This is a genomic window from Mesorhizobium sp. M2A.F.Ca.ET.046.03.2.1 (assembly GCF_003952425.1).
Lineage (GTDB): Bacteria > Pseudomonadota > Alphaproteobacteria > Rhizobiales > Rhizobiaceae > Mesorhizobium.
The window spans coordinates 4446706-4503298 of sequence record NZ_CP034449.1 but is presented as its reverse complement, the minus strand read 5'-3'; the positions used below and the strand labels follow the sequence as shown (position 1 = coordinate 4503298).

The window sequence follows — 56593 nt, the reverse complement described above, 5'->3', positions numbered from 1 at the left end:
TTTCGACGGCATTGTCGCCGCCGCACGCGACATCGTCGAAGGCAAGATCAGGGGCCGCGTCGTCGTCGACATGTAGCCGGAGGTCGCGGTTCCGCCTGCGCCCGCAGCGCGGCCGGAATCCGCCCGATCGCTAAAATTCGAACGATCCGCCCCAATCTTCCATAATTTCTGTCTGGCATGGTTCCGCGCATGGTCGCGGACTCCCACATCAGGCAGGACAGCAAAGCCGCGGGCGCTGACAGGCCCGACGCGCCGAAGCGGCAGGTGCTCGTCGCGCCGCCGCTGGCTCCCGACTTGCCTGCCGCCAGCCACGAAGGCCTGCCTTTCCTGACGATCGTCGGCATCGTCGTCCTGGCCGGGCTGGCGCATCTCACCGGGGCGCCGATCATCGTCACCATCGGGCTCGCCGCCGTGGCCTTCGCCGGCCTTGCCATGCATCTGCGCAACCGCCGCGACGAGCGGCGCACCGCGGCGCTTCTCGACGAGACCGCCGCCCGCAGCCGCGCCGAGATCGAGACCCTCGCCGATCGCATGTGTGAGATGCAGGAGAGCGAGGAGCGCTTCCGCGGCCTGATCGACGCGCTCGGCGACCTCGTCGTCCATCGCGATCGCGACGGCCATATCGTCTATGCCAACAGCGTCTTTGCCTCGCTTGTCGAGGTCGACCCTCGCAATCTCGCCGGCAAGACCCTGTCGGAGCTTGGCATCGACGTCGGCATCGTTCCCGACGCCGCCTTCTCCGACCATGAATGCCTGAGCTCCACCGATGTCGCGATCCGCACGCCGAATGGCCCGCGCTGGTTCTCCTGGATCGAATTGTCGGTGCGCGACAAGGATACCGGCGCCGTCTCGCATCGGGCGATCGCGCGCGACATCACCGCCCGCAAGCGCGCCGAATCCTCACTGATCACCGCGCGCGAGCGGGCCGAATATGCGAGCCAGGCCAAGTCGCGCTTCCTCGCCACTGTCAGCCACGAGATCCGCACGCCGATGAACGGCATCATGGGCATGGCGAAGCTGCTTGCCGACACCGATCTGTCGCCGGAACAGCGGACCTATGTCGGCGCTGTTTCGACCTCTGCCAGCGCGCTGCTCGCGCTTATCGAGGACCTGCTCGACTATTCCAAGATCGAGGCCGGCCGCTTCGAGCCCGAGCCGCAGCCGACTTCGCTGCGCGAAATCGCCGACAACATCATCGAACTTCTGGCCGCGAAGGCCTTCGCCAAGAATATCGGTCTCGGCTGCCATGTCGAACCCGACGTGCCGCAGATGATCACCGCCGACCCCGGCCGCCTGCGCCAGGTGCTGCTCAACCTCATCGGCAACGCGGTGAAGTTCACCGACACGGGCGGCGTGCTGCTCACTGTGGCGCGCGCCCGCACCGAAACCAGCGACTGCATCTGCTTCACCGTCGCCGACACCGGCCCCGGACTGCGTGAAGAGGACATGGAGCGCATCTTCGAGGAGTTCGAGCAATCCGACGGCACCTCGACCAGGGTGCATGGCGGCGCCGGCCTTGGCCTTGCCATCTCGAAGCGGCTGGTGACGGCGATGGGCGGCACGATTTCCGTTTCGAGCCGGCTCGGCGAAGGCTCGGAATTTATCCTCGAGATCCCGGCGGTTGCCGCGACCGAGCCGCCGCCGCACCGCAACAACATCCTCGCCGACCGGCGGGCGGTAATCGTTTCGAAGAACGCCATCGAGGCCGATGCCATCGCCCGCGCCATCAGGGCCTATGGCGGCATCGTCGAGGTTGCGGCGACGCCAGGCCAGGCCGCTCCATTCGCTGCCGGCTGCAACGTGCTGCTGGTCGACGCCGCGCTCGAAAACAGTGACGGCAGGTTGCTCAAGCGGTTGCGCGACTCAGGCTTCGCCGATTGTGAAGCCATCACCCTGATCGCGCCGACGGACCGGGGCATGCTCGGCGAATTCCGCGCCAGCGGCTACGCCACCTTTCTCGCGAGACCCGTGCGCGGCGAGACCCTTTTGCGGGTGCTGTTGACCAGCCATGGCTCCGCGCTCACCCAGCCGCGGCCGGAGCCGCGCGGCGCCGCCTCGGTGCGCAAGCGCGACCAGGGCCTGTCGGTGCTGATCGCCGAGGACAATGACATCAACGCCATGCTCGCCCGCGCCACGCTGCTCAAGGCAGGGCATCGCGTCAAGGTTGTCGGCAACGGCAAGGCCGCGGTCGATGCCGTTACCGACGCCGGCCTCAAGTTCCGCTTCGATGTGGTGCTGATGGACCTGCATATGCCTGTCATGGATGGCCTGGATGCGATCGCCGCCATCCGCCGCCATGAAGAGTCCCTGGCCATGCCGCCGATCCCGATCATGGTGCTTTCGGCCGACAGCCAGGAAAAGACCCGGCATGCCGTGCTCGCCCATGGCGCCAGCGGCTTCGTGACCAAGCCGCTCGACCCGGACGCGCTCGTCCAGGCGGTTGAGGGCCAGGTCGCCGCCTGACGAAATTTTGAGCCCTTGAAAGCCATGAATTGCCTGGCTTTCGCGACCGTAAGATAGCCGGTTGAGGGTATTGTCCAGCCGACAAAGTATTGCCCGCCACGCCGTATCACGGTACTGTCACAATCCTGTTGCACCTACACCGTATCCCCGTGCCAAGAGGGATGGCTCGAAGGAGAATCACTCGTGCATACAGTCATGCCTGAATGTGACACTCGGCCGAATGCCGGCGGCGCCCTGCTCGCTGCCCGTACCGCCGACGCCGTCGCAAGCGGCGCTCCGCTGGGCCGGATCGGCAACCTCGAGGTGCGGCTCGCCCGCAACGAGGCTGAGATCGCCGCCGCCCAGGAAGTCCGCTATCGGGTATTTTATGACGAGCTTGGCGCGAGGAAGGACCTGTTCCAGGCGCAGGACCGGCGCGATGCCGACCGTTTCGACCCGCTCTGCGATCACCTTCTCGTGTTGGACACGTCCCTTCCCGGCCCCGAGCACCGCCGCATCGTCGGCACCTATCGCCTGCTGCGGCAGGAGATCGCCGCGACCGCCGGCGGCTTCTATTCCGAGGGCGAGTTCGAGCTCACCAAGCTGATCGCGCGCCACCCCGGCCAGCGCTTCCTCGAGCTCGGCCGCTCCTGCGTTCTGCCCGAATACCGTTCCAAGCGCACCATCGAGGCGCTGTGGCAGGGCATCTGGGCCTATATCAACCATTACGGCATCGGCGTGATGACCGGCTGCGCCTCTTTCCACGGCATCGTGCCGGCGGCGCATGCCGAGGCGCTGACCTATCTTGCCCATCATTGCCGCACCAACTCCGCCTGGGATGTCCGCGCGGTACCGGGGCGCTACTGCTCGATGGACCTGATGCCGATCGAGGCGGTGAACACCAAGGCGGCGATCGCCGCCATGCCGCCGCTGGTCAAGGGTTACCTGCGCGTCGGTGCCCGCATAGGCGACGGTTGCGTCATCGACCACGAATTCTCGACCGTCGACGTCTTCGTCGTCATGCCGGTCAAGGAGATCGGCGCCCGCTATGTCAACTATTATGGCGGCGAAGGGCAGCGCTTCGCGGCATAGCGAATAGCGAATAGCGAATAGCGAATAGCGAATAGAACGCCATCTCGGGTAATCTCTACTCGCTACTCCCTATTCGCTACTCGCTCACGGAATGTCTTCCGGCCTTCGCCCCGGCCGACTCCGATAGGCCGCAAACGACCAGCCGAATTTAAGCGCCCCGCCGCGCACGACGAACGCGCCCGCGAAGCCGAGCAGGCTGGACGCCAGCGTCGGCAGGCCGGCAAGATCGCCAAGGGTGAAGATGGCGGCGCCCGCCAGGGCGGCCGTGACATAGATTTCGGGCCTGAGCAGCACCGAAGGCTCGCCGGCAAGCAGGTCGCGCAAGATGCCGCCGGAGGTCGCCGTCAGCACGCCCGTGATGACGGACACGACAGGCGAACCGGTGATGGCCAGCCCCTTTGCCGCGCCCATCACCGAGAACGCGGCAAGGCCGACGGCATCGAGCCAGAGCAGCAGCTTGTAGCGGGATTCGAAGCGGTGGGCGCTGAAGAAGACCAGCACCGCGACGACCGCGCAGATCAGCACATAGCCGCTGTTGGCGACCCAGAATACGGGCAGGTTGAGGATGACGTCGCGTAGCGTCCCGCCGCCGATGCCGGTGATGCTGGCCAGGAACAGGAAGCCGATAATATCAAGCTGCTTGCGCGATGCGGCAAGCGCGCCCGTCGCCGCGAAGACGGCGACGCCGGCATAGTCGAGCAAGGCGATGGGGTTCAAGGACATAGGGGAGTAGGGCAGTAAGGGAGTAGGGCAATAGGGAAAGTTGAATAGCATAGAACCGCGTCAAAGTACGGTTCCGCTTCCCCTACTCCCTTAGTGCCCTACTCCCTTACTCCCCTATTCACGCATCCTTCTCGGCCTGCTCGTTCACCGGGCCGGGCTCGACCTTCGCCTCGGCGGTTGCCTTCGGGCCACCCTTGGCAACACCGACCATCGCCGGCCGCAACACGCGCTCGCCGATCGAATAGCCGGGCTGCACCACCTGCACGACGGTGCCGGCCGGGACCTCCGGATTGGGCACTTCGAACATCGCTTGGTGGAAGTTCGGATCGAACTTCTCGCCTTCGGGCGCGAGTTTCTTCACGCCGTGGCGCTCCAGCGCCGAAAGCATGGCGCGTTCGGTGAGGTCGACACCCTCGATAAGCGCCTTGAAGCCGGCATCGCCGGAAGCCTTGGCCTCGGCCGGAATGGCATCGAGCGCGCGGCGCAGATTGTCCGATACAGACAGCATGTCGCGCGCGAAATTGGCCACCGCGTAAGTGCGCGCGTCATGCACGTCGCGCGCGGTGCGCCGCCGCAAATTCTCCATTTCGGCCGCGACGCGCAACGCGCGGTCCTTCAGTTCCTCGTTTTCCTTCAGCAGCCGCACGAGCGCTTCATAGTCGCCGTCGACGCCACCTTCCGCGCGCTCGCCGGAAGCCTGGGTGGCTTCCATATCTTCGGGCGTGCGTTCGTCTTTTGCCTGGTCGCTCATCGCCGTTTCCCGTCATTCGGATTGGTCTGGATTTGCGCCCGATATCGAGGTTTGGAGGCCAAAAATCAAGGGGTAAGCGCTCGCCGCCGATGCCGAACCATCGTTCCAAATTAATTCAAATTTTACCGTATCACGCGGCTTTGCTTGCCCTCGAATGCCGTTGCGGGAACCATAAACGGGCTGGAGGAGTTTCGAAGCCGACACAGGATTTTGGGACGATGAACGGCAACAACGGCAACCGGCGCGCCGAATTGGCCAACGATATCAGGCGGCAGGCAGGCAGCGAAGCGACAAAGCGCTTTTTGCGCACCTTGCCGGCATTTCGCCTGGAAAAAGAGGTGCCCCGGCGGCTGAGCGACCTGCTTGACCGCCTGGACGCTGCGGATGCCAGGAAAGCCGGCGGCGAGCGGCGTCGATAGCCGCGCGCCGCGGTTCGAGCAATTCCAGGAAAAGTGCGTAGCGGTTTTCCGTCCGGAATTGCGCAAAGGACAAGTTCAGGCCGCCTTTCGGTCATCGCGCATCAGCGCTTCGCCGTGGCGGATCTCGGTGCCGAGCACCTTCAGGCATTCCCGCATGAAAGCGGCAAGGCCCGGCCAGCCTTTCGCCGACACCAGATTGCCGTCGACATGCGCGCCGGTCGGGGCGACGTCGACATAGATACCGCCGGCAAGCGTCACTTCCGGCTCGCAATACTGCAGCGCCGCCACTTTCTTGCCGCGCACCACGCCGTCGACCGCGATCAGGATCTGCACGCCGTGGCAAATGGTGAAGATCGGCTTGCCGGTCTCGTGGAAATGCCTGACCAGCGCCTGCACGCGCTTGTCGATGCGGATATATTCCGGTCCGCGCCCGCCCGCGGCGTAAACCGCGTCATAGTCGGCCGGATTCACCTCGGCGAAGGTCTTGTTGAGGATGTAATCGTGGCCGAGCTTTTCGGTATAGGTCTGGTGGCCTTCGAAGTCGTGCAACGAGGTCTTGAGCACGTCGCCCGCCTTCTTGTCCGGGCACACGACATGGACGGTGTGCCCCACCGCGTGCATGGCCTGTTCAAAGACGAAAATCTCGTATTCCTCGCTGAACTCGCCAACGAGCATCAATATCTTCTTGCCGGCCATGCCGTTCCTCCCTTAGCTGGCTACTTATTTCGGGGTGCAAAATAGTAAACCCATCCTAAGGTGAGGACGGCAAAAGGGGAAGCGCAAATCGTCAATTTGGTCTGACCAGATGGACTCGATCCTATCGGCGGGCAGGCAAAGACGATGTCCTAGCGACAGAACCGAAAATGGCTGGTCCGACCAAGGCCGACGATCAGACCGCGGCCCGGATCATATCCGCGGCCTTCTCGGCAATCATGATCGTCGGCGCATTGGTGTTGCCGCCGATCAGGGTCGGCATCACCGAGGCATCGACGACGCGCAACCCTTCCAGCCCGCGCACCTTGAGCTGCGCGTCGACCACGGCCATGTCGTCGACGCCCATCTTGCAGGTGCCGGCCGGGTGGTAGATCGTGTCGGCGCGCGCCGTGATATGCGCCATCAGCTCGGCATCGCTCGAAGCGCCGGCGGTGTAGATTTCCCTGGCGCGATATTTGGCCAGCGCCGGCGCCTCCAATATGGCGCGCATCTTCCGCACGCCTTTGAGCAGAAGGTCGGCGTCGCGCTCGTCCTCGAGGAAACGCGGATCGATGCGCGGCGGCGCCAGCGGATCGGCGCTGTTCAAACCCACCTCGCCGCGCGAATAGGGCCGCAGCACGCAGACATGGCAGGAAAACCCGTAGCCCATATGCAGCTTGCGGCCATGGTCGTCGACGATGGCGATGCAGAAATGCAATTGCAGGTCGGGCCGCTCGATCGCCGGGTCGGATTTCAGGAAAGCGCCGCCTTCGGCATAGGGCGTGGCGATCATGCCGGTTCCGTCCTTGCGCCAGCGCAGCATGTGCCGGATCAGGCCGGGCATGCCGCTGAGGCCGATGCCCATCAAATCCGTCTGTCTGGACTTCCAGGCGAGGATGAAATCGAGATGGTCCTGCAGGTTCTTGCCGACGCCCGGCAATTCGTGGACAAGCGGGATGCCGTGCGCCGCGAGTTCCACCGCCGGTCCGATGCCGGAGAGCAGGAGCAGCTGTGGCGATCCGAACGCCCCGCCGCACAGGATGACTTCGCGCCTGGCTTCCGCCACGGCCTCGCTCTTGCCGATGCGATAGCGCACGCCAGTGGCGCGCCTGCCGTTGAGCACGACCCCCGTCGCATGCGCGCCGGTGACCACGGTGAGGTTCGGCCGGTTCATCGCCGGATGCAGATAGGCGGCGGCCGCCGAGCAGCGCTCGCCATTGCGGCGCTCGCCCCAGAACTGCGTCACCTGGTAGAGGCCGGCCCCTTCCTGCTCCGGCCCGTTGAAATCGTCGTTCAGCCTGATCTGGTTTTCGCCGCAGGCCTCGACGAAGGCCCTGGAGATCGCGCGCGGCTCCTGCTGCTCGCAGACCCTGAGCGGCCCGTCGCCGCCATGCAGCGCGTCAGCCCCGCGCTGGTTGCCTTCGGCGCGCCGGAAATAGGGCAGCACCTCGTCCCACGACCAGCCGTCGCAGCCGAGCTCGGCCCATTCGTCATAGTCGCGGCGATTGCCCCGCGTGTAGAGCATGGCGTTGATGGCGCTCGATCCACCCAAGCCCTTCCCGCGCGGCTGATAGCCCCTGCGGCCGTTGAGACCTTCCTGCGGTACTGTCTGGAAGCCCCAATTGTTGATCTTCGGCCGTCCAGGCAGCAGCGCGATGATGCCGGCCGGCGCGCGGATCAAGAGATCCTTGCCCGCGCCTCCCGCCTCGAGCAGGCAGACCGTCTTCGATGGGTCCTCGGAAAGTCTCGCGGCAAGCGTCGAGCCGGCGGAGCCGCCGCCGGCAATCACATAGTCGTAGCGCATGGTTCCCTCCCGGCGGATCTTTCCGTCCGTTGTCTGGAGAGAATGCCTGCTTGCGCTGCTTGTAAAGATGCCGCTGCGTCAGCCAGAGCATGATCCCGAACCGAGGGTTCGGAAAAGATCATGCTCCGACAAAGGACTGGATCAGGATGACGGTCAACCAGACGTCATTCTGATCCAGCGCGCTTGCGCCGCCAGGAATATTTCGGACCCTTGGGCTCAGGCTCCACGGCCGGCTGATAATAGACCGGCAGCCCGCCGGTCCGCCCTTCCTCCAGCCGCTTCAACAGCACCGGGTTGGAAACCTCGAACTCGTCGAAGCCGAGCCGCAGCATATGCGGCAGCTGGTCGACCAGCACCTGGCCGGTGGCGCGCACCGTGCCCTTGAAATGATGCCGGGCGCGCAGCAACTCGCCCTTGGAAAACGAGCGGCCGTCATTGAAGGCCGGGAAGGCGAGCGCGACCAGCGACAGCTGGTCAAGCAGGCCGGTTATCTTGTCGAGCTCGTCGCCGGGCTGCAGCAGCACGCCGAGACGCTCCTTGGCTGACTTGCGGACCTCTTCATCCAGCCCGAGAAAAGCCTGCAGCGGCAGGATGAAACGGCCATTGCCGGCAAGCGCCTCGGCGCTTTCGGCGTGCGTCCACTCGTCCTCGCGAAAGCCGTCCGGGGTCCAGAGGCGGGTCCCCGCTGAAGTCGATCCAGTCATCAAAAATCCTAAAGTCCTAACGATTGCAAGGATATGCCGAGATTCAGGTCAGGCCGAGCCGAAAATGGTGGCTTCCGAGAACCGGAGCAGGAGCGTACTTGAAGTACGTGAGCACCGGAAGCGCAGGAAGTCGCCATTTGCAGGCCGGCCTCACCTGAATATCGCGTGTCCTAAAGAGAGGCGTCGGTCAGCGACTTCTCCAGTCCGGAGAGGTGGATACCGCACTCGGTCTTGGCGTGCCCGGCCCAGCGGCCGCTGCGCGCGTCCTCGCCGGGCTGCACCGGCTGCGTGCACGGGAAGCAGCCGATCGAGAGATAACCATAGGCGACCAGCGGATTTTCGCGCAACGCATGCGCGCGCATATAGTCGGCCTGATCCGACGTCGTCCAATGCGCCAGCGGGTTGATGCGGATGCGCGAGCCGACCGCCTCGAAGACGGGCAGCGCCGCGCGCGTCGAAGCCTGGAAGCGCTTGCGCCCGGTGAACCACGCGCGGAACGGCTCGACGCCGCGCGCCAGCGGCTCCACCTTGCGGACATTGCAGCAGGCGTCCGTGTCGGTCTCGTTGAGCTGGCCGGTCGGGTCGACGCGTTCGAGCGCCGCCTCGTCCGGCTTGATCACCCGGACATCCGTCAGGCCGAAATCGGCGACCAGCGCGTCGCGATAGCCGAGCGTCTCCTCGAAATGCTTGCCGGTGTCGAGGAAGATCACCGGCAGCGTGCGGTCGATCTCCGAGATCATGTGCAGCAGCACCGCCGAATCCGCGCCGAAGGACGAGACCGCCGCGACCTCGCCGCGGAAGGATTCGCGCGCCGCGCGCTCGATGATCTCGATCGGCTTCAGATGGCCGAGCAGCGCGTCGAGCCCCGCCGCTTCGGCGGCGATGCCGGCCTCGACGTCGACAATACGGTCAAGCGGCCTTGGTTTCGCCAGCATAGAGCGCCTCCTTGAATGGCGCGGGACCGACTCGGCGGTAGGCGTCGATAAAACGTTCGTCGGGACTGAGCCGAAGGCCGAGATAAGTGTCGACGATCTGCTCGATGGCATCGGTGATCTCTTCCGATGAGAAGCCGCGGCCGATGATCTCGCCCACGGAGGTGTTCTCGTCGGCCGAGCCGCCGAGCGTCACCTGGTAGAGCTCGGAGCCCTTCTTCTCGACGCCGAGGATGCCGATATGGCCGACATGGTGGTGGCCGCAGGCATTGATGCAGCCGGAGATCTTCAGCTTCAACTCGCCGATCTCGCGCTGCCGCTCCAGCGAGGCGAAGCGCTGCGAGATTTCCTGCGCGATCGGGATCGAGCGCGCCGTGGCCAGCGCGCAATAATCGAGGCCGGGGCAGGAGATGATGTCGCTGATCAGGTTGGAATTGGCCGTCGCGAGACCGATCTCCACCAGCGCGTCATAGACCGCCTTCAGGTCGGCGCGCGCCACATGCGGCAGGATGAGGTTCTGTTCGTGGCTGACCCGCAATTCGTCGAAGGCGTATTTCTCGGCGATGTCGGCCACCGCTTCCATCTGGCTGTCGCTGGCGTCGCCGGGCACCTCGCCGATGCCCTTGAGCGAGATCGTGACCGCCGCATAGTCGGGATGGCGATGCGTCACGACATTCTGGTCGAGCCATTCCGAAAAGCTCTTGGAATCGAGCCGCGCCTGCTTCACCACATCGTCGCCCTCAGGCCGGGCGGTCAGCGCCGGCGCCGCGAAATAGGCGTTGATGGCCTGAATGTCCGCCTCCGGCAACTTCAGCTCGGCGTCCTTCAGCTCCTGCCATTCGGCTTCGATCTGGCGGGTGATCTCCTCCACGCCGGTCTCGTGCACCAGGATCTTGATGCGCGCCTTGTACTTGTTGTCGCGGCGGCCGTAGAGATTGTAAACGCGCAGGATCGCCGTGCAGTAGGACAGAAGATCAGCTTCCGGCAGGAAATCGCGGATCTTCTTGGCCACCATCGGCGTGCGGCCCTGGCCGCCGCCGACATAGACCGCGAAGCCCAGCTCGCCGGCCGCGTTCTTCTTCAGATGCAGGCCGATGTCATGGGTCTGGATGGCGGCGCGATCGCGCTCGGCGCCCGTCACCGCGATCTTGAATTTTCTGGGCAGAAACGAAAATTCCGGATGCACCGACGACCATTGGCGCAGGATTTCCGCATAGGGGCGCGGATCGGCCACCTCGTCGGCGGCGGCGCCCGCGAAATGATCGGCGGTGACGTTGCGGATGCAGTTGCCGCTGGTCTGGATCGCATGCATCTCGACGCTGGCGAGATCAGCCAGGATCGCCGGAATGTCCGACAGCGCCGGCCAGTTGAACTGGATGTTCTGGCGCGTGGTGAAGTGACCGTAGCCCTTGTCGTATTTGCGCGCGATATGGCCGAGCATGCGCAACTGCCTGCTGTTCAGCGTGCCATAGGGCACGGCGATGCGCAGCATATAGGCGTGCAGCTGCAGATAGACGCCGTTCATCAGCCTGAGCGGCCGGAACTGGTCCTCGGTGATCTCGCCGGCAAGCCGGCGCTGCACCTGGTCGCTGAACTCGGCGACGCGGGCGTGAACAAAATCCTGGTCGAACTCGTCGTAACGGTACATGCTTCGTCTTTCCGGGCGCGTCCGCCCGCTGCTTTTCTAAAATTCTACGCCCCGATGGCTTCCGGGGCGGCCTGCTTGCCGAGATCGGTGCGGATGGTCGGCCCGGCGGCGCGGATCTTTTCGCGCAGCCGCACCGGCTCGGCCAAACCGTCGACCACATCGACGTCGATCAGATTGACGTCGACAACCTCATTGTTGGCGTAGGCAGAGGCGCCGATCGCTTCCAGCCGATCCTCCGCCGCCTTGTCATGTGCGATATCCGCATGACCGACCGTCTCCGCCCAGCCGCCATCGGCGTACCAGACGGCGATGCCGTCGGAGAGCCTGTTCGCGGTCAGAACCTTCATGGCTGAACTCCTTCGGCGACGGCTGAAGCCGCGCCCTCATGCTTATGTGCCGCGAGCGGCTCGGATCGTTCGAAATTGGCGCCAGCGACCGCATCGCCGATGATCGTCATGACCGGACCGGTGAGGTCGGCGCGCTCTTCCAGCGACGGCAGGTCGGCCAGCGTGCCATGGAAACGGCGCCGGCTGCCGAGACTGGCATTCTCGACGACGGCGACAGCCGTGTCCGGCGACAGCCCCGCCTCGATCAGCCGTCCAGCGACTTCGGCCGCGACCGAGCGACCCATATAGACGGCGACGGTCGCGCCCGAGATGGCGAGCTTGGCCCAATCGGGCAGCGAGTTGCCCTTGAGGTCGTGTCCGGTGGTGAACACCATCGAGGACGAGACACCGCGCAACGTCAGCGGCAACTCGAAATCGGCAGCGGCGGCGAAGGCGGCGGTGACGCCCGGAACCACCTCATAGGCGATGCCGGCCTCGCGCAGCGCCGCCATCTCCTCGCCGGCCCGGCCGAACACCAGCGGATCGCCTGACTTCAGCCGCACCACGCGCTTGCCGGCTTGGCCGAGTTCGATCAGCAGCGCGTTGATTTCTTCCTGGCTTTTGGAATGGCAGCCCTTGCGCTTGCCGACCGGTAGGCGCTCCGCATCGCGGCGGCCCATGGCGACGATCGCCTCCGGCACCAGCGCATCATAGACGATGGCATCGGCTTCCATCAGCAGGCGGTGCGCGCGCAGCGTCAACAGGTCCTCCGCGCCCGGACCGGCGCCGACCAGCGCGATATGGCCCCCGGCCGGCGCATCCACGCTCAGGAGTTCGAGCGCCGCGCCATGCGCCTGGGCGTGGTCACCGGCTTCGATGGCCTTGGCCGGCGCGCCAGCGAAGAAATCGCTCCAGAAGCGGCGGCGGCGGTTGCCCTTCGGCAGTTTCTCCGCGGCGGCGCGGAACGACGCGGCAAGCGCCGCCAGCCGGCCGAGCGAAGGCGGCAGCATGCGGTCGATGCGGACACGCAGCATCTGCGCCAGAACCGGTCCGGCGCCCTCGGTGCCGATGGCAATCGCAACCGGCGCGCGGTTGACCAGCGCCGGGGTGAAGAAATCGCACACGTCCGGCTGGTCTACCGCATTGACCGGAATGCCCAACCGGCGCGCGTCCTCGGCGACGCGGCGGTCGAGCGCCTTGTCGCCACTGGCTGCGAACACCAGGGCGACATCCTGGAGATGCGCGGCCTCATAGGCGGCACCGATGTGAACGGCACCGGACGCGGCGACGAAGGCGAGCAGGTCGGGATCGGCGTCGTCGGCAATGATGCGCAGCGCCGCGCTCGACTGGGCGAGCAGCCGGGCCTTGGCAAGCGCCTCTTCGCGATTGCCGACGATGGCCACGGCTTCGCCGTCGATCCGCATGAAGACCGGGAAGGCATTGAGCTTGGCGTTGGCTGGCGACATGGCGACGAGCAATAGTGAAACAGTTTGGCAGTTTTACGCGGACTGGCCAAAAACCAGAAGGCAATCACTCGCGCGTCGCCGAACGGCAGGCAATCGCTTTTTCGCAGCCGCGAAGAGCAAGAGAAAAAAATTCTACTTTGAGAATGAGAGAGCCGGAACGGCGTGAGAAACCACGCTGATCTTTCGTGACTTTTACCATCGGCCCGGGAAAGCGGCAAAACAGTTTTTTCTAAATTCTACTAACTTAGTAGATTAAGCCGACCTTGCCGGTCGGCGCGCAACCTCGCCTGGTAGGAGCAGTTGAGAGTGCCACCGACACGTCGGAACAATCCTGCTCCGCGGCTCGTTTGGCTAGGCATCCATTCTGTCGATCCTGGGCTCGACCGGTCGGCACCCCGCAAGCAAAGGAGGAACACCATGAACATCAAGCTGAAGCACGGATTGTGGGTCGTCGTGGCCGATGGCGAAAAGGCACTCTTCCTGCGCAACCAGGGCGACAACAAGTTCCCGAACCTGGAGGTGGTGCACGAGATGGAGCAGGAGAACCCCGCGACGCGCGAGCAAGGCACGGACAAACCCGGCCGCCAGAGCAACGAAGGCCCCCGCAGCGCCGTCGAGGAGACCGATTGGCACCGTCTCGGCAAGGAACGTTTCGCTGTCGAGATCGCCGACCGGCTCTACAAGCTCGCGCATCGCGGCGCATTCGACGCGGTCGTGCTGATCGCACCGCCGCAGGTGCTTGGCGAGATGCGCCAGAAACTGCACAAAGAGGTGAGCGAGAAGGTGCAGGCCGAAATTCCCAAGACGCTCACCAACCACACGATTCCCGATATCGAGACCCTCTTGCAAGCGGCATAAGCGGCCGAGGCAAAGCAGCTTCGGGACCAAATGCGTTCCGCGACCGTCTCTTTGTCGGCGCGTCGCCGATTTCCCGGTTTGCACCCTGTTTCTAGGTCGATTTCTGCGCGGCGGCGGTTGCATGATCGCCGCTCCGTCCACCATATTGCCGAAGGCGACGGCCTCGGCGGGCGCCCATCCGAATCGTGAATTTTCGAAAGGCGCGCAAAAAGACAATGCCGCATGACACGCCCCTTATCGCCACCATCGTCGCCGGTCTGGGGCTGGCATTCGTCTTCGGGGCTTTAGCCAACCGTTTCCGCATCCCGCCGCTTGTCGGTTACCTCGTCGCCGGCGTCCTGGTCGGGCCGAACACGCCGGGCTTCGTCGCCGACGCCAGCCTTGCCAACGAGCTCGCTGAAATCGGCGTCATCCTTTTGATGTTCGGCGTCGGCCTGCATTTTTCGCTGAAGGACCTTCTGTCCGTCCGCGCCATCGCCGTGCCGGGCGCCATCGTGCAGATCGGCTTCGCCACCCTGCTTGGCGTCGGGCTTGCCTGGTTGCTCGGCTGGCCGCTGGGCGCCGGCCTGGTCTTCGGACTGGCGCTTTCGGTCGCCTCGACTGTGGTGCTCTTGCGCGCCTTGCAGGAACGGCGATTGATCGGGACCGAACGCGGCCGCATCGCGGTCGGCTGGCTGATCGTCGAGGATCTCGCCATGGTGCTGGCGCTGGTGCTGTTGCCCGCGCTCGCCGGCGTGCTCGGCGGCCGGGCGCAGGTCGATGATCATACGAGCCTGCTCTCGCTGCCCGCCAGCTACGGCATATGGGGCGTTGTCGGCATCACCCTCGCCAAGGTCGCCGCCTTCGTCGTCGTCATGCTGGTGGTCGGGCGCCGGGTCATTCCCTGGATCCTGCATTATGTCGCCCACACTGGCTCGCGCGAATTGTTTCGGCTTTCGGTGCTGGCTATCGCGCTCGGCGTCGCCTTCGGCGCGGCGAAGCTGTTCGGCGTCTCGCTGGCGCTCGGCGCTTTCTTCGCCGGCATGATCATGAGCGAGTCCGAGCTCAGTCATCGCGCGGCGGAAGAATCGTTGCCGCTTCGCGACGCCTTCTCGGTGCTGTTCTTCGTCTCGGTCGGCATGCTGTTCGACCCGCTCAGCCTGATCAGCAACGGCCTGCCGATCCTCGCCACCTTGGCCATCATCGTCGTCAGCAAGTCGTTCGCCGCCTTCGTCATCGTCATCGCCTTCCGCTATCCGATCGCCACCGCGCTGATGATTTCGGCGAGCCTTGCCCAGATCGGGGAATTCTCCTTCATCCTTGCCGAGCTTGGCGTCGGCCTAAAATTGCTGCCCGAACAGGGCCGCGACCTGATCCTGGCCGGCGCGATCCTCTCGATCCTGCTCAATCCGCTGATGTTCCTCCTTGTCGATTGGATGAAGCCGTGGCTGGAAAAGCGCGCCGGCAACACGGCACCTGTCGAAGAGCAAAGGCCGATCGGCCCGGCCACCGAGCCCGGCCAGATTGCTTCGGTCCAGGCAACGCTGGGAAAGGAAGACGGCCCGCCGCCCAAGACCGCGCTTGCCGGCCATTCCATCCTGATCGGTTACGGCCGCGTCGGCAGCCTCGTCGGCGTAGCGCTGAAGGAAGCCGCCCTGCCCTTCCTGGTGATCGAGGATGCCGACAAGACGCTGGCCAAGCTGCGTGACGACGGCATCGAGACAGTGGCCGGCAATGCCGCCAATGCGGATGTCTTCGCGGCCGCCAATCCGGAAGGCGCGAAGCGGCTGATCCTCGCCATCCCCAATGCCTTCGAGTCCGGCCAGATCGTGCTTCGAGCCCGCGCCGCCAATCCTGCGATCAATATCATCGCCCGCGCGCACTCCGACGCCGAGGTCGAGCATCTGAAAAGCCTCGGCGCCGACACGGTGATCATGGGCGAGCGCGAGATCGCGCGCGGCATCGTCGAGGTGGTAACCGGCAAAAACACCGGTGCGTCCGGGCCTGCCATGGCGATCAATCCACAGCCCGCTTGATGGGCGTCAAATTGTAAACGCGGAACCGCCATTCTGCGCGATATCGCTGAGATATTTCGCCGGCGGCTTGCCCAGCGCCTTCTTGAACATGGTGATGAAGGCGGTGACGGATTCATAGCCGAGATCGCCCGACACCCGCTGCACGCTGGCGCCGGCGGACAGTTCCCTGAGCGCCACGATCAGGTGCAACTGCTGGCGCCAGCGGCCGAAACTCAGGCCCGTCTCCTTGACGACGAGGCGCGCCAGGCTGCTTTCGCTGAGCGCCACCCGGTTGGCCCATTCCGCCAGCGTGCTGCGATCTGCAGGGTTGTCGGCCAATGCTTCCGCGATCCGGCGCAGCCGCGGCTCGGCCGAGATCGGCAAATGCAATTGCTGCACCGGCATGAGCGGCTCGGCGAGCAGGACCTTTCCCAGGAAGTCGCAGCGCGGGTCGTCCGGCGCGCATTCCGACAGCTCGATGATCGCTTCGCGCAGCAGCGGCGAGATCGAAAGCGTGCAGCACCGATCCGGCAGGTCGGCGGCGCCAGGCTCGATATAGACGAAGAAAATCCGCGCATTCGCCGTCGCGATGTTGCTGTGTTCCATGCGGGTCGGCACCCACACGCCGCAATGCGGCGGCACCATCCAGAGCCCGGTCGGAACCCGACAGGTGACGGCGCCGCCGAGCGCGAAGACGAGCTGCCCCTTGCGATGCCAATGCGCGCGCACCTCGGCCCTGGTCTCGGTGACATCGACGCCAACGGCGATCGCCGGCGCAGCCACGTCGTCGACATCGAAATCTAGCCAGGGCCAGCGGGGTGGCTGTCTCATGATTGAATGTTTTTAGCGATCATTTGGCTGTATCTCTAGATTCTTCAGTCACGAAAGATAGGTTCGCGCCGATATCCTCGCAATCGATCGCGTCTCAGACGCCAATTCAAAGGTGGGCCATGCTCGCTCTCGCCATTTCTTCCGACAGCCCCAGCCGGCTGAACCTCACCGAGGCCGACGAGCCAAACTGCAATGCGAACGAAGCATTGGTCGCAATTCATGCAATATCATTGAATCGTGGCGAGCTGCGCCTGCTCGCCATCCGCCCCGACGGCTGGATCCCCGGCCAGGATATCGTCGGCATCGTGGAACGCGCGTCGGCCGACGGCTCAGGCCCGGCAAGGGGGCACGCGCGTCGCGGCCTTGGTCGACCAGGCCGGCTGGGCCGAACATGTCGCCGTTCCGACCGACCGTCTCGCCGTCATACCCGATGGCGTCAGCTTCGCGTCCGCCGCCACGCTGCCGGTGGCGGGCACGACGGCGCTGAGGACCTTGCGCCATGGTGGCGTTCTCGCCGGCCAGCGGGTGCTGATCACCGGCGCGAGCGGCGCGGTCGGTCGCTTTCAGATCCAGATTGCCCGCGAGCAGGGCGCCTCGGTGACCGCGATCGCCTCGGCCCGGCATCACGATGATCTTCGCGATCTGGGCGCCGGGCAGGTCGTCGAATCGATCGAACTAGCCGAGGGGCCGTCTTCGCTGATCACTGAGTCGGTCGGCGGCAAGAGCCTCGCCGCCGCGATCGAACGTGTGACACCCGGTGGCACCATCGTCATGTTCGGCTCGAGCAGCGGCGAACTCACGCCTGTAGGGTTTCGCCAGTTCGTTCCAGGCCACGAGGGCGCCAAGCTGCAGACCTTCGCCTATTACTCATCCGGCTCAGCCATCGGCGCCGACATCGCCGCCCTGCTCGATCTCGTCGCGGCCGGCAGGCTGAAAACCCGCGTGGCCATGACCGTGCCGTGGACGGACATCGGCCAGGCCCTGGACGCGCTCAGACAGCGCAGCTTCAGCGGCAAGGCCGTCCTCACTGTGGCTTGAAATCAGCCAGGTCAGACGTGCTGGCCGCCATTGATGTGGATTTCCGAGCCGGTCACGTAAGACGACTGGCCGGAGCACAGGAAGTAGATGATGTCGGCCACTTCCGAGGTGCCGCCCAGCCTTCTCAGCGGGATCGTCTCGACTATTCTGTCCGTGCCTGGCGACAGGATCGCCGTGTCGATCTCGCCCGGCGCGATCGCGTTGACGCGGATGCCATGCGGACCGAAATCATGCGCCATCTCGCGCGTCAGCGAGCCGAGCGCCGCCTTCGACGTCGCATAGGCCGTGCCGGCAAAAGGATGCACCCTCGTGCCGGCGATCGAGGTGACGTTGACGATCGAGCCCTTGGCGGCGGCGAGTTCTTTGAAAAGGCCCCTCGCCAGCATGATCGGCGCGAAGAAATTGACCTGGAAGACGTCGCGCCAGACATGCATCGGCGTCTCGATCGAGTTCATCCGGCTGCCGTCCTTCAGCTTCGGCGAGATGCCGGCATTGTTGACCAGCGCGTGCAGCTGTCCGCCATGCGCCTCGAGCCGGTGGCGGATCTCCGACACGGCGATGCCGACATCTTCCTGGTCGGCGAGGTCGACCTTGATGTGATCCTCGGGGCCGGCCGGCCACGGGCAATCCTCGGCGAAGGCCTGGCGCGAGCAGGTGATGACGCGCCAGCCCTCGCGCGAGAAACGCTTCACCGTCGCATGGCCGATGCCACGGCTGGCGCCGGTAAGCACGATGGTTTTTCTGCTGTCGGTTTCGGCCATGAACTTTGTCTCCGGCCGGACATGTAGCCGAAGGCGGCAATCATTGCGAGAGGGCGAGTTGCCGCCGCAGCGATGATCCCGGAATGTGGTTTCCGGTTTTCGGGATCGCGACGGAATAAAAGCTGGAGCCGTTCCGATCTGGCGAACGGGCTTCAACCCCCGCCCAGTATGTCGAGGATCGAGGTCTGCCGCCTTTTCTTCGGACCGCCGACATCGCCAGGCGGCACCGGATGCTTGATCGAGGCGGTCGATCCGCTGTCGCTGGGCATGTCGAAGCCCTCGGCATCGACCGTCTGGGCTGGACGCGGCTGGCGGGCGGGCGCCTGGGCAACGGGCTGCGATGGGGCGGCGGGCTGCGGCGACTGGCCGACGGCCGCGGGCGGCACGGGCGGCTGCGAGGCATCCGCCGACGGGATCTCGTCCGGCACGATCGTATCGGACGGCGTCGACTTCCAGGTGCCGGGCAGCGGCCTGACCGGCACGCCTTCATGCGCGGCCACCATGAATTCGTGCCAGGCCTGCGCCGGGAGCGCGCCGCCGGTGACCTTCTTCATCGGGCTGCCGTCGTCATTGCCGAACCACACGCCGGTGGTGAGATTGGCGGTGTAGCCGACGAACCAGGCGTCCCGCGAATTCTGGCTGGTGCCGGTCTTGCCGGCCGAAGGCCAGTTGAACGCCGCCTTCTTGGCGGTGCCGACCTCGACGGTACCGGTCATCATCGAGTTCATCATGCCCACGATATCGGCCTTGATGACGCGCGGCGCGCTGCCGGTGCTGCCCTCGTAGAGCACCTTGCCGTTTGCTGTCGTGATGCGCTGGATGAAGTGGATGTCCGGCTTGTAGCCGCCATTGGCGAAAGGCACATAGGCCGAGGTCAGTTCAAGCGGCGTCACTTCCGAAGTGCCCAGCGCGATCGAGGTGTTGGCCTGCAGGTCGGACTGGATGCCCATGCGATGCGCGGCCTCGACCACGGCGTCGGGGCCGACCTCCATGGTGAGCTGGGCCGCCACCGAGTTGAGTGACTTGGCGAGCGCCGTCGCCAGCGTGACCTTGCCGTAATATTTGCCGCCGTAATTGTCGGGCGTCCATTTGCCTATCTTGATCGGCGCATCGTTGCGGATGCTGTCCGGCGTGCGGCCGGCCTCCAGCGCCGCCATATAGACGAAGGGCTTGAAGGCGGAGCCGGGCTGCCGGCGCGCTTCCGAGGCGCGGTCGAACTGGCTGGTCGAATAATCATAGCCGCCGACCATGGCGCGCACCGCGCCGGAATCGTCGATCGACACCAGCGCCCCTTGGGTGACGTTGAGCTTCTTGCCGCTCTCGTCGATCAGCCGGCGGATCGACTGTTCGGCAAGCTTCTGCAGGTTGAGGTCGACCGTGGTGTCGATGACGATGTCGCCGCGCACGTCGCCGATCAGGTCGGGAAGCTCGTCCATCACCGTGTCGGCGACATAGTTCTCCGAGCCGGTCCAATAGGACGGCGCGCGCGTCGCCGGCGCGCTCAGCGCCGTCTTGTATTCCTTGTCGCTGATCTTGCCTGTCTGGCGCATGGCCGCGAGCACGAGTTGCGCCCGCTCCTCGGCCGCCTTCGGGTCGCGCGCCGGCGAAAGCTTCGACGGCGCCTTGAGCAGGCCTGCCAGCAGGGCTGCCTCCGAAAGCGACACGTCGCGCGCGCTCTTGCCGAAATAGCGCCGCGAGGCCGCCTCGACGCCATAGGCGCCCGAGCCGAAATAGACCCGGTTGAGGTACATTTCGAGGATCTGGTCTTTCGTGTGCTTGTGCTCGAGCCAGAGCGCCAGCAGCACTTCCTGGACCTTGCGCTCCAGCGTGCGGTCCGGCGTCAGGAACAGGTTCTTGGCCAGCTGCTGCGTCAGCGTCGAGCCGCCCTGCGAGAAATGCCCGCCGATGAGGTTGGTGACCATGGCGCGCGACAGGCCGATCGGGTCGATGCCGAAATGCGAATAGAAGCGCCGGTCCTCGATGGCGACGACGGCTTCGGGGATATAGGGCGACATTTCGTGCAGCCCGACGGCCTCGCCGCCCGACGCGCCGCGATTGGCGATCAGCGCGCCATCGACCGAGACGATCTTGATGTTCGGCGCGCGGTCAGGGACCGACCACGTCGTCGCCGCCGGCATCTTGGCGCCATAATAGACGACGACGCCGGCCGCCGCGATGCCGCCCCAGATGCACAGCACAAAGCACCAGTAGACCAGCCGAGTGGCGATGCCGAGCAATCCGCGTCGGTTGCGATCGCGGCCGCGGCCGCGTGATTTCGCCTTGGCGGACCTGCCCTTGGCAGCGGATTTGCGGGTGCGCGGCACGACGCGATCCTCCTCGCTCACCGAAAAGCCCTCGGAGGATTTCGCGCGCGGCGATCCCTCGAAGCTCGGTTCGATGCGACTGTCTCTGCGGTTCGCCATGCGCTCTAGCTGTTTGTCCCCGGTACCGATGGCGTTCGGGTTGAAGAGTAGATGCGGCGGTTTAAAGGCGCGTTAAAGCAGGGTTTATGCACGGTTTTGAAAACCGTTAGGATTTTCTGAATTCGGCTTCTCACCGATCGCCGCGGGCAGCAGCCGCGTCACACGGCGCAGTCTGGCTCCTCACGGCGCCGGCGGCTGGCCACCGTGATCAGTTCTGCTGGATCGAAATGCCTTTGTCGTCGATCTTGAGCTCGACGCCTTTCGGCCTCGTCTGCTCGCGATAGACGTAGACGCCGAGCGCAATGACCACGACCACGAGAGCGCCGATGATGACATAGAGCATGTTCTGCTTCATGGCGCGTCCCCGATGCCTTCTGGAAGATCAGGCCTGTTTCACCAGCTTGATCAGCACCAGCAGGACCACCGCGCCGATCGTGGCGTGGATGATCGCGGCAAGGATCCCGCCGCCCACGGCAAAGCCAAGCCTTGGGAATATCCAGCCGGCAATCAGGGCGCCGACGATGCCGACGACGATGTTGCCGACCAGTCCGAAGCCGAAACCCTTGACGATCAGGCCGGCAAGCCAGCCGGCGATCGCGCCGATGATGATGAAAACGAGCAGGCTTTCAATTCCCATTGCCAATCCCTCCGTGAGCGGAGGACCAACGAAGCCACGCACCCCGAATCGGCCATCCAACTGTGACGGATGGAACCTATTGGAAAGCGGCCGGCCTCGCCAGCGCCAGCTTCATTCGTCGTCGTCACCCGATGCCGGACGCCAGCTCGTCGGATCGACCTTCTTTTGCGTGTCGCTGTCGGTGTAGACCCACCAGCCGCCATCGCGATACTGGCCGACGGATTCATTGACGACGCCGTCGCCGTCCTTCCACAGGATGGTGACTTTCGCCCCGTCCTTCGGCGCGCTTTCTATCGGTTTGCGCTCTGCCATCTCACTCCCTCCACGAACCGGCCCGCTCCGTGAACCGGCCGAACCGGCAAGAACGCCCGCCGCCGCGCCGGGTTCCGTCAGCTATGCGCGAAAATGTCTTCCTCCGCCCAGCCCATAAGGTCGAGCTTGGCGCGCGTAGGCAGGAACCGGAAGCAGGCGTCGGCCTCCTTGGTGCGGTTTTCGCGCGCCAGGCGCGCCGCCAGAACCTCGCGCAGACGGTGCAGATAGAGCACGTCGGAGGCGGCATAGTCGAGCTGTTCGGGCGAGAGCGTTTCCGCTGCCCAGTCCGAGGATTGCTGCGCCTTGGACAGGCCGATGCCGAGCAATTCGTTGCACAGATCCTTCAGCCCGTGGCGGTCGGTGTAGGTGCGGACGAGCCGCGAGGCGATCTTGGTGCAGAACACCGGCTCCGCCATGACACCGAAGGCATTGTAGAGCACGGCGATGTCGAAGCGGCCGTAATGGAACAGCTTGGTGACCGCGCGGTTGCGAAGCAGGCTGACGAGATTCGGCGCTTTCTTCTGGCCAGGCGCGATCTGGATGACGTCGGCGCTGCCGTCGCCGGGCGAAATCTGCACAACGCAGAGCCGATCGCGATGCGGGTTCAAGCCCAGCGTTTCCGTGTCGATGGCCACCGCCCCGACATTGTAGCGGGCGAGGTCGGGCAGGTCGTTCTTGTGGAAACGGATATCGGTCATTCTCTTCTCCGGATCGCGGCCCGCCGCGCCGCGTATCGCTTGGGCTGCGTCAGCAGCGGCGGCGCGTTGCGCTGGTCATTCGTCCTCGCCGCGATCCGGAGAAAAATCAACAGAAAGTTGAATCTCACATCTTGCGCGATTTCCGTCTCACCGGGTCAGCGCATCGAGGATGCGCGCCCAGGACCGCTGTCCCTTGTGGAAGGAGGTCAGTTCGTATTTCTCGTTCGGCGAGTGGATGCAGTCGTCGTCGAGGCCGAAACCGACCAGCAGCGATTCCATGCCGAGATAGGTCTGGAAATCGCCGACCACGGGGATGGAGCCGCCACCGCCGGTGGTGATAGCCTGCTTGTCCCATTCGTCGGACAGCGCGTCCTTGGCCTTGGCCAGGAACGGCGAGTCGTAGGAAAGCTGGATCGCCGGCGAGCCGCCATGCGGATGGAATTCGACCGAGCAGTCGCCGGGGATGCGCTCGCGCACGAAGGCCTGGAAGGCGGCGCGGATCTTCTTCGGATCCTGCTTGTGCACCAGCCGGAACGACACTTTCGCCGAAGCTTCCGCCGCGATCACCGTCTTGAACCCCTTGCCGGTATAGCCGCCGATGATGCCGTTGAATTCCGCCGTCGGCCTTGCCCAGGTCATTTCGAGGACCGAGCGCCCCTTTTCGCCGGCCGGAATGGAAAGACCGGCCGGTCCGAGGAAGGTCTCGGCCGTCTCGCCGAGGCCTTCCCAGGATTTCAGCACTTGGCTGGGCGTCTCCTCGACCCCGTCATAGAAGCCTGGAATGGTGACGTGGCCGTCCTTGTCGTGGATGTCGGCCAGCACCTTTGCCAGGATGCGGATCGGGTTGGCGGCCGGACCGCCATAGAGGCCCGAATGCAGGTCGCGGTTGGCCGCCTTGACGGTGACCTCCTCGCCGACCATGCCGCGCAGCGACACACAGATCGACGGCGTCTCGCGGTTCCACATGCTGGTGTCGCAGACCAGCGCGAAATCGGCCTTCAGCTCGGCGGCGTTGGCTTCCAGGAACGGCTTCAGCGACGGCGAGCCGGATTCCTCCTCGCCCTCGAACAGGATGGTGACGCGGCAGGGCAGATTGCCATGCACCTGCTTCCAGGCGCGGCAGGCCTCGACGAAGGTCATCAACTGCCCCTTGTCATCGGCCGAGCCCCGGCCGGTGATCACCTTGCGTCCAGGCTCGATCTCCTTGATCGACGGCGCGAACGGGTCGGTGTCCCACAATTCGATCGGATCGACCGGCTGGACGTCGTAGTGGCCATAGAAAAGCACATGCGGCGCACCTGCCGGCCCCTCGTGATGCGCCACCACCATCGGATGTCCGGGCGTGTCGCGCACACTCGCGTCGAAGCCGATCAGCTTGAGTTCGGCGACCAGCCATTCCGCCCCTTTGCGGCAGTCGGCGGCGAAGGCCGGATCGGTGGAGATCGACTTGATGCCGAGCAGACCGAACAGCCGCTCCAGGCTCTGGTCGAGATTCTGATCGAGACGCTCAAGGACGGGGGAGATTCTTGACATGCTTTTAGCCTTTCGATTTTGGCCAGACCCTAAGGGGCCACGCCGAAAACGAAAAGCCGTGATTGTTGGACCAACCCGGTCAATCGCTGCCGCAACATAAAAGAAGACCGCCGTGGTGGAGGGGAAACCACGGCGGTCTTTACTCGAAACGATGCGGCAGCCCGGAGAGGGGGATAGGCTGCCGCAGTTTGCCCGGGATAGGCGGGGGACGGGCCTTGCTCCGGACTTCGGCGAAAACTGCCGATGACGTGTATTTGGGTCTGTGAACGTGGCGATTCAAGGGCATGAAAATTACACTTTTGTAACATGCCCGTGAGCGCCCAATTTCCGGCCGGACAGCATCTGTCAGGGGTGTTGCCCGAACCGGTGGGTTCCGCAGCCTTTGGCATGGACCGCGAAGGCTGGCCGCGCTATCCCTGCCGGCATGAAAAAAGGCGACCACCTCTTCCTCGTCGACGGCTCCGGCTACATTTTCCGCGCCTACCACGCGCTGCCGCCGCTCAACCGCAAATCCGACGGCCTGCCGACCAGCGCCGTGCTTGGCTTCTGCAACATGGTTTGGAAGCTGATGCAGGACGCCCGCAACACCAATGTGGGCATCGTGCCGACGCATTTCGCCGTCATTTTCGACTATTCCTCGAAGACGTTCCGCAGCGATCTCTACCCGGAATACAAGGCGAACCGCTCGGCGCCGCCGGAAGACCTGATCCCGCAATTCGGGCTGATCCGCCAGGCGACGGTGGCCTTCAACCTGCCCTGCATCGAGATGGAGGGTTTCGAGGCCGACGACATCATCGCAACCTATTGCCGGCTGGCCTGCGAGGTCGACGCCGACACCACCATCATTTCCTCCGACAAGGACCTGATGCAGCTGGTCGGCCCGACGGTCGGCATGTACGACCCGATGAAGGACCGCCAGATCGGCATTCCCGAAGTGATCGAGAAATGGGGTGTGCCGCCGGAAAAGATGATCGACCTGCAGGCGCTCACCGGCGACTCGGTCGACAACGTTCCGGGCGTGCCCGGCATCGGCCCGAAGACCGCGGCGCAGCTCCTGGAACAGTTCGGCGACCTTGATGGGCTGCTGGCGCGTGCCTCCGAGATCAAGCAGGACAAGCGGCGCGAGACCATCATCGCCAATGCCGACAAGGCCCGCATCTCGCGTCAGCTGGTGACGCTGAAGAACGATGTGCCGCTGAAGGAGGGGTTGGACGACCTGGTGCTGCACGCGCCGGACGGACCGAAGCTGATCGGCTTCCTGAAGACCATGGAATTCACCACGCTAACGCGACGCGTCGCCGAGGCGACCGCGACCGAGATCGGCGACGTCCAGGCTTCCGCCGTCATCGTCGAGCGCGCCGATGCCGCGCACGGCCCCGATGTCGGCGCCAGCGCGCCGCAAAGGCAGGCAGTGCCTCAATCAAACGGCGACGCGAAGCCCGCCTCGCCAGCCACGAGGGGCGAGGACGCGCCGCCGCAGGGCGACACCCCATCGCTCCTTTCGGCGCTGCGGCTGGAACAAGCCTCGGCGAGCAAGATCGACCCTTCGGCCTATGCGCCCATCCGCGATGCGGCCGCGCTGAAAGCCTGGATAGCCGAAGCCCGCGAGGCCGGCATCCTCGCTTTTGACGCCGAGACCAGCTCGTCCGACCCGATGCAGGCCGATCTCATCGGCCTGTCCATGGCGGTCGCGCCGGGCCGCGCCGTCTACGTGCCGCTTGCCCACAAGAACGGCAATGGCGACCTGCTTGGCGGCGGCATGCTGGAGAACCAGATCCCGGTCCGCGAGGCGCTGGCGCTGCTCAAGCCGCTGCTCGAGGACCGGTCGGTCCTCAAAATCGTGCAGGACATGAAATACGACATCGTCGTGATGAGCCGGCACGGCATCGAGGTCGGACCGTTCGACGACACGATGCTGATCTCCTACGTGCTCGACGCCGGCACGTCCGGCGGTCACGACCTCGCCTCGCTGTCGGAGAAATGGCTGGGACACGCGCCGGCCTCGAAGAAGGAACTGGCCGGCTCGGGCAAGAGCGCCATCGGCTTCGACCAGGTCGATATCGAGCGCGCGACCGCCTATGCCGGCGAACAGGCCGATCTGGCTCTGCGGCTGTGGCAATTGCTGAAGCCCCGGCTCGCCGCCAAGGGCCTCGTTTCCGTCTACGAGCGGCTGGAACGTCCGCTCGTGCCGGTGCTTGCCCGCATGGAGCAGCGCGGCATCTCGGTCGACCGGCAGATCCTGTCTAGGCTTTCGGGCGAGCTGGCGCAGGGCGCCGCCCGCGTCGAGGAAGAGATCTACGGCATCGTCGGCGAGCGCATCAACATCGGCTCGCCCAAACAGCTGGGCGACATATTGTTCGGCAAGATGGGCCTGCCGGGCGGCTCGAAGACCAAGACGGGGCAATGGTCGACCTCGGCGCAGCTGCTGGAAGACCTCGCCGCCGAAGGCCATGAGCTGCCGCGCAAGATCGTCGACTGGCGCCAGCTCACCAAGCTGAAGTCGACCTATACCGACGCGCTGCCCGGTTTCATCAACCCCGGCACCAACCGCGTGCATACCTCATACGCGCTCGCCGCGACGACCACGGGCCGCTTGTCATCCTCCGATCCCAACCTCCAGAATATTCCGGTGCGCACCGCCGAGGGCCGCAAGATCAGGACCGCCTTCATCGCCGAGAAGGGCCACAAGCTGGTCTCGGCCGACTATAGCCAGATCGAGCTGCGCGTGCTTGCCCATGTCGCCGAGATCCCGCAGCTCAAGCAGGCCTTCGCCGACGGCGCCGACATCCATGCCATCACCGCGTCGGAAATGTTCAACGTGCCGGTCGAAGGCATGCCTTCGGAGGTGCGCCGGCGTGCCAAGGCGATCAACTTCGGCATCATCTACGGCATCTCGGCCTTCGGCCTCGCCAACCAATTGTCGATCCCGCGCGACGAGGCCGGCGCCTACATCAAGCGCTATTTCGAGCGCTTCCCGGGCATCCGCGACTATATCGAGGAAACCAAGGCCTACGCGCGGGAAAACGGCTTCGTGCAAACCATCTTCGGCCGGCGCATCCACTATCCGGAGATACGATCCTCCAACCCGTCGGTCCGCGCCTTCAACGAGCGCGCCTCGATCAACGCCAGGCTGCAGGGCACCGCCGCAGACATCATCCGCCGCGCCATGGTGCATATGGAAGAGGCGCTGGAGAAAGCGAAACTCTCGGCCCGCATGCTGCTGCAGGTGCATGACGAACTGATCTTCGAAACGGTGGAAGCGGAAGTCGAAGCGACTATCCCCGTCGTGCGCCGGGTCATGGAAAACGCGCCGATGCCGGCGGTCTCAATGTCGGTGCCGCTGCATGTCGACGCCCGGGCGGCGGACAATTGGGACGAGGCGCATTAGGCGGCATGCCGAGAGGCGCCGCGATCCGTCGCCCCCCCTCTCTGTCCTGCCGGACATCTCCCCCTCAAGGGGGGAGATTGGCGGTTCCGGCGCCGGCGCTCGTCTTGCAACGTTTGAAGATTGGCGAAAGCCGTGACTACGGCTGATCTCCCCCTTGAGGGGGAGATGTCCGGCAGGACAGAGAGGGGGGCTCCGCGCCGGCGTCAACCGGCTAGCTGATACTTACGCAGCCTCGGCCCTGCACTTCGCGCAAACGCCGCGAAACTCGATCACCGCCTTCTTGGCCGCGAATCCCGTCGAGCGCACCCATTCGTCCAACCGATGGCCGACGTCGTGGTCGGACATTTCGGTCACCTGGCCGCAATTGTCGCAGATGGCGAAGGCGGTCATCGAATGGCTGTGGTCGTGCGGCTCGGCGCAGGCGACGAAGGAATTGAGGCTTTCCAGCCGGTGCACGAAGCCGGACTTCACCAGCGTGTCGAGCGCCCGGTAGACCTGCAGCGGCGCGCGAAAACCGCGCTCGCGCAACTGGTCGAGCAGCGTATAGGCGCTGAGCGGCCCGCTGGACGCCTCTAGCTTCTCGAGCACGCAGAGCTGGTTCTTGGTCAGCGCATCTCTTGCCGTCATCTTGTTCGCCCAATCGACGCTTGCACGCGCGACCGCATGCCAAGGACTTCAATTTCCCCTGAGATAGCGACGAACGAGCGATTTTGCCACTGTTTCCGCAGCGCGTCTCCTCAGGCACAGGTCGGGCGAGACGGTTCGCCGGCTAACCGCTACTTGCGCGGCGGCCCTTTGCGTTCGGCGGAAGCCGCCCAGAGGTTGATGTCGGACTCACGCGCGTAAGTATCGATCTCGCCAAGCTCGGCATCGGAGAACTCGAGCGCCTTGAGCGCGCCGACGCAATCCTCGACCTGTTCCGGCCGGCTGGCGCCGATCAGGGCCGTGGTCACGCGGCCCTTGCGCAGCACCCAGGCCAGCGCCATCTGCGCCAGCGTCTGGCCGCGGCGAGTGGCAATGGCGTTGAGCGCCTTGATGTTGGCGATCGACTTGTCGTTGATGAAGGCCTGCCTGAGCGACTTGCCCTGGGATGCGCGGCTGCCCTCGGGGATGCCGCCGAGATATTTGTCGGTCAGCATGCCTTGCGCCAGCGGCGAGAAGACGATCGAGCCGATGCCCAGCCCCTCCAGCGTGTCGAGCAGCCCGTCCTCCTCGACCCAGCGGTTGAGCATCGAATAGCTCGGCTGGTGGATCAGGCAAGGGGTGCCGAGCTGCCGCAGAATATCGGCCGCCTCGCGGGTGCGCTGCGAGTTGTAGGACGAGATGCCGGCATAAAGCGCCTTGCCCGAGCGCACCGCGTGGTCGAGCGCGCCCATGGTTTCCTCGAGCGGCGTTTCCGGGTCGAAGCGGTGCGAATAGAAGATATCGACATAGTCGAGCCCCATACGCTTCAGGCTCTGGTCGAGGCTCGCCAGCACATATTTGCGGCTGCCCCATTCGCCATAGGGACCCGCCCACATCTCGTAGCCGGCCTTGGTCGAGATGATCATCTCGTCGCGATAGGCGGCGAAATCGGTGCGCAGGATCTCGCCGAACGCGGTCTCCGCCGAGCCGGGCGGCGGACCGTAATTGTTGGCGAGATCGAAATGCGTGATGCCGAGGTCGAAGGCCTTGCGCACGATCGCCTGCTTGGTCCGGTGCGGCGTGTCGTTGCCGAAATTGTGCCACAGCCCGAGCGAGATCGCCGGCAGCTTGAGGCCGGAGCGGCCGCAGCGGTTATAGATCATCTTTTCGTAGCGGTTCTCGGCGGCGACATAGGGCATGGGAAAAATCCTCGGGATCGAAGCGGCGCCGCGAGCGCCGCTAGAGCATGAAGCCGAAAAGTGCGGAGCGGTTTTCGGGCGACTTCATGCTCGGCTCAGGGGTCAATTGAATCGATGCTTGCCCCTACCCTTACCCTCTCCCCGCCGAAACGGGGAGGGGTTGCCACCTAGTTTTTCTTGGCCAGCAGCGCCTTCGCGTCCTTGACGCCGAGCGCGGCCGGCCGCTCGCAGGTCGTCTGCATGGTGACGTATTTGCCGCTTTCGCCGGAACGCAGGATGCCGGTCATCACGTCGACGGCGTGCAGCGCCAGCTCCATCGAGCAGCGGTGCGGCCGCCCTTCGGCGATTGCGATCGCCATGTCGGCAAGACCGGCGGTGCGGTAATTGGCCATCATGCCCTGGCCGTGCATCTCGTTCGGCACGCCGAACGGGTGGTTCCATTTCGGCAGCTTCTTCACCGGCTTGGCCGCGTCGGTGAAGCGTACCTCGCCGCCGAAGAAATTCGGGTCCGGCACGAAGACGGTGCCCAATTCGCCATAGAGCTCCATCGGCGCGTGGCCATGACTCCAGACGTCCCAGGAGGTGTTGAGCGTTATCACCGCGCCGTTGGCGAATTCGAGCAGCGCATGGATCGTGGTCGGCGTGTTGACCGGGATTTTTTCGCCCGCGCGCGGTTTGGAGCTGATCGTCCGCACCTTCGCCGGGGTCGTTGCGAAGGCCGCCACCTGTTTCACCGGCCCGATCAGCTGGATCAGGTTGGTGACGTAGTAAGGTCCGATGTCGAGCACCGGGCCGGCGCCCGGCTGGAAAAAGAAGTCCGGATTGGGATGCCAGTGCTCCATGCCGTGGCCCATCACATGACAGGTGCCGCTGGTGATCTTGCCGAGCTTGCCGCTGTCGATCAGCTCGCGCGCCAGCTGGTGCGCGCCGCCGAGGAACGTATCCGGCGCCGAACCGATGCGCAGGCCCTTCTTCTCGGCCCGTTTCTTGAGGTCGAGTCCTTCCTCGATCGACAGAACGAAAGGTTTTTCCGAATAGACATGCTTGCCGGCGTCGAGCGCCTGCCTCGACACTTCGTAATGCACCGCCGGAATGGTGAGATTGACGATGATGTCGATCTCGTCATCCTTGAGAAGGTCGTTGACCGTCTCGGCGCGCAGCTTGAACTCCTTTGCCCGCGCTTTCGCCGCGTCCATGTTGATGTCCGCGCAGGCGCGCATCTTGATGCCGCGGAACAGCGGCGCCAGCGAGAAATATGCCTTTGATATGTTGCCGCAGCCGATGACGCCGACGCCAAGCTTGTCTGCCATTTCAATTACTCCTGCCAGCTTTTGGCTGCCGCGATCGAGCGACGGGCATAGCGCTCGATGTCATTGGGATTGTCCTGTTCCATGATGAAATACTGCGCCGCGCTCTTGGCGCGCAATGTCTTGAACAGGCCCGCCCAATCGATCGTACCGTGGCCGACATCGGACCAGCCGTCCTCGTCCAGCCCCTCGCCGGGCTTGGCGATATCCTTGACGTGCACGGCGACGATGCGCTTGCCATGTTTTTCGATCCAGGGCAGAGGATCGGCGCCGCCGCGCAGCACCCAGGCGACGTCCATTTCCCAGCCGATGTCGGGTGCGGCAGACAGGATGTGGTCCTGCGGCAGCGAGCCGTCGGCAAGCGCCTTGAACTCGAAATCATGGTTGTGCCAGGCAAAGCCGTAGCCAGCCTTTTTCGCCGTCTCGCCCACCTTGGCCAGGCGCTCGCCGAAGCCGCGCCAGCCGGCGCTGTCGGAAGGACGCTGGTCGGGCATCAGATAGGGGCAGACCAGCAGCGTGATGCCGAGCGCGTCGGCGATCTTGCGCACGCCGCCGAAGTCGTTTTCCAGCGCGTCGATCGAGAAATGCCCGGTCGGCATCGCCAGCCCGTTCTTGTCGAGCTCGGCGCGGAAGGCTTTCGGGTCGTCATAGACGCCGCCGAAACCCTCCACTTGCTTGTAGCCGAGCTCGCCGAGCATTCTCACCACGCTGTCCCATGGCTGGAAATTGCGGGCGCTGTAGAGTTGGAATGACCAGTTCATCTGTCCTGTCCGTTCGGTTGGTCCTGGGAGATTAAATTCGGTTGCCTGTTTGAGCGTCGAAGAGCGAGGCGCGCATCGGATCGAAGCCGACGCTGACCGGATCCCCGTTCTTCGGCGTGCGTTCGGAGGTGACGCGCACGGTGAAGTTCTGCCCGCCGAGTTTCAGCCACACCAGCGTATCGGAACCCATGGGCTCCACGACCTCGACATTAGCCGTCGCGGCGAAGGGCCAGCCCGTGCCGCTGTTGAAGGCGACATGCTCGGGCCGGATGCCGAACACCGCGGGGCCTGGCGCCGGCTCCTTCTCGAAGGCATAGGTCGCAAGCGGGATGCGTACATCCTCCACGGCAAAGTGCCAGTCGCCGCCGTCCTTCTCCAGCCTGCCGTCGATGAAATTCATCGCCGGCGAACCGAGGAAGCCGGCGACGAAGCGGTTGACGGGGCGGTTGTAGATCGTCTGCGGCGCATCTAGCTGCTGGATCACGCCGCCCTTCATCACCGCGATGCGATCGGCCAGCGTCATCGCCTCGATCTGATCGTGGGTGACGTAGATCATCGTGTTCTGCAGGCGGCGGTGCAACAGCTTGATCTCGACGCGCAATTCCGAACGCAGCTTGGCGTCGAGATTGGAGAGCGGCTCGTCGAACAGGAAGACATCGACGTCGCGTACCAGCGCCCGCCCGATCGCAACGCGCTGGCGCTGGCCGCCCGAAAGCGCCGAGGGCTTCCTCTGCAAAAGCGGCTCGATCTGCAGGATCTCGGCGGCGCGGGCGATGCGCTTGGCGATCTCGTCCTTCGGCACGCCGGCGACACGCAGGCCGAAGGAAAGGTTCCTCTCCACCGTCATCTGCGGATAGAGCGCGTAGGACTGGAACACCATGCCGATGCCGCGATCCTTCGGTTCTTCCCAGGTGACGTTCTTGCCCTTGATGAAGATGCGGCCGTCCGAAATGTCGAGCAGACCGGCGATGCAGTTGAGCAAGGTCGACTTGCCGCAGCCGGACGGTCCGAGCAGCACGATGAACTCGCCCTCGGCGACATCCAGGTTGAGCGTCTGCAGCACCGAGACGGCGCCGAAATTGAGCGACAAGTCCTGGATCGAAACGCTGGGATTGGCGATGTCCATCATCATCCTTTCACCGCGCCGGCGGCAATGCCGCGCACGAAGAGCTTGCCGGAAACGAAGTAGACGATGAGCGGAACCAGCCCGGTCAGGATGGTTGCGGCCATGTTGACGTTGTATTCCTTCACGCCTTGCACCGAATTGACGATGTTGTTGAGCTGCACCGTCATCGGATAGGTGTCGGGGCGCGTGTAGACGACGCCGAACAGGAAGTCGTTCCAGATGCCGGTCACCTGCAGGATGATGGCGACGACGAAGATCGGCAGCGACATCGGCAGCATGATGCGCAGGTAGATGCCCCAGAAGCCGGCGCCGTCGACGCGCGCGGCGCGGAACAATTCCTCGGGCATCGAGGTGAAATAGTTGCGGAAGAGCAGCGTCAGGATCGGCATGCCGAAGATCGAATGCACGATCACCAGCCCGGTCAGCGAGCCGTAGATGCCGATCTCGCGCAGGATGATGACGATCGGATAGATCATCACCTGATAGGGAATGAAGGCGCCGACGATCAGGATGATGAAGAAGGTGTCGGCGCCCTTGAAGCGCCAGTTGGCCAGGGCATAGCCGTTCACCGAGGCGATCGCGATCGAGAGCAGCACCGACGGCACGGTGATGCGCACCGAATTCCAGAAGCCGCGCGACAGCCCGTCGCAATTGAGCCCGGTGCAGGCGGTGGCCCAGGCCTTCACCCAAGGCTCGAAGGTGATCTCCATCGGCGGCGAGAAAATGTTGCCGAGGCGGATCTCGGGCATGCCCTTCAGCGATGTGACGATCATCACGTAAAGCGGCAGAAGATAATAGAGCGCGACAACGATGAGCGTGCCGTAGAGGAAGATGTTGCGGCGCGACAGCACATGCCGCGGCTTCGGCCCGCTGGGGCCGGCGGCATCGCGCCTGAGCGCTTCGGCGCCGGGGGATAGGGAGGCGACGTCAGCCACGTTTCTTGCCTCCGAATTCGAGATAGGCCCAGGGCACGATGACGATCACCACCGAAAGCAGCATCATGGTCGAGGCGGCGAAACCCTGGCCGAGATTCTGGGCGAAAAACATGTAGTCATAGACATATTTGGCCGGCACTTCCGAGGCGATGCCGGGGCCGCCGCTGGTCTGCGCCACGACGAGGTCATAGACCTTGACGATGCCCGCGGCGATGATCACCAGCGTGGTGATGAAGACCGGCCGCATCATCGGGATGATGATGAAGAGATAGGTCTTCCAGGCGGGGATGCCGTCCACTCTCGCCGCCTTCCAGATGTCCTCGTCGATACCGCGCAGGCCGGCGAGCATCAGGCACATGATGAGCCCCGTGCCCTGCCAGAGCGCGGCGATCGAAATGCCGTAGATGACGATGCTGGAATTGTAGAGCGGGTCGAAGCTGAAGCTCGTCCAGCCGAGGTCGCGCACCACGCGCTGCACGCCGAAATCCGGATTGAGCAGCCATTGCCAGACCAGCCCGGTGACAATGAAGGACAGCGCGAAGGGATAGAGGAAGATGGTGCGGAACGTGTCCTCGAACCGGATCTTCTGGTCGAGAAGCGCCGCCAGCAGAAAGCCGATGACCAGCGAGAACACCAGCGAGATCGCGCCATAGATCAAGAGGTTCTCGATCGAGACCAGCCAGCGCGATGTCGACCAGAGCCGGTGGTACTGGTCGAGCCCGACGAAGTTGAGCCGCGGCAGGAGCTTCGAATTGGTGAAGGAATAGAGCACCGTCCAGGCCGTACCGCCGACGAACACCACCAGAGCCGTCAGGATCATCGGGATCGACGCGATCTTGGCGTTCAGGTTGCGGAAAAGCTGATTCGGGCGTTCGCTGTTGCTCATCTCGGCAGCCGGGCAATGAGACGTCAGGCTCCCGGCCCCGGATAGGCTGGGGTCGGGAGTTGGCGGGGGCGCCGTCGATCAGTCGGCCGACGCGATGATGTCGGCGAAGCGCTTCTGCGCGTCTTCGAGCGTCATGTCGGGCTTGGCGAAGAATTCGGAGAACAGGTCCTCCTTCTGCTTCTGGCTGTCCTGCGAGAGCAGCTGGTCCGTCCACGGCATGACGGCGCCCTTGGCGAGAATGGCGAGGCCCTTCTTCATGCAGTCGTTCGCCGTGTTGAGGTCGACGTCGCCGCGCACCGGCAGCGAGCCCTTCTTGAGGTTGAAGGCGACCTGGGTCTTGGGATCGAGCAGCGTTTCGGCCAACACTTCCTGCGCCTTGGACTTGTCGGCGTCCTTGAGCAGCGGGAAGTAGAAGGCGTCGCCGCCGGTGGCGATCACCTCATTCAGGCCGAGGCCGGGCAGGCAGGTATAGTCCTTGCCGGCGGTCTTGTCGGCGACCTGGAACTCGCCCTGCGCCCAGTCGCCCATGATCTGGCCGCCGGCCTTGCCGGTGATGACGAGATTGGTCGCCTGGTTCCAGTCCTGCACATTGGTGTTCTTGGCCATCTTGCGGGCGTCGTCCGCCGCCTTGAACACCTTGGCGATTTCGGGACCGGCGGCGAATTTGGCGTCCTTGTCCTTATACACTTTCAGGAAGGCGTCGGTGCCGCCAACCGCGGCCAGCAGCACGTCGAAGGCGCCCGATGCCTGCCAGGGCTGCCCGCCGACCGCGAGCGGGATGATACCGGCTTTCTCCAGCGCCGGAGCGGCGGCCACGAATTCATTCCAGTCCTTCGGCGTCGGCACGCCGGCCTTCTGGAAGGCGTCATTCGACAGCCACAGCCATTGCCAGGAATGGATGTTGACCGGCACGCAATAGATCTTGCCCTCGATGGTGCACGAGTCGAGCAGGCTCTTTGGCCGCACGATCTCGGTCCATTTGTCCTTGGTGGCGATGTCGGTGAGGTCGCGCATCAGCCCGGCCTGGACCAGTTCCTCGGCCTGGCGGCCGTGGTTGAACTGAGTGGCGCCCATCGGGTCGCCGCCGGTGATGCGGCTGATCATGATCGGCCGCGCCGTGCCGCCGGAGCCTGCGATGGCACCGTCGACCCAGTGATTGCCCGTGGCATCGAATGCCTTGGCAAGCTCGGCCACCGCCGCCGCTTCACCGCCCGAAGTCCACCAATGGGTGACTTCGAGGTCGGTCGCAGCCGCCGGACCGGCAAAGTTGAGCGCAACCGTCGCGGCAAAGGCGGCAGTCAGGAATTTGTATCGCATTTCGGCTTCCTCCCAGAATCTGAAACGTTACAGATTTTGGATACGGCAAATGGCCGGCATAGGCAACCCCTTGTCTTAAAGCGGCCTAAGATTTTTTCGAGGCGCGAACAAAATCCTTCTCTCAAAGCGCCAAAGCTGGTGCCAAAGTGATTGATCGTGGCTGAAACCGGTCCCAGATCGATATTTCTTTTTGATTCCAGGGACTTTGGGTTCATCTCCGCCCGCGGACTGCAAAGGTCGTGACCTTGCCGGCCAATCACGAAGATTGGCAATCTGTAACGTTTCAGTATACTGGTGCTCGCCGCGGGCAGAAGTCGCGCAGTCGTCAACGCCGCACGATTGCCGGCTGGCCCCGCGGCTGCTATGCGCCTGGCGGGCGGGACGAATGGATAGACGGGTAACGAAGAAGGGCGACGACGCGTCAGGCAAGGAGCGGCCGACGCTGAAGACGCTTGCCTTCATGACCGGGCTTGGCGTCACGACGGTGTCGCGTGCGCTGAAGGATGCGCCCGAGATCGGCGCCGAGACCAGGCGCCGCGTCCAGCTCGTCGCCAAACAGATCGGCTATCGTCCGAACCGCGCCGGCGTGCGCTTGAGGACCGGCAAGACCAACGTCATCTCGCTTGTGCTGAACACCGAGCACGAGCTGATGAGCTTCGTCTCGGACATCATCTACGGCGTCACCGAGGTCATCGCCGACACGCCCTATCACCTGATCGTCACGCCCTATTCGCGCTCGCAGGATTCGCTCGACCCGGTGCGCTATCTGGTCGAGACGGGCTCGGCCGACGGCGTCATCATATCGCGCACGCAGCCCAACGATCCGCGGGCGCGCTACATGCTGGAGCACGGCGTTCCCTTCGCCACGCATGGCCGCACCGACATGGGGCTGGTGCATCCCTATCACGACTTCGACAATTACGCCTTTGCCGGCGAAGCCGTCCGCGCGCTCGCCGCCAAAGGCCGCAACCGGCTTGCCCTCGTGACGCCCCCGGTTGGCCTCACCTATTTCCGCTATACGGTGAACGGCTTTGCAGATGCGCTGAGCGAGGTCGGCGCCTCGGAGGTGCCCTTCAACACCGTCTCGATCGACCATACGATTGAGCAGATCAGGATGCGCACCGCCCAGCTCATGCGCCGAGACGACCGCCCGGACGGCATCATCAGCAGCGCCGCCGCGGCAACGCTCGCCGTCGTCGCTGGCATCGAGGATGCCGGCCTGAAGCTCGGCCGCGATGTCGACGTGGTGTCGAAACAGTCCTCGGAGGTGCTGCACCTATTTCGACGGGAGCTGCTCGTCGTCAACGAGGATTTCCGGCTGGCCGGCTACGAGCTCGCCCGCGCCGTGCTTGGCTGGATTGCAGGCAAGGAACCCGGCTCACTGCAGTCGCTGAGCAAGCCGAGTGAGGTCCTGCCCTATCGGGGTTAGTGCCCCGCGCCGCTCCCCCACGGGCCATGGAAGGCGCCCTGCTCGCCGATGCGCTCAAAACCATGCGCGCCGAAGAAGTCGCGTTGCGCCTGGATGAGGTTCGACGTGCCGCGTCCTTGGCGATAGCTGTCGAAATAGGCCAGCGCCGAAGACAGCGCCGGCACCGGCGAGCCGGCCTCGGACGCCCTGGCCACGATACGCCGAAGCGACGGATGCGCTTCCTTCATCATCGCGATGAAGGCCGGCGCCATCAGGAGGTTGGTGGACGCGCTGCCCGAGCCGAAGGCCTCGGCCATCGTGTCCAGCATCTGCGAGCGGATGATGCAGCCGGCGCGCCAGATCTTGGCAATGGTCGGCATCGGCAGGTTCCAGTTGAACTCCTTGGATGCGCCGCTCATCACCGCGAACCCTTGCGCGTAAGCCGCGATCTTGCCGGCGAACAGCGCCAACTCCAGATCCTTGAGCAGCGCGGCCTTGTCGCCGGCGATCTTCTCGACGCCGATATCGCCATAAGCCTTTTCAGCCGCCTGCCGCTCGTCCTTGATCGAGGACTGCACGCGCGCCGCGACCGCCGCCTCGATGGCGGTGGCCGGAATGCCGAGCTGCTGCGCCTCGATGACCGACCATTTACCGGTGCCCTTCTGCCCGGCGCGGTCGAGGATGATATCGACCACCGGCTTGCCGGTCTTGGGATCGTCGGCGGCCAGCACCTTGGCGGTGATCTCGATCAGGTAGGAGTTGAGCCGGCCCTTGTTCCATTCCTCGAACACCTTGCCGATCTCCTTGGGCGCCATGCCGAGCCCGTCGCGCAATATGCCGTAGATCTCGGCGATCATCTGCATGTCGGCATATTCGATGCCGTTGTGGATGGTCTTCACGAAATGGCCGGCGCCGTCGTGCCCGAGCCAAGCCGCGCAAGGCTCGTCCTTGAACTTGGCCGAGATTGCGGTCAGCACCTTCTCGACGCGCTTCCAGGATTCTTCAGTGCCGCCGACCATAATCGAGGGCCCATGGCGGGCGCCTTCCTCGCCACCGGACACACCCATGCCGATGAAGGTCAAGCCCGAGCCGGAGAGTTCCGAGAAGCGGCGCATTGTGTCGCGGAAATTGGCGTTGCCGGCATCAATGACGATGTCCTTGTCGGAGAGCACGCCGCGCAGTGCCGCGATCTGCTCGTCGACCGGCTTGCCGGCCAGCACCATGATGATGATCGGCCGCGGCGGCCGGATCGCCGCGGCAAGCTCCTCCAGGCTGTAGCAGGGAACGACCATGTCCTTCAGCGGACCGGCGCTCTCGACAAAGGCGTCGGTGCGCGACGGCGTGCGGTTGAAGACGGCGATGCGGTGCCCGTGCTCGGCGATGTTGAGCGCCAGGTTGGAGCCCATCGTGCCAAGGCCGATCAGGCCGATTTCGGCTTTTTCCATCGTTTCTTCCCTGCTTTCGAATGCTTGTTGTGGCCGCGTTCCGCGCGATGCCCACTGTTTCGCAAGATGAATGACGGGCCTTGGCGGCGCCGTCAACCGCCTCGCCGTATTCTATATGGACTGGATCTCAATCGGATCGGATGTCGATCGGCGCCTCGATTTTTACCGCCTCGAAATCCGAAACGAGGATATCGAGCCGGGCGTTCCATCGGCCGGGCAGCGGAATGACGAGATTATCGACGCGCCAGGTGCCGTCGCCGGGTTTCCTCGCCGGCCGCTTGATCGGCTCGATGCCGGAATCCGGCTTCGACAGCACCAGCGTCACCTGCTTGGCGTCGAGCGGTCCGAAATCACCGGTCATAATCACCATCGACGCCGCGACCGCGCCCGCATGTCCAGGCGTGATGCTGAGATCGGCCATAGCTTCCAGCGTGTGGATATGGATCGACACCGGCTGCGCCGCGGCGATCGCCAGCGCGCGCGGCGGCGGGGTGAAGCGCCAGCCGGCGGCGACGCCGAAGATCGCGAGCACAATCACCACCTCGATGCCGATCGAGCGCACCAGCCGTCGCTGCACTTCCGTGTCACCGGCCTCGGCGGGCGCCGTCAACGTCCAGCGATTGACCGCGGCTAGCGTGAACAGGAAGAGCAGCAGCGCCAGCTTGAGCAGCAGCAGGCGGCCATAGGCGGTGTGGACCAGCGCAGCCGGCTCTTGCACCTGGATGACTCCAAGCACGATGCCGCTTGCGGCAAGCAGGATGACGACCGGCAGGATCGCCCGGGAGAAGCGCCGCAGAAAGACTTTTGCTTCCGCCGGCTCCCGCCGCAATGCCAGGCCGAGCGGTGCCAGCGCGCCGGCCCAGAAGGCGATTGCAGTGCCATGCAGGAACACCAGCGGCCGCGTCAGCCATTGCGGTTCGGCGGCGCTGGCGTGGCCGCTGGCGGCAAGAGCGCCGCCGACACAAAGCAGTGCTGCGCCTGCCGACGGCTTGCGAAGACCCGACGGCCCGGCAAGCGACAGCAAAGCGAGACCAAGAGCGATCAGGCCGATCAGCACGGTCCAGACATAGTTCGTCTCCAGCGCGGTCTTCCAGACGGCCGGCGCTGCAAAGCGCGCGAGCGGGGCGCCAAGCCCATCCAGTCCTTGCAGCCCAAGCGACACCGGCGCGCCGGCGAGGCCGAAAATGAGGGCCGCGGCGACAAAGCGCCGGCCGCGGCGCACGTCCCCGGCCAGCAAGGCGAGAGCGAACGCGCCGCCGACGCCGAGGAAGAGGCCGGCATAGAAAAACAACCTAGCGGCCCAGATCGCCGCGCGCAGCGTCCAGTCCACGGCTTCGCCCGCGGTCGGTGCCGCGCTTGGCGCGGCGATGGAAAACAGCGCCGAACCGCCGACCGGATGGCCGTCGACCGACACCACCCGCCAACTCAAAACATGCGTGCCGTATTTAAGCGTTTCGGGATTGTCGATCTCGACCGTCTGGTCGTTGAGACGGAAGGATGTCAAAGCAAGCTGCGAGCCGTCCGGCCGCACAAGAGTGAGCACCAGCGGCGAGACGGGCTCGCTGAAGATCAGCGAAAACTGCGCCGGGCTTTGCTCCAGCAAGGCGCCGTCGGCAGGATCTGTCGCGACCAGCGCCGCATGCGCGAAGGCTCGCCCGGGCATGGCCAACACCGCCATCGCCACGAGCAGTGCCACCAGCCAGGCAATCGGGCCGGTATGCAGGCGCATCGTCGGGGAAGATTGTGCTGCGTTCATGCCGTCTTACAGGAAATGGTGGCGCGCCCCGATGGAGCGCGCCAATAAAGATCATCTCTTCGGCAGTAGTTTGATGCCGGGCGCCGGACTTTCCAAGGCGTCCTCATCCTGGCCCGCCGCCGGGATCTCGATCCAGCGGTCGGTGGCGTCGCCGCATTCCTGCACCACCGGGAAATAGAGCATCTGGCCGGCCGGCAGGTCGGCCGCCAGCGAGGCGCGGAAGACGAATTCGTCATAGAATTCGTCCGGCAAATTGCCGCCGCTCCAGTCCACTTCCTTCACGCCGGTGGTCAGCGTCTCGCCATAGAGCTGGTAGGATTTCTCGTATTTGCCCTTCTTGATCTGCAGCGTCCAGCCGGGCTTGGGCATCGGCTTCACCGCGATGACGCCTTCGGGGATCTGCACGCGCACGGCCGTCGTCGCCTTGCCCTCGCAGCCATGCGGCACGCGCAAGACTGCTTTGTAGGTGGAGCCGACAGCCGCTTCCTGCGTTTCCAGCGTGATATGGGCGAGCGCGGCATTGGTTCCGAGCGCGCAAAGCACGCCCGCCGCCAGAAGATACTTCATCATGAATTGTCCCTCTGATTTCGATTTGGCGGATTATTCGGCGTGGTCCATGTCCATGTCGCCACTGCCGGTCTCGCCCATGCCTTCGACGGCAAACTCGACCTTGACGCTGCCGGCCTTCTCGAAGGTCAGCGTCGCCGGGAATTTCTCGCCCTGCTTCGGCTGCCGCTTCAAGCCGGTGAACATCAGATGGTAGGCGCCGGGCTTCAGCGCGACCTTGCCGCCGGCCGGGATCTCCAGCCCGCCCTCGACCGGCCGCATGGTCATAACGCCGTCCTTGACGCCCATCTCATGCAGCTCGACTTTGTCGGAGATGTCGGAGGAAATCGACAGCAGCCGGTCGGGCGCGCTGCCCTTGTTGACCACGGTGAAATAGCCGCCGGCCACCTTGGCGCCGGGCGGCGTCGCCCGCGACCAGGGATGCTCGATCTCGAGGTCGCCGACCTTGAATTCATGTGCGATGGCGAAGGGAACGCAAGCCAGGAGAAGCAGAAGGCTGAGCACGGCAAGGCCAATGCGCTGCTGGAAAAGGAACGGCGCGCCGCGAAGGCCGAAGGTTTGCGCCTTGAAAAGAAGCTTGGACATGGTTGCTCCATGAATATGAGAATCGCGCCGTTTTGCGGCCGCGAACAGTGATCTTTGATGAACGGGCCCGCGGAGGATTCCGCGGATCAGACTATTGCCGGCGGCGCGCGCGGATTGGCCGGAGAACGGTCGCGGGCGAAATCCTGATGCCGGAAGGCCGGAAGCTGGAAGGTGACCGCCTCGAAAAGCCCGGTTCCGGCCACCGCGCCTGCTTCCGGCGGCGGCAGATGCGCTGGCGAAACCATGCTGCAGCCGAGCGAGCAGCAGGCCGGCATATGCTGCTGGTGCGGATCGCCGCCGGGGAGTTTTATGGCCCCTTCATGCGTGCAGATGACGTTGCCGAAGGCATCGAGCTGCGACGGCCCGCCGAAGGCGAAAGCGCCGAGAGAGGACTGAAGCAACAGGAGCAGCGCCGCAACGAACGCGGCCGGCATGCTCCATCGTCTCAGCCGGATATGCAACGCAAAGCCTCTCCCGGAAATTCGATCGACCGTAACACGGACGATAAGGCGGGAAAATCGGCAAAACCGCGCTGCGGCAACGCGGCGCGATACCCGTTCATGCCCGGGCAAATGTGCCTGACAACGTACCGTCGGCGGGCTGCGCCTGCCGTCCCTCGGGAATCGAGCTCAGCAGCGTCTGGCGCGCCGACTTCAGGTGCTTGCGGCAGGCGACGTCTACCTTGGCGGGATCGCGCGACTTCAGCGCCGCGATATAGGCGAGATGCTCCTGGATCGCGACCTCGTTGCGCTGGCGCTCCTCGGCCTTGTTCCACTGATAGTGGTAGTGGAAGATCATCGCGATCACGTCATAGAAGTCGACGATGAAGCGGTTGTGCGAGGCGCGGTGGATCAGCCGGTGGAGACGCTCGTCGAGCTCCGAGAATTCGTTGAAGCGCGTGGCTATGTCGCTGGCAAGCTGGCGATGTTCGACCTCCAGCCGGTCGAGATCGGCCCACACCGCGCTGTCCACCGGCAGGGCGGCGAAGGCCGCCGCCGAGCGCAGCTCGAACATCTCGCGGATCTCGGTCAGCTCCAGCGCGAAGGCGCGCGTGAAACCCTTCAGCACCCAGTGGCTGTTGCGCCGCTTCTCGATGAGCCCGAAGCGCGAGAACCGGATCAGGAATTCGCGCACGCTGGTGGTGCCCACCCCGATCTCGCGCGCCAGCTCCAGTTCGTTGATCTGCATGCCGGCCTCGGCGCCGCCGGCAAGCAGCCTGCGCATGAAGGAGCGCTCGATGATCTCGGCCAGCGAGTCCGTCTCTTCCTCGGGGAAGAAATCCTCCGGCAGCGGTCCCCTGAGCACTGTCTTGTTACGCTTGTTCCAGGCAATCAGCCCGGTCTCTTCCATGCGCGAAAGGATGCTGCGCACAGTGGTCCGGCTCACACCGAGCAGCGTGCCGAGTTCCGGCTCGGACGGCAGGCTTTGGGTCTCGTCGAGCAGCCGCAGGCAGCGGTTGAACGCGTCCTTGTAGACGTTGTTGCTCTTCGACATGCCTGTATCCCCCAACGCTCGCGGCGGACAGCCGAAAGCGCGATATGATCGGTGTCTCCTAGCGCACGGCCCCGAAAAGCGGAATCGTTTTTCGCCGGCTTGCCAAACGGGCGGTCGCGCATCGAACAAGGGGCGCCAGCCGCCCGTGATGAAAAAACAATTGACGCAAAACTGTTTTTTCACGATAAAAGACATTACCCCCAAACGGGCGCATGTCAATCCGCCCGCATTCCCAGGATGACCCAGGACAGCCGCTCGTGAACCCCGCAAACACCATTCTTCTTTCCCCCGCCGACAATGTCGCGGTCGCCAACGGCCGCATCGAGATCGGCACGGCGCTGCCGGGTGGCGCCACCGCGATCGCGGTGATCGAGCCTGGCCACAAGGTTGCGATCAGGCCGATCACCGCGGGCGAAGCCGTGGTGAAATACGCGCAGGCGATCGGCCGCGCCACCCAGGACATCGCGCCCGGCGAGCATGTCCATTCGCACAATCTGGTGTTCGAGAGCGGCCGCCTGCCGGTGGTTCCGCCGAGCGAGGCCGAGCACGCCACCGAAGCCGACCGCAAGCGCACCTTCATGGGCTACCGCCGCGCCGACGGGCGCGCCGGCACGCGCAACTTCATCGGCATCATCGCCAGCGTGAATTGTTCGGCCACCGTCTGCCACGCCATTGCCGACGAGGCCAACCGCACGATTCTGCCAAAATATCCCGGCATCGACGGCTTCGTGCCGATCGTCCACGGCCAGGGCTGTGGCATGAGCGGCACCGGTGACGGCATGATGGTTCTGCACCGCACGCTCGCGGGCTATGCTCGCCATCCGAATTTCGGCGGCGTGATGATGGTGGGGCTGGGCTGCGAGGTCAACCAGCTCACCCTCTACGGCCAGAAGGGTGTGGCGGCGGGAAAACGTCATTTCAACATCCAGGAGGCCGGCGGCTCGCGCAAATCGGTCGAGAAGGCGATGGGCGTGCTCACCGAGATCGCCGAGGAAGTCGGCCACCTCAAGCGCGAGCCCATCCCGGTCAGCGAGATCGTCGTCGGCCTGCAATGCGGCGGCTCGGACGGCATGTCGGGCATCACCGCCAATCCGGCGCTGGGCGCCGCTGTCGACATCCTGGCCGGCGTCGGCGGCATCGGCATCCTGTCGGAGACGACCGAGATCTACGGCGCCGAGCACCTGCTCGCCTATCGCGCCGCCTCGCCCGAGATCGCCGCCAAGCTCGACGGCTTCGTGAAATGGTGGGAGGACCATACCGCCAAGCATGGCGCCTCGATCGACAACAACCCCTCGCCCGGCAACAAGCGCGGCGGCCTGACCACGATCCTGGAAAAATCTCTGGGCGCCGTCGCCAAGGGCGGCCAGACGCCGTTGAATGGCGTCTTCGGCTATGCCGAGAAGGTTTCGGGCCACGGCCTGGTGTTCATGGATACGCCCGGCTACGACCCCGTCTCGGCCACCGGCCAGGTGGCGGGCGGCGCCAATGTCATCGTCTTCACCACCGGCCGCGGTTCTTGCTTCGGCTGCCGGCCGACGCCGTCGATCAAGGTCGCCACCAACTCGACCATGTACCACCAGATGGAAGAGGACATGGACGTCAATTGTGGCGTTATCGCCTCGGGCGAGAAGACCATTGCCGGCATGGGCCGCGAGATCTTCGAGCTGATCATCGAGACGGCGTCCGGCCGCAAGACCAAGAGCGAGGCGTTCGGCTACGGCGACAACGAGTTCGTTCCCTGGCATCTCGGCGCGACGCTTTAGTCCGAAGGCCATTGGCGGAAGCGCGACTAGGTCTTCACTGTCGCATGACTTCATTATGGAATGAATATTCCACATTGACAGCTATGTGAAATTATCGTTCCATGTCACAGGGAGGAACGGAAGCGCCGACATGCTGCCAATGAGGAGCCGCAGGGGGAGGCAAATCCATCGCGCGTCACACAAACGGCAACAGACACCGCTTGCATCGGCCATGGCAATGCTCTATCAAAAATGGCATCTGTTTTTTATTGATAAAGTTCCGTTTGGGCCGCGCCTATCCAGATTGAGCTTCCGCAACCTTCACCAGGCGACTTAGGGAGGAACCTAATGAAATTCGTGACCAGCCTTCTCAACCGCCGTGCTTTCGTGGCCCTGGCCGCAGCGTCGATGCTTGCCGGCGCGATGCATTCGGCGCCCGCCTCGGCGGCCGACGTGACCATTCCGATCATCGTCAAGGACACCACCTCCTTCTACTGGCAGATCGTGCTGGCCGGCGCCCGCAAGGCAGGCAAGGACCTCGGCATCAACGTGCCGGAGCTCGGTGCCCAGGCCGAGACCGACGTCAACGGCCAGATCTCGATCCTCGAAAACGCCGTCGCCAGCAACCCCGCCGCCGTCGTCATCTCGCCGACCGAGTTCAAGGCGCTTGGCAAGCCGATCGATGAGGCGGCTTCCAAGGTCAAGGTCATCGGCATCGACTCCGGCGCCGACTCCAAGGCCTTCACCTCCTTCCTCACCACCGACAACGTCCAGGGCGGCCGCGTTGCTGCTGACGGTCTCGCCGCCGCGATCGGCGCCGCCAATGGCGGCAAGGTGGAAGGCAAGGTCGCGCTGATCACGGCCCTTCCCGGCGCCGGCTCGCTTGAGCAGCGCAAGCAGGGCTTCATCGAACAGATCAAGGCCAAATATCCGGGCCTCGAGCTCGTCGCCGACAAATACGCCGACGGCCAGGCCACCACCGGCCTCAACATCGCCACCGACCTGATCACCGCCAATCCGGACCTCAAGGGCATCTTCGCCTCGAACTTGATCATGGCGCAGGGCGTCGGCCAGGCCATCGCCGAGAACAATCTCGGCGGCAAGGTGGCGCTGATCGGCTTCGACAGCGACGAGAAGCTGATCAAGTTCCTCAATGACGGCGTCATCTCCGGCCTCGTCGTCCAGGACCCGTACCGGATGGGCTATGACGGCGTCAAGACCGCTCTGGCTGCCTCGAAGGGCGAGAAGGTGGAGGCCAATGTCGACACAGGCGCCAACCTCGTCACCAAGGACAACATGAAGGACCCGAAGATCGACGCGCTGCTCAACCCGAAGCTCAACTGAGCAAGCATCGTCGCACTCGTTTCCGGGGCCTCGCGCCCCGGAAACATCCGTCAGGCGATTTGGAAATCCGCGGGCCTGATCTAGGTTTTGACTCCAAGATGCGCGTCAGACGCATCGCTGCATACCCAATGGTTGAGACCAATGTGGGAGGATTGTCATGACGTCGACGGCGCAGGAACTGCACCCCGCCCCCACGCTGGCCCCGGGCAGGACGATCCTCGAGCTCAACGGGCTGGAAAAGCGCTACCCTGGCACGCATGCGCTGAAGGCGGTGCATCTCGCCTTCAAGGCCGGCGAGATCCACGCCATCGTCGGCGAGAACGGCGCCGGCAAGTCGACGCTCATCAAGCTGCTCACCGGCGTCATGCCGCGCACCTCCGGCGAGGTGATCTGGGAAGGCAAGCCAGTGGCCTTGGCCACGCCGCATGAGGCGATGGCGCTGGGCATCAACGCCGTCCACCAGGAGGTGGTGCTTTGCCGCCATCTCACGGTCGCCGCCAACATGTTCCTCGGCGAGGAGGAGTCCCGCTTCGGCCTCCTGCAGCAGCGCGCCATGGTCAAGGAAGCGCAGAAGATCATCGACGGATTGGGCTTCGACCTGCCGGCGCATGTCGTGCTCGGCGATCTCACCATCGGCCAGCAGCAGCTGATCGCCGCCGCTCGCGCCACGGTGCGCGGCACGAAATTCCTGATCTTCGACGAACCGACCGCCTATCTCACCCGCAAGGAGGCCGACCAGCTCTTCAAGCTGATCCGAAGGCTGAAGGGCGAAGGTGTCACCATCATCTACATCAGCCACCGCATGGAGGAAGTGTTCGAGCTTGCCGATCGCGTTTCGGTGCTGCGCGACGGCACGTTGGTCGGCACCCGCAACATCGCCGAGACCGACGAGGCCGAGCTGGTCAAGCTGATGATCAACCGCTCGATCGAGCAGATCTACCACAAGGAACATTTCACGCCCGGCGCCACGATCGTCGAGACGAAGAACCTTTCCGGCAAAGGTTTCGAGAATGTCTCGGTGACCGTCCGCGCCGGCGAGATCGTTGGCCTCTATGGTCTGATCGGCGCAGGCCGCAGCGAGTTCGTCACCACGCTTTACGGCCGTCACAGGAAATCGGCCGGCCAGATCCTGTGGCAGGGCAAGGAGGTCCAGGTCAATTCCGAGCACGACGCCATAAGGCTCGGCATGGCGCTGGCCCCCGAAAGCCGCCGCGACCAGGGCCTGTGCCTCAACCTGTCGGTCGGCATGAACCTCAACCTGCCGATCTACAAGCGCATTTCCAGCAACGCGCTCATCTCGGGCGCCAAGGAGAAGGCCGAAGCCGATCGCCAGATCGCGGACCTGCGCATCAAGACGCCGACACGCAGCGCGCTCGCCTCCAGCCTCTCGGGCGGCAACCAGCAGAAGATCGTCATCGGCAAATGGCTGGCGCATGGCGCCAAGCTGTTCATCTTCGACGAGCCAACGGTGGGCGTCGATGTCGGCACCAAGGCCGAGATCTACCGCCTGTTCTCGACGCTGCTGTCGAAGGGGGCCGGCATCATCCTGATCTCGTCCTATCTGCCGGAAGTCTACGAGCTTGCCGACACGCTCCACGTGTTCCGGCGCGGCAAGCTGGTCGCCACGCATGGGTTCCGCACCGCGAGCCACGAGGACATTCTGGGTCAGGCGCTGGCCGAGAAACAAGAAAAGACGGGAGGACAAAAATGAGCACCGAGGCGATCCCCGCCGAAAAATCCAAGCGCAATTTCAACGCGCTCTTCGGCCTGACCCTGCTTGGCCTGCTGCTGCTGATGTGGATCGTGCTGGCCGTCGCCACGCCCTCCTTCGCCACGGCGCTCAACATCACCAATCTTCTGCGCCAGGGCTCGCTGATCGCCATCCTCGCCGTCGGCCAGACCTTCGTCATCATCACCGGCGGCATCGACCTGTCGGTCGGCGCGGTGGTCGGTTTCACCACCGTTGTGGTGGCGCTTCTGATCAATGCCGGCTGGCCGATCTGGGCGGCGGTGCTGATCACCTTGCTGGTCGGCGTCGCCATCGGCCTCTTCCACGGCTTCGGCATCGTCAAGATGGGCCTGCCGCCCTTCATCATCACCCTGGCCACCATGACCTCGCTGCGCGGCATCGGCCTCCTGATGACCAACGGCAACTCGATCTCGATCAACAGCGATCCGTTCCAGGCCTTCTCCCGCGGCTCGCTGTTCGGCATCCCCTATCTGTTCTGGATGGTGATCCTGGTCGCCATCCCGTCCTACATCTTCCTGCACCACACGCGCTGGGGCCGCTATCTGTTCTCGGTCGGCTCCAACGCCGAAGCCGCGCGCCTGTCTGGCGTCAACGTGCCGCGCACCATCTTCATGGCCTATATCCTCTCCGGTCTGCTCGCCGCCTTCGTCGGCGTGCTGCTCGCCTCGCGCATCGGCATCGGCAATCCGACGCAGGGCGACACCTACGAACTGCAGGCCATTGCTTCGTCGGTGATCGGCGGCACCTCGCTCTTCGGCGCGATCGGCTCCGTGCACGGGCCGCTGATCGGCTCTTTCATCCTTTCGACGATCAACAACGGCGCCAACCTGCTCAACGTCAACACCTTCTGGCAACGCGTCATCACCGGAGCACTGATCATCGTCATCGTCTACTTCGACGGCTTGCGCCGTCGCGGCAAGTGACTCCTCCCAGAAACTAACGCGCCGGCCCGGCCGGACCGAGGCCGGCGCCCTTTTTGGATCTGTTCAATGAAAGCCGTCGTTTGCCGCTCGCCCGGCGACCTTGTCCTCGAAGACCGCGCAGCGCCAGGCGCGCCACCACCCGGCTGGGCGCGCGTCGCCGTCAGCCATGTCGGCATCTGCGGCACCGACTATCACATCTTCGAAGGCAAGCATCCCTTCCTCGCTTATCCGCGCATCATGGGCCATGAGGTTTCCGGCACCATCGTCGAAAAGGGAGAAGGCATCGATCTTGCCGTCGGCGAACCGGTCATCATCAACCCCTATCTTTCATGCGGCAAATGCATCGCCTGCCGGCATGGCAAGCCGAATTGCTGCGTGAAGATCGAGGTGCTGGGCGTCCATCGGGACGGCGCGATGTGCGACGAGATCCTGGTGCCGGCGCAGAACCTTTATCCGACGAACGGCCTGTCGCTGGCCGATGCCGCGGCGGTGGAATTCCTGGCGATCGGCGCGCACGCGGTGCGCCGATCGCTCGGGCAGCCCGGCCAGCGTACACTGGTCATCGGCGCCGGCCCTATCGGGCTCGGCACGGCGATATTCGCCCGCATCGCCGGCCTGGATATCAGCCTGTTGGACATGAGTAGCGAGCGCCTCGGCTTCGCCGAAAAGGAACTCGGCTTTGCCCCGCTCGACACCTCGAAGGCATCGGCTGCCGACCTAGTGCGGCAGGCGACCGGCGGCGAAGGGTTCGACCTCGTCTTCGACGCGACCGGCAACACAGCATCGGTGCAGTCGGCCTTCGCCCATGTCGCGCATGGCGGCACGCTGGTGCTGGTCAGCGTCGTCAAGGACGACATCACCTTCTCCGACCCCGAATTCCACAAGCGCGAGATGACGCTGGTCGGCAGCCGCAACGCGCTGAAGGCCGACTTCGAGCATGTCGCCGCATCGATCCGCAACGGCGCCGTGCCGTTGGGCAAGCTCGTCACCCATCGCACCACGCTCGCCGCAACGCCGCGCGATCTGGCGCGATGGACGCATGAGAAATCGGGGCTGATCAAGGCGGTTATCGAGGTGGGGTGAGAGACGCCGGCATAGAGATTTCCGGCCCTGGATATCTGGCAATCGCAGCCTTGGTGATTGGCCGAAGCGCCTACCCCTTCGTCATCCGCGGGCGGAGCAAGGAGCGAAGCGACGCGCGCAGACCCGAGGATCCATTCCGTGACTTCGAAGCTCTGCGACGATCCAGAATTCTGCTCTGTCGCATTCCACGGTCGAGGTAACGGAATGGATCCTCGGGTCTGCGCTCCGCTTCGCGTCGCTCCGCCCGTGGATGACGACTTCTGGGTTGTCCCCCCGGAATGACTACGGTGGGCTAATCGCCGGCCGACAACCTCAACTCCACCCGCTCCGCCGGGAACCTCGACTCCGCGAACTGGATCGGCTCACCGTCGAGCGTGACGTTGACGGCGACGGTGACCAGCACGATGGCGCCCGGCTGCAGATCGAGCGCTGCGAGGTCGTCGGCGTCGGCATGGCGTGCCGACAGCACCGTCGAGTGCCGCAGATAATCATTGACGCCGAAGCGCTTCAGCGAGGCGGTGATCGATCCCGTTTCCGCCATTGCCGCCTCGATGCCGGCGAAGCGCTTGGCGTCGAACCAGGTCGTCGCGCGCGACACCGCTTGACCGTCGGCCTCGCCGCGCGTCTCCAGCCGGATGACGGCCGCGCCCTTGGCAAGGCCCAGCGCCTCGGCGATGCGCCGGCTGGCCGGCTCCGTCGAGGACGACAACAGCGCAATATGCCGCTCGCTCGTCTGCCCCTGCAGCCCGGTCGAGAAGCGCGTGCGCGCGCCGATCGGATAGGACAGCCGCTTGCGCGACAGGACGAAGGTGCCGCGGCCCTGCTCGGCCTTCAACACGCCTTCCTGCACCAGTGCTGCAATGGCGCTACGCACCGTGTGGCGGTTGACGCCGTAGCGTTCCGCCAGCGCGACTTCGGGCGGCAGCGCCGCGTTCTCGGCGAAGTCGCCGCTCGCGATCCCCTGCAGGATCCGGTCGGCGATCTGCCGCCACAGCGACACGCCGTTGCGCCTTTCGATGCTGCTCGCCAGTCCGGTCACCCATCGCCCCCAAGCATTTTTCCGGGTTGTCATCCACCCGTCATGGACTCCCGTTACCAGATAAGTATAATTTGTATAGTTGTCTATATCAATAGACAAATTTTACGCATGCAGGGAGGAATGCCATGCGAGGACAGGAAGCGCGCGAGCAGGCCGGGCGGAAAGCCTTGATGGAGACGCTGGCGCATGCCGAAGCCGATGAGATCGCGCGCCTGTGGAACGAAGCGGGCCTGCCTTCCGAGGCCGAGCTCTTGCGCGGCCCCGAGACCGGACTGGTGACGGTACGCGGGCGCATCGGCGGCGGCGGCGCGCCCTTCAATGTCGGCGAGGCGACCGTCACCCGCGCCACGGTGCGGCTGCCCTCCGGCCAGGTCGGCCATTCCTACGCGCTCGGCCGCGACAAGGACAAGGCCAGGCTCGCCGCAATCGCCGACGCGCTGTGGCAGGACCCGCCGCAGCGTGAAGCAGTCGAGACGAAGCTCGCCGCGCCTTTGCGCGCGGCGCTCGATGCGGCGCGCGAGACGCGGCGCGTCGAGACGGCGGCCACGAAAGTGGATTTCTTCACCATGGTGCGCGGAGAGGACTGATGGATATCGCCACGCAATCGATCGACGGCGGCTTCGCCGAGCCAGTCTTCAACGCGCAAACCGTCTTCCGCGCCATCATGGACGCGATGGCGCGCCCAGGCTCCGTGCAGGCCCTGCCGCAACTCACCCACCCGCCGGCGCCATTGTCGGCGACGGCCGGGGCCGTGGCGCTCTCGCTGTGCGACAACGATACACCGATCTGGCTCGATCCGCCGCTGCAGGCGGAAGCTTCGGTCAAGGCCTGGTTCGGCTTCCACACCGGCGCGCCCTTGGCCAACACGCCGGCCGACGCGCATTTCGCCTTGATCGCCAATCCGAAGGAGATGGCCGCGCTCGACGGTTTTGCGCAAGGCACGCAGGAATATCCCGACCGCTCGACGACGCTGATCCTCCTGGTCGACGACCTCGCCTCGGGCCCGTCGCTGCTGCTTGAGGGCCCCGGCATCGAAAAGACGTCGATGATCGCGCCTCGGGGCATGCCGCGCCATTTCGTCGAGCAGTGGAAGCAGAACAACCAGCGTTTTCCGCGCGGCGTCGACATCATCCTGGCGGCGCCGGGCAGCCTTGCCTGCCTGCCGCGCACGACCCGCATCAAGACGATGGAGGCGTGACATGTACGTCGCGGTGAAGGGCGGCGAAGCCGCCATTGCCAATGCCCACCGCCTGCTGGCCGATCGCCGCCGCGGCGACCGCTCGGTGCCGGCGCTGCGCCTCGACCAGATTGTCGAGCAGCTGGCGCTCGGCGTCGATCGCGTGATGAGCGAAGGCTCGCTCTATGATCGCGAGTTGGCGGCTCTGGCCATCGTCCAAGCACGCGGCGACATGATCGAGGCGATCTTCCTGGTGCGCGCTTACCGCACCACGCTGCCACGCTTCGGCTACACCAATCCGGTCGATACCGGCGCCATGCAGGTCGAGCGTCGTATCTCGGCCACCTACAAGGACCTGCCCGGCGGCCAGGTGCTCGGCCCGAACTTCGACTACACCCACCGCCTGCTCGATCCGGAGCTCGCCGCCGGCGCTGAGGTCGAGACGCCGGCGCAGCGCCCGGTCGAGCCGGAGGCCATGCCGCGCGTCTCGGCGATCCTCGCCCATGAAGGCCTGATCGAGGCCGATGGCGAGATGCCGTTGGACCATGTGCCAGGCGATATCACCCGCGAGCCGCTGCAATTCCCGATGGCGCGCGACATCCGCCTGCAGGCGCTGTCGCGCGGCGACGAGGGCTTTTTGCTGGCGCTCGGCTATTCGACGCAGCGCGGCTATGCGCGCAACCACCCCTTTGTCGGCGAAATTCGCATCGGCGAGGTCGAGCTGGAGCTTGACGTGCCGGAACTGCCCTTCGCCGTGCCGCTGGGCTCGATCCGCGTCACCGAATGCCAGATGGTCAACCAGTTCAAGGGCTCGGCCAAGGCGCCGCCGCAGTTCACCCGCGGCTACGGCCTGGTCTTCGGCCAGAGCGAACGCAAGGCGATGGCGATGGCGCTGTGCGACCGGGCGCTGCGCGCCGGCGAGCTTGGCGAGGATATCGTCGCCGCCGCGCAGGACGAGGAATTCGTCATCTCCCATTCCGACAATGTCCAGGCGACCGGCTTCGTCGAGCATCTGAAGCTGCCGCACTATGTCGACTTCCAGGCCGAGCTCGGCCTCGTGCGCCGCATGCGCGCCGAATACGAAGCGCGGGAAAATGAGGACAAGGCTGAAGAGAAAAGGGAGGCCGCCGAATGAACGCCCAATCGACCGACATAGCCACCTACAACTTCGCCTATCTCGACGAGCAGACCAAGCGGATGATCCGCCGCGCCATCCTGAAGGGCATCGCCATTCCCGGCTACCAGGTGCCTTTCGCCTCGCGCGAGATGCCGATGCCTTACGGCTGGGGCACTGGCGGCGTGCAGGTCACCGCCTCGATCATCGGCCCGGATGATGTGCTGAAAGTCATCGACCAGGGCGCCGACGACACCACCAACGCCGTTTCGATCCGCGCCTTCTTCAAGAAGGTCGCCAAGGTCGACGTCACCACGGAGACCGCCAAGGCGACGATCATCCAGACCCGCCATCGCATCCCTGAGCAGCCACTGACCGCCGGCCAGGTGCTGGTCTTCCAGGTGCCGATCCCCGAGCCGCTGCGCTTCCTCGAGCCACGCGAGACCGAGACGCGAAAAATGCATGCGCTGGAGGAATACGGCCTCATGCATGTGAAGCTCTACGAGGACATCGCCAAGCACGGCCGCATAGCCACCACCTATGCGTATCCGGTCAAGGTCGAGGGCCGGTATGTGATGGACCCTTCGCCGACGCCGAAATTCGACAATCCGAAGATGCATCGTTCGCCGGCCCTGCAGCTGTTCGGCGCTGGCCGCGAGAAGCGCATCTACGCGGTGCCGCCCTTCACCGACGTCGTCAGCCTCGATTTCGAGGACCATCCCTTCGAGGTGCAGACCTTCGACCAGCCCTGCGCGCTCTGCGGCGCCGAGAATGTCTATCTCGACGAGGTCATCCTCGACGACCACGGCGGCCACATGTTCGTCTGCTCGGACACCGACCATTGCGAGAAGCGGCGCGCCGACTCTACCTCCCCCTCGTGGGGAGGTCGCGCCGAAGGCGCGGGTGGGGGGAAAGGCCAATCTTCTCTTTCTTCAACCCCCACCCCGGCGCTGCGCGCCGACCCTCCCCACAAGGGGGAGGGTAAGGAGGCCGAATGACCGACGAACCGCTGCTGCGCGTCTCCGCGCTGTCCAAATTCTACGGCTCGCGCGTCGGCTGCGAGAACGTCACCTTCGACCTCTGGCCGGGCGAGGTGCTGGCTGTTGTTGGCGAGTCCGGCTCCGGCAAGACGACGCTGCTCAACTGCCTGTCGACCCGGCTGCTGCCCTCCTCCGGCACCGCGAGCTACCGCATGCGCGACGGCCAGTGGCGCGAGCTCTACCGCATGAGCGAGGCCGAGCGCCGCTTCCTGATGCGCACCGACTGGGGCTTCGTCCACCAGAACCCGGCCGATGGGCTGCGCATGACCGTATCGGCCGGCGCCAATGTCGGCGAGCGGCTGATGGCCGTCGGCGACCGCCATTACGGCAGGATCCGCGCCACCGCCGTCGACTGGCTGTCGCGCGTCGAGATCGACGAGGACCGCATCGACGACGAGCCCCGCGCCTTTTCCGGCGGCATGCGCCAGCGCCTGCAGATCGCCCGCAACCTGGTGACCGGGCCGCGGCTCGTCTTCATGGACGAGCCGACCGGCGGCCTCGACGTCTCAGTTCAGGCGCGTCTGCTCGATCTGTTGCGCGGGCTGGTCACGGACCTCGGGCTGGCGGCAATTGTCGTCACCCACGACCTCGCCGTGGCGCGGCTTCTGTCGCAGCGCATGATGGTGATGAAGGACGGCCGCGTCGTCGAAAGCGGCCTCACCGACCGCGTGCTCGACGATCCGCGCGCGCCCTATACCCAGCTTCTCGTTTCTTCGATTTTGCAGGTCTAGCCGCATGGTCCCGAAAAGTGGAAGCCGGTTTTCGGACCAGACCATGCGGCAAAACAAAGGACTCTAATCATGGCCACGCCGCTTGTTGTTTCCGACATCGCGAAAAGCTTCACCATGCATCTGCGCGACGGCGTCACGCTGCCGGTGGTGGCGGGCGTCTCCTTCTCGATCCGCGCCGGCGAATGCGCCGTGCTCGGCGGGCCGTCGGGTGCCGGAAAAAGCTCGATCCTTAAGATGCTCTACGGCAACTATGCCGTCGACGAGGGCCAGATCATCGTCCAGCACGGCGGCGGGTTGATCGACCTCGCTTCCGCCAGCCCGCGCACCGTGCTTTCCGTGCGCCGCCACACCATCGGCTATGTCAGCCAGTTCCTGCGCACCGTGCCGCGCGTCTCCGCGCTCGACGTCGTCGCCGAGCCGCTGGTCGAGCGCGGCGGGGATCGCGAGACCGCGCGGGCGAAGGCTCGCTCCTTGCTTGCGCAGCTCAACCTGCCCGAAAAGCTCTGGGCGCTGCCGCCGGCGACCTTCTCCGGCGGCGAGCAGCAGCGCGTCAACATCGCGCGCGGCTTCATCACCGAGCATCCGATCCTGTTGCTCGACGAGCCGACCGCTTCGCTTGACGCCCGCAATCGCGATGTCGTGGTCGAGCTCATCGCCGCCAAGAAAGCGGCGGGCGTTGCGCTCCTCGGCATCTTCCACGACCTCGACGTGCGCGACGCGGTCGCCGATCGCGTCATCGACGTCACCGCCTTCGCCGCCGGAAAGATCGCCGCATGAGCAAAAAACTCTCGGAGGCGCCGCTGATCCATCCGACGGCGCAGGTCGAAAACTCGACCCTCGGCCGCTGGACCGAGATCGCCGAGCGCAGCCGCGTCGCCGAATGCGACCTTGGCGACTATTCCTACATGATGCAGGACTGCGCCGTCTGGTGCGCCACCATCGGCAAGTTCTCCAACATCGCGGCGAGCGTGCGCATCAACGCCACGAACCATCCGACCTGGCGGCCGACGCTGCATCACTTCACCTATCGCGCGTCCGACTATTGGGACGACGCCGAGCATGAAAGCGAGTTTTTCGCGCAGCGCCGCGCCAGGCGCGTCACCATCGGCCACGACACCTGGCTCGGCCACGGCTCGACCGTCCTGCCGGGCGTCATCGTCGGCGATGGCGCGGCCGTCGGCGCCGGCGCCGTGGTGTCGAAGGATGTCGCGCCCTACACCATCGTCGGCGGCGTGCCGGCGAAACCGATCCGCGAGCGCTTCGACCGCCGCACCGCCGAGCGGTACCAGGTCTTAGCCTGGTGGGACTGGGACCATGCAACACTGCGCGCCGCGCTCGACGATTTCCGAGAGCTGTCGGCCGAGGCGTTTTTGGAGAAATACGGCGGCTGATTTCGGTGAATGGTTAACGGTGAATGGTCAATAGTGAATGGCAACGAAGCCCTTCTTTCTCACCATTCACCATTCACCATTCACCATTCACCATTCACCATTCACATCCTTGACACATGACTCGGACAAGAGCCGATCTCGCCCAGGAGATCGCCATGCTCGCCACTGTTAGACCCTCGCTCGCCGGATTTTTCGAAGGCTCCAACCCCACGCCGCCGGTCCATCTCGGCACCCGTTACGACGCGTCGGGCAACTTCCTGCCCGAACCGGGCAACACCTTTGTCTGCCATCTGGTCGAGGGCTCGCCTTCACAAGCTGCCATCATCGAGGTCCGCGAGCGCATGCTGGCCATGCCGGATGCCGATCGGCTCGCCTT

The 56593-nt window shown here is 64.7% G+C and carries 52 protein-coding genes and 2 pseudogenes (2 of these 54 running past the window's edge); 22 read left to right on the top strand and 32 right to left on the bottom strand.

From position 1 onward, the window contains the following. From EJ072_RS21480 to EJ072_RS21470, 3 genes are all read left to right on the top strand, one after another. A protein-coding gene (locus tag EJ072_RS21480; RefSeq protein WP_126081182.1) for an MDR family oxidoreductase crosses the window boundary here: on the top strand, positions 1-76 show its end. It extends 914 nt beyond the left edge of the window; the window shows 76 of its 990 coding nt (coding positions 915-990); its start codon lies beyond the left edge, outside the window; its stop codon occupies positions 74-76. A 113-nt stretch (positions 77-189) separates the two neighbouring features. After that, complete coding sequence (locus EJ072_RS21475; RefSeq protein ID WP_126081181.1) at positions 190-2463, top strand: PAS domain-containing sensor histidine kinase; 2274 nt, start codon at positions 190-192, stop codon at positions 2461-2463. A gap of 183 nt (positions 2464-2646) precedes the next feature. After that, complete coding sequence (locus EJ072_RS21470) at positions 2647-3534, top strand: GNAT family N-acetyltransferase (protein WP_108702883.1); 888 nt, start codon at positions 2647-2649, stop codon at positions 3532-3534. Positions 3535-3618: 84 nt separating this feature from the next. On the opposite strand, the gene EJ072_RS21465 is transcribed toward EJ072_RS21470, so the two are convergent. Beyond that, complete coding sequence (locus EJ072_RS21465; RefSeq protein ID WP_126083706.1) at positions 3619-4251, bottom strand: trimeric intracellular cation channel family protein; 633 nt, start codon at positions 4249-4251, stop codon at positions 3619-3621. A 124-nt stretch (positions 4252-4375) separates the two neighbouring features. Beyond that, the gene (gene grpE, locus EJ072_RS21460) at positions 4376-5008 is read right to left on the bottom strand and encodes a nucleotide exchange factor GrpE (RefSeq protein WP_042641032.1); all 633 of its coding nucleotides are present in this window, start codon (positions 5006-5008) and stop codon (positions 4376-4378) included. 218 nt (positions 5009-5226) lie between these two features. Here grpE and EJ072_RS21455 point away from each other — a divergent pair, with 218 nt between their 5' ends. Then, entirely contained in the window at positions 5227-5427 is a 201-nt protein-coding gene (locus EJ072_RS21455; RefSeq protein ID WP_042641030.1) for a hypothetical protein, read from the top strand. A gap of 75 nt (positions 5428-5502) precedes the next feature. Here the strand turns inward: EJ072_RS21455 and EJ072_RS21450 are convergent, their stop codons facing one another. From EJ072_RS21450 to cysG, 7 genes are all read right to left on the bottom strand, one after another. Continuing rightward, positions 5503-6123: a DJ-1/PfpI family protein gene (locus EJ072_RS21450; protein ID WP_126081180.1), complete on the bottom strand. Its 621-nt coding sequence runs from the start codon at positions 6121-6123 to the stop codon at positions 5503-5505. Positions 6124-6316: 193 nt separating this feature from the next. Next, positions 6317-7924 (bottom strand): GMC family oxidoreductase N-terminal domain-containing protein, encoded by a 1608-nt coding sequence (locus tag EJ072_RS21445; RefSeq protein WP_126081179.1) that lies wholly within the window; start codon positions 7922-7924, stop codon positions 6317-6319. A 164-nt stretch (positions 7925-8088) separates the two neighbouring features. Then, entirely contained in the window at positions 8089-8628 is a 540-nt protein-coding gene (locus EJ072_RS21440) for a DUF934 domain-containing protein (protein ID WP_126081178.1), read from the bottom strand. 170 nt (positions 8629-8798) lie between these two features. Beyond that, on the bottom strand, positions 8799-9563 hold the full coding sequence (locus EJ072_RS21435; protein ID WP_042641022.1) for a phosphoadenylyl-sulfate reductase: 765 nt from the start codon (positions 9561-9563) through the stop codon (positions 8799-8801). Then, complete coding sequence (locus tag EJ072_RS21430) at positions 9538-11208, bottom strand: nitrite/sulfite reductase (protein ID WP_126081177.1); 1671 nt, start codon at positions 11206-11208, stop codon at positions 9538-9540. The genes EJ072_RS21435 and EJ072_RS21430 overlap by 26 nt, the downstream gene beginning before the upstream one ends. A gap of 44 nt (positions 11209-11252) precedes the next feature. Beyond that, positions 11253-11555, bottom strand: a complete 303-nt coding sequence (locus EJ072_RS21425) for a DUF2849 domain-containing protein (protein WP_126081176.1) — start codon at positions 11553-11555, stop codon at positions 11253-11255. Further along, positions 11552-13000: a siroheme synthase CysG gene (gene cysG / locus EJ072_RS21420; RefSeq protein ID WP_126081175.1), complete on the bottom strand. Its 1449-nt coding sequence runs from the start codon at positions 12998-13000 to the stop codon at positions 11552-11554. The genes EJ072_RS21425 and cysG overlap by 4 nt, the downstream gene beginning before the upstream one ends. Before the next feature lie 417 nt (positions 13001-13417). Here cysG and EJ072_RS21415 point away from each other — a divergent pair, with 417 nt between their 5' ends. Together EJ072_RS21415 and ybaL are read left to right on the top strand one after the other, a co-directional pair. Further along, positions 13418-13858: a host attachment family protein gene (locus EJ072_RS21415; protein WP_126081174.1), complete on the top strand. Its 441-nt coding sequence runs from the start codon at positions 13418-13420 to the stop codon at positions 13856-13858. Positions 13859-14073: 215 nt separating this feature from the next. Continuing rightward, positions 14074-15873 carry a YbaL family putative K(+) efflux transporter gene (gene ybaL / locus EJ072_RS21410; protein ID WP_245466930.1) on the top strand — a complete coding sequence of 600 codons (1800 nt, stop codon included), beginning with the start codon at positions 14074-14076 and terminating at the stop codon, positions 15871-15873. 6 nt (positions 15874-15879) lie between these two features. Here ybaL and EJ072_RS21405 read toward each other — a convergent pair whose 3' ends face one another. After that, positions 15880-16683 (bottom strand): helix-turn-helix transcriptional regulator, encoded by an 804-nt coding sequence (locus tag EJ072_RS21405; RefSeq protein WP_126081173.1) that lies wholly within the window; start codon positions 16681-16683, stop codon positions 15880-15882. A 119-nt stretch (positions 16684-16802) separates the two neighbouring features. Between EJ072_RS21405 and EJ072_RS21400 the strand changes: the two are divergent. Further along, positions 16803-17721: pseudogene (locus tag EJ072_RS21400) on the top strand (zinc-binding dehydrogenase). A gap of 11 nt (positions 17722-17732) precedes the next feature. Here the strand turns inward: EJ072_RS21400 and EJ072_RS21395 are convergent. The 7 genes from EJ072_RS21395 to EJ072_RS21365 form a co-directional block, all read right to left on the bottom strand. Beyond that, positions 17733-18482, bottom strand: a complete 750-nt coding sequence (locus EJ072_RS21395; RefSeq protein WP_126081172.1) for an SDR family oxidoreductase — start codon at positions 18480-18482, stop codon at positions 17733-17735. A 152-nt stretch (positions 18483-18634) separates the two neighbouring features. Beyond that, positions 18635-20905, bottom strand: a complete 2271-nt coding sequence (locus tag EJ072_RS21390) for a transglycosylase domain-containing protein (RefSeq protein WP_126081171.1) — start codon at positions 20903-20905, stop codon at positions 18635-18637. A 208-nt stretch (positions 20906-21113) separates the two neighbouring features. Next, complete coding sequence (locus EJ072_RS21385; protein WP_126064347.1) at positions 21114-21260, bottom strand: hypothetical protein; 147 nt, start codon at positions 21258-21260, stop codon at positions 21114-21116. Positions 21261-21287: 27 nt separating this feature from the next. Then, positions 21288-21542 (bottom strand): GlsB/YeaQ/YmgE family stress response membrane protein, encoded by a 255-nt coding sequence (locus tag EJ072_RS21380; RefSeq protein ID WP_042640778.1) that lies wholly within the window; start codon positions 21540-21542, stop codon positions 21288-21290. Positions 21543-21653: 111 nt separating this feature from the next. Next, entirely contained in the window at positions 21654-21854 is a 201-nt protein-coding gene (locus tag EJ072_RS21375; protein WP_126081170.1) for a hypothetical protein, read from the bottom strand. 77 nt (positions 21855-21931) lie between these two features. Continuing rightward, entirely contained in the window at positions 21932-22552 is a 621-nt protein-coding gene (locus tag EJ072_RS21370) for a ribonuclease D (RefSeq protein WP_126081169.1), read from the bottom strand. A gap of 147 nt (positions 22553-22699) precedes the next feature. Beyond that, positions 22700-24085 carry a M20/M25/M40 family metallo-hydrolase gene (locus tag EJ072_RS21365; RefSeq protein WP_126081168.1) on the bottom strand — a complete coding sequence of 462 codons (1386 nt, stop codon included), beginning with the start codon at positions 24083-24085 and terminating at the stop codon, positions 22700-22702. Between the two features lie 424 nt (positions 24086-24509). Here EJ072_RS21365 and polA point away from each other — a divergent pair, with 424 nt between their 5' ends. Then, positions 24510-27473 (top strand): DNA polymerase I, encoded by a 2964-nt coding sequence (gene polA / locus EJ072_RS21360; RefSeq protein WP_189343066.1) that lies wholly within the window; start codon positions 24510-24512, stop codon positions 27471-27473. Between the two features lie 222 nt (positions 27474-27695). Here the strand turns inward: polA and EJ072_RS21350 are convergent, their stop codons facing one another. The 8 genes from EJ072_RS21350 to EJ072_RS21315 all read right to left on the bottom strand — a co-directional run bounded on the left by EJ072_RS21350 (position 27696) and on the right by EJ072_RS21315 (position 35628). Further along, positions 27696-28100, bottom strand: coding sequence for a Fur family transcriptional regulator (locus tag EJ072_RS21350; RefSeq protein WP_042640862.1), 405 nt, complete (start codon positions 28098-28100; stop codon positions 27696-27698). A 149-nt stretch (positions 28101-28249) separates the two neighbouring features. Further along, positions 28250-29296, bottom strand: coding sequence for an L-glyceraldehyde 3-phosphate reductase (gene mgrA, locus EJ072_RS21345; RefSeq protein ID WP_126081166.1), 1047 nt, complete (start codon positions 29294-29296; stop codon positions 28250-28252). A gap of 167 nt (positions 29297-29463) precedes the next feature. Then, on the bottom strand, positions 29464-30606 hold the full coding sequence (locus EJ072_RS21340) for a Gfo/Idh/MocA family oxidoreductase (protein ID WP_126081165.1): 1143 nt from the start codon (positions 30604-30606) through the stop codon (positions 29464-29466). A gap of 5 nt (positions 30607-30611) precedes the next feature. Continuing rightward, complete coding sequence (locus EJ072_RS21335) at positions 30612-31364, bottom strand: sugar phosphate isomerase/epimerase (RefSeq protein WP_126081164.1); 753 nt, start codon at positions 31362-31364, stop codon at positions 30612-30614. A 31-nt stretch (positions 31365-31395) separates the two neighbouring features. Next, positions 31396-32493, bottom strand: coding sequence for a sn-glycerol-3-phosphate ABC transporter ATP-binding protein UgpC (gene ugpC, locus EJ072_RS21330; RefSeq protein WP_126083705.1), 1098 nt, complete (start codon positions 32491-32493; stop codon positions 31396-31398). Beyond that, positions 32493-33425, bottom strand: coding sequence for a carbohydrate ABC transporter permease (locus EJ072_RS21325; RefSeq protein WP_126081163.1), 933 nt, complete (start codon positions 33423-33425; stop codon positions 32493-32495). Before EJ072_RS21325 ends, ugpC begins: the two co-directional genes overlap by 1 nt. Then, entirely contained in the window at positions 33418-34311 is an 894-nt protein-coding gene (locus EJ072_RS21320) for a sugar ABC transporter permease (protein ID WP_126081162.1), read from the bottom strand. Before EJ072_RS21320 ends, EJ072_RS21325 begins: the two co-directional genes overlap by 8 nt. A gap of 78 nt (positions 34312-34389) precedes the next feature. Continuing rightward, positions 34390-35628, bottom strand: a complete 1239-nt coding sequence (locus EJ072_RS21315; protein ID WP_126081161.1) for an ABC transporter substrate-binding protein — start codon at positions 35626-35628, stop codon at positions 34390-34392. Positions 35629-36013: 385 nt separating this feature from the next. Here EJ072_RS21315 and EJ072_RS21310 point away from each other — a divergent pair, with 385 nt between their 5' ends. After that, positions 36014-37057 carry a LacI family transcriptional regulator gene (locus EJ072_RS21310; RefSeq protein WP_126081160.1) on the top strand — a complete coding sequence of 348 codons (1044 nt, stop codon included), beginning with the start codon at positions 36014-36016 and terminating at the stop codon, positions 37055-37057. Here EJ072_RS21310 and gndA read toward each other — a convergent pair. The 6 genes from gndA to EJ072_RS21280 all read right to left on the bottom strand — a co-directional run bounded on the left by gndA (position 37054) and on the right by EJ072_RS21280 (position 42883). Beyond that, positions 37054-38481 carry an NADP-dependent phosphogluconate dehydrogenase gene (gene gndA / locus EJ072_RS21305; protein ID WP_126081159.1) on the bottom strand — a complete coding sequence of 476 codons (1428 nt, stop codon included), beginning with the start codon at positions 38479-38481 and terminating at the stop codon, positions 37054-37056. The genes EJ072_RS21310 and gndA overlap by 4 nt on opposite strands. A 127-nt stretch (positions 38482-38608) precedes the next feature. After that, positions 38609-40237, bottom strand: coding sequence for a copper resistance CopC/CopD family protein (locus EJ072_RS21300; protein ID WP_245466927.1), 1629 nt, complete (start codon positions 40235-40237; stop codon positions 38609-38611). A gap of 51 nt (positions 40238-40288) precedes the next feature. Further along, a complete protein-coding gene (locus tag EJ072_RS21295; RefSeq protein WP_126081158.1) occupies positions 40289-40807 on the bottom strand; it encodes a YcnI family protein in 519 nt (172 codons plus the stop codon). Between the two features lie 30 nt (positions 40808-40837). Next, a complete protein-coding gene (locus EJ072_RS21290) occupies positions 40838-41389 on the bottom strand; it encodes a copper chaperone PCu(A)C (RefSeq protein ID WP_126081157.1) in 552 nt (183 codons plus the stop codon). Positions 41390-41475: 86 nt separating this feature from the next. After that, positions 41476-41823 carry a hypothetical protein gene (locus EJ072_RS21285; RefSeq protein WP_126081156.1) on the bottom strand — a complete coding sequence of 116 codons (348 nt, stop codon included), beginning with the start codon at positions 41821-41823 and terminating at the stop codon, positions 41476-41478. A 124-nt stretch (positions 41824-41947) separates the two neighbouring features. Then, positions 41948-42883 carry a GntR family transcriptional regulator gene (locus tag EJ072_RS21280; protein WP_126081155.1) on the bottom strand — a complete coding sequence of 312 codons (936 nt, stop codon included), beginning with the start codon at positions 42881-42883 and terminating at the stop codon, positions 41948-41950. Positions 42884-43140: 257 nt separating this feature from the next. On the opposite strand from EJ072_RS21280, the gene EJ072_RS21275 reads away from it, so the two are divergent. The 5 genes from EJ072_RS21275 to EJ072_RS21255 all read left to right on the top strand — a co-directional run bounded on the left by EJ072_RS21275 (position 43141) and on the right by EJ072_RS21255 (position 49725). After that, on the top strand, positions 43141-44646 hold the full coding sequence (locus tag EJ072_RS21275) for an altronate dehydratase family protein (RefSeq protein ID WP_126081154.1): 1506 nt from the start codon (positions 43141-43143) through the stop codon (positions 44644-44646). Positions 44647-44973: 327 nt separating this feature from the next. Beyond that, a complete protein-coding gene (locus tag EJ072_RS21270) occupies positions 44974-45969 on the top strand; it encodes an ABC transporter substrate-binding protein (RefSeq protein ID WP_126081153.1) in 996 nt (331 codons plus the stop codon). A 157-nt stretch (positions 45970-46126) separates the two neighbouring features. Next, complete coding sequence (locus EJ072_RS21265; protein WP_126081152.1) at positions 46127-47680, top strand: sugar ABC transporter ATP-binding protein; 1554 nt, start codon at positions 46127-46129, stop codon at positions 47678-47680. Continuing rightward, positions 47677-48642: an ABC transporter permease gene (locus EJ072_RS21260; RefSeq protein WP_126081151.1), complete on the top strand. Its 966-nt coding sequence runs from the start codon at positions 47677-47679 to the stop codon at positions 48640-48642. Before EJ072_RS21265 ends, EJ072_RS21260 begins: the two co-directional genes overlap by 4 nt. A gap of 66 nt (positions 48643-48708) precedes the next feature. Then, complete coding sequence (locus EJ072_RS21255) at positions 48709-49725, top strand: zinc-binding alcohol dehydrogenase family protein (RefSeq protein WP_126081150.1); 1017 nt, start codon at positions 48709-48711, stop codon at positions 49723-49725. 292 nt (positions 49726-50017) lie between these two features. Here EJ072_RS21255 and phnF read toward each other — a convergent pair whose 3' ends face one another. Next, complete coding sequence (gene phnF / locus EJ072_RS21250) at positions 50018-50755, bottom strand: phosphonate metabolism transcriptional regulator PhnF (RefSeq protein WP_245467374.1); 738 nt, start codon at positions 50753-50755, stop codon at positions 50018-50020. Between the two features lie 134 nt (positions 50756-50889). Between phnF and phnG the strand changes: the two genes are divergently transcribed. The 8 genes and pseudogenes from phnG to EJ072_RS21210 all read left to right on the top strand — a co-directional run. Beyond that, on the top strand, positions 50890-51351 hold the full coding sequence (gene phnG, locus EJ072_RS21245) for a phosphonate C-P lyase system protein PhnG (RefSeq protein ID WP_126081148.1): 462 nt from the start codon (positions 50890-50892) through the stop codon (positions 51349-51351). Next, positions 51351-51962 carry a phosphonate C-P lyase system protein PhnH gene (gene phnH / locus EJ072_RS21240; RefSeq protein ID WP_126081147.1) on the top strand — a complete coding sequence of 204 codons (612 nt, stop codon included), beginning with the start codon at positions 51351-51353 and terminating at the stop codon, positions 51960-51962. The genes phnG and phnH overlap by 1 nt, the downstream gene beginning before the upstream one ends. Position 51963: 1 nt before the next feature. Beyond that, entirely contained in the window at positions 51964-53076 is a 1113-nt protein-coding gene (locus EJ072_RS21235; protein ID WP_126081146.1) for a carbon-phosphorus lyase complex subunit PhnI, read from the top strand. Next, complete coding sequence (locus EJ072_RS21230) at positions 53073-54053, top strand: alpha-D-ribose 1-methylphosphonate 5-phosphate C-P-lyase PhnJ (protein WP_245466926.1); 981 nt, start codon at positions 53073-53075, stop codon at positions 54051-54053. The genes EJ072_RS21235 and EJ072_RS21230 overlap by 4 nt, the downstream gene beginning before the upstream one ends. After that, positions 54050-54826, top strand: a complete 777-nt coding sequence (gene phnK / locus EJ072_RS21225; protein ID WP_042640728.1) for a phosphonate C-P lyase system protein PhnK — start codon at positions 54050-54052, stop codon at positions 54824-54826. Before EJ072_RS21230 ends, phnK begins: the two co-directional genes overlap by 4 nt. Before the next feature lie 69 nt (positions 54827-54895). After that, positions 54896-55603, top strand: a complete 708-nt coding sequence (gene phnL, locus EJ072_RS21220; RefSeq protein WP_126081145.1) for a phosphonate C-P lyase system protein PhnL — start codon at positions 54896-54898, stop codon at positions 55601-55603. After that, positions 55600-56217, top strand: coding sequence for a DapH/DapD/GlmU-related protein (locus tag EJ072_RS21215; RefSeq protein WP_126081144.1), 618 nt, complete (start codon positions 55600-55602; stop codon positions 56215-56217). Before phnL ends, EJ072_RS21215 begins: the two co-directional genes overlap by 4 nt. A 155-nt stretch (positions 56218-56372) precedes the next feature. Beyond that, positions 56373-56593, top strand: a pseudogene (locus tag EJ072_RS21210) (DUF1868 domain-containing protein); it runs 416 nt beyond the window's last position.

Coding starts and splice junctions, on each gene's coding strand:
- EJ072_RS21475 (WP_126081181.1), top strand. CDS start 190: ATGGTCGCGGACTCCCACATCAGGCAGGACAGCAAAGCCGCGGGCGCT.
- grpE (WP_042641032.1), bottom strand. CDS start 5,008: ATGAGCGACCAGGCAAAAGACGAACGCACGCCCGAAGATATGGAAGCC.
- EJ072_RS21455 (WP_042641030.1), top strand. CDS start 5,227: ATGAACGGCAACAACGGCAACCGGCGCGCCGAATTGGCCAACGATATC.
- EJ072_RS21450 (WP_126081180.1), bottom strand. CDS start 6,123: ATGGCCGGCAAGAAGATATTGATGCTCGTTGGCGAGTTCAGCGAGGAA.
- EJ072_RS21445 (WP_126081179.1), bottom strand. CDS start 7,924: ATGCGCTACGACTATGTGATTGCCGGCGGCGGCTCCGCCGGCTCGACG.
- EJ072_RS21440 (WP_126081178.1), bottom strand. CDS start 8,628: ATGACTGGATCGACTTCAGCGGGGACCCGCCTCTGGACCCCGGACGGC.
- EJ072_RS21435 (WP_042641022.1), bottom strand. CDS start 9,563: ATGCTGGCGAAACCAAGGCCGCTTGACCGTATTGTCGACGTCGAGGCC.
- EJ072_RS21430 (WP_126081177.1), bottom strand. CDS start 11,208: ATGTACCGTTACGACGAGTTCGACCAGGATTTTGTTCACGCCCGCGTC.
- EJ072_RS21425 (WP_126081176.1), bottom strand. CDS start 11,555: ATGAAGGTTCTGACCGCGAACAGGCTCTCCGACGGCATCGCCGTCTGG.
- cysG (WP_126081175.1), bottom strand. CDS start 13,000: ATGTCGCCAGCCAACGCCAAGCTCAATGCCTTCCCGGTCTTCATGCGG.
- EJ072_RS21415 (WP_126081174.1), top strand. CDS start 13,418: ATGAACATCAAGCTGAAGCACGGATTGTGGGTCGTCGTGGCCGATGGC.
- ybaL (WP_245466930.1), top strand. CDS start 14,074: ATGCCGCATGACACGCCCCTTATCGCCACCATCGTCGCCGGTCTGGGG.
- EJ072_RS21405 (WP_126081173.1), bottom strand. CDS start 16,683: ATGAGACAGCCACCCCGCTGGCCCTGGCTAGATTTCGATGTCGACGAC.
- EJ072_RS21395 (WP_126081172.1), bottom strand. CDS start 18,482: ATGGCCGAAACCGACAGCAGAAAAACCATCGTGCTTACCGGCGCCAGC.
- EJ072_RS21390 (WP_126081171.1), bottom strand. CDS start 20,905: ATGGCGAACCGCAGAGACAGTCGCATCGAACCGAGCTTCGAGGGATCG.
- EJ072_RS21385 (WP_126064347.1), bottom strand. CDS start 21,260: ATGAAGCAGAACATGCTCTATGTCATCATCGGCGCTCTCGTGGTCGTG.
- EJ072_RS21380 (WP_042640778.1), bottom strand. CDS start 21,542: ATGGGAATTGAAAGCCTGCTCGTTTTCATCATCATCGGCGCGATCGCC.
- EJ072_RS21375 (WP_126081170.1), bottom strand. CDS start 21,854: ATGGCAGAGCGCAAACCGATAGAAAGCGCGCCGAAGGACGGGGCGAAA.
- EJ072_RS21370 (WP_126081169.1), bottom strand. CDS start 22,552: ATGACCGATATCCGTTTCCACAAGAACGACCTGCCCGACCTCGCCCGC.
- EJ072_RS21365 (WP_126081168.1), bottom strand. CDS start 24,085: ATGTCAAGAATCTCCCCCGTCCTTGAGCGTCTCGATCAGAATCTCGAC.
- polA (WP_189343066.1), top strand. CDS start 24,510: ATGAAAAAAGGCGACCACCTCTTCCTCGTCGACGGCTCCGGCTACATT.
- EJ072_RS21350 (WP_042640862.1), bottom strand. CDS start 28,100: ATGACGGCAAGAGATGCGCTGACCAAGAACCAGCTCTGCGTGCTCGAG.
- mgrA (WP_126081166.1), bottom strand. CDS start 29,296: ATGCCCTATGTCGCCGCCGAGAACCGCTACGAAAAGATGATCTATAAC.
- EJ072_RS21340 (WP_126081165.1), bottom strand. CDS start 30,606: ATGGCAGACAAGCTTGGCGTCGGCGTCATCGGCTGCGGCAACATATCA.
- EJ072_RS21335 (WP_126081164.1), bottom strand. CDS start 31,364: ATGAACTGGTCATTCCAACTCTACAGCGCCCGCAATTTCCAGCCATGG.
- ugpC (WP_126083705.1), bottom strand. CDS start 32,493: ATGATGGACATCGCCAATCCCAGCGTTTCGATCCAGGACTTGTCGCTC.
- EJ072_RS21320 (WP_126081162.1), bottom strand. CDS start 34,311: ATGAGCAACAGCGAACGCCCGAATCAGCTTTTCCGCAACCTGAACGCC.
- EJ072_RS21315 (WP_126081161.1), bottom strand. CDS start 35,628: ATGCGATACAAATTCCTGACTGCCGCCTTTGCCGCGACGGTTGCGCTC.
- EJ072_RS21310 (WP_126081160.1), top strand. CDS start 36,014: ATGGATAGACGGGTAACGAAGAAGGGCGACGACGCGTCAGGCAAGGAG.
- gndA (WP_126081159.1), bottom strand. CDS start 38,481: ATGGAAAAAGCCGAAATCGGCCTGATCGGCCTTGGCACGATGGGCTCC.
- EJ072_RS21300 (WP_245466927.1), bottom strand. CDS start 40,237: ATGAACGCAGCACAATCTTCCCCGACGATGCGCCTGCATACCGGCCCG.
- EJ072_RS21295 (WP_126081158.1), bottom strand. CDS start 40,807: ATGATGAAGTATCTTCTGGCGGCGGGCGTGCTTTGCGCGCTCGGAACC.
- EJ072_RS21290 (WP_126081157.1), bottom strand. CDS start 41,389: ATGTCCAAGCTTCTTTTCAAGGCGCAAACCTTCGGCCTTCGCGGCGCG.
- EJ072_RS21285 (WP_126081156.1), bottom strand. CDS start 41,823: ATGCCGGCCGCGTTCGTTGCGGCGCTGCTCCTGTTGCTTCAGTCCTCT.
- EJ072_RS21280 (WP_126081155.1), bottom strand. CDS start 42,883: ATGTCGAAGAGCAACAACGTCTACAAGGACGCGTTCAACCGCTGCCTG.
- EJ072_RS21270 (WP_126081153.1), top strand. CDS start 44,974: ATGAAATTCGTGACCAGCCTTCTCAACCGCCGTGCTTTCGTGGCCCTG.
- EJ072_RS21265 (WP_126081152.1), top strand. CDS start 46,127: ATGACGTCGACGGCGCAGGAACTGCACCCCGCCCCCACGCTGGCCCCG.
- EJ072_RS21260 (WP_126081151.1), top strand. CDS start 47,677: ATGAGCACCGAGGCGATCCCCGCCGAAAAATCCAAGCGCAATTTCAAC.
- EJ072_RS21255 (WP_126081150.1), top strand. CDS start 48,709: ATGAAAGCCGTCGTTTGCCGCTCGCCCGGCGACCTTGTCCTCGAAGAC.
- phnG (WP_126081148.1), top strand. CDS start 50,890: ATGCGAGGACAGGAAGCGCGCGAGCAGGCCGGGCGGAAAGCCTTGATG.
- phnH (WP_126081147.1), top strand. CDS start 51,351: ATGGATATCGCCACGCAATCGATCGACGGCGGCTTCGCCGAGCCAGTC.
- EJ072_RS21235 (WP_126081146.1), top strand. CDS start 51,964: ATGTACGTCGCGGTGAAGGGCGGCGAAGCCGCCATTGCCAATGCCCAC.
- EJ072_RS21230 (WP_245466926.1), top strand. CDS start 53,073: ATGAACGCCCAATCGACCGACATAGCCACCTACAACTTCGCCTATCTC.
- phnK (WP_042640728.1), top strand. CDS start 54,050: ATGACCGACGAACCGCTGCTGCGCGTCTCCGCGCTGTCCAAATTCTAC.
- phnL (WP_126081145.1), top strand. CDS start 54,896: ATGGCCACGCCGCTTGTTGTTTCCGACATCGCGAAAAGCTTCACCATG.
- EJ072_RS21215 (WP_126081144.1), top strand. CDS start 55,600: ATGAGCAAAAAACTCTCGGAGGCGCCGCTGATCCATCCGACGGCGCAG.